Source organism: Mesorhizobium sp. LNJC405B00, assembly GCF_000502615.1.
Taxonomy (GTDB): Bacteria; Pseudomonadota; Alphaproteobacteria; order Rhizobiales; family Rhizobiaceae; genus Mesorhizobium.
On the sequence record NZ_AYWC01000003.1, the window covers coordinates 516,205 to 572,037 of the forward strand.

At 63.6% G+C, this 55,833-nt stretch carries 58 protein-coding genes (2 of these 58 cut by a window edge); 25 read left to right on the forward strand and 33 right to left on the reverse strand.

Annotation, left to right across the window (positions count from 1 at the left end; translation table 11 throughout):
* On the reverse strand, window positions 1-191 hold the 5' end (the start) of the coding sequence (locus tag X756_RS156425; RefSeq protein ID WP_245263948.1) for an ABC transporter permease. The gene continues 742 nt to the left of window position 1, outside the view; the window shows 191 of its 933 coding nt (coding positions 1-191); the start codon lies at window positions 189-191; its stop codon lies beyond the left edge, outside the window.
* A gap of 337 nt (window positions 192-528) precedes the next feature.
* Between X756_RS156425 and X756_RS156420 the strand changes: the two genes are divergently transcribed.
* Window positions 529-1,491 carry a sugar-binding transcriptional regulator gene (locus tag X756_RS156420; RefSeq protein WP_023668527.1) on the forward strand — a complete coding sequence of 321 codons (963 nt, stop codon included), beginning with the start codon at window positions 529-531 and terminating at the stop codon, window positions 1,489-1,491.
* A 17-nt stretch (window positions 1,492-1,508) separates the two neighbouring features.
* Here the strand turns inward: X756_RS156420 and X756_RS156415 are convergent, their stop codons facing one another.
* The 8 genes from X756_RS156415 to X756_RS156380 form a co-directional block, all read right to left on the reverse strand.
* Entirely contained in the window at window positions 1,509-2,102 is a 594-nt protein-coding gene (locus X756_RS156415) for a hypothetical protein (protein WP_031237991.1), read from the reverse strand.
* Window positions 2,103-2,199: 97 nt separating this feature from the next.
* Window positions 2,200-3,687: an FGGY family carbohydrate kinase gene (locus X756_RS156410; protein WP_023729285.1), complete on the reverse strand. Its 1,488-nt coding sequence runs from the start codon at window positions 3,685-3,687 to the stop codon at window positions 2,200-2,202.
* 20 nt (window positions 3,688-3,707) lie between these two features.
* Window positions 3,708-5,030, reverse strand: a complete 1,323-nt coding sequence (locus X756_RS156405) for a homoserine dehydrogenase (RefSeq protein ID WP_023729286.1) — start codon at window positions 5,028-5,030, stop codon at window positions 3,708-3,710.
* A gap of 161 nt (window positions 5,031-5,191) precedes the next feature.
* Complete coding sequence (locus X756_RS156400; protein WP_023729287.1) at window positions 5,192-6,295, reverse strand: mandelate racemase/muconate lactonizing enzyme family protein; 1,104 nt, start codon at window positions 6,293-6,295, stop codon at window positions 5,192-5,194.
* 17 nt (window positions 6,296-6,312) lie between these two features.
* Complete coding sequence (locus tag X756_RS156395; RefSeq protein ID WP_023729288.1) at window positions 6,313-7,020, reverse strand: GntR family transcriptional regulator; 708 nt, start codon at window positions 7,018-7,020, stop codon at window positions 6,313-6,315.
* 181 nt (window positions 7,021-7,201) lie between these two features.
* Complete coding sequence (locus X756_RS156390) at window positions 7,202-8,356, reverse strand: efflux RND transporter periplasmic adaptor subunit (protein ID WP_023687079.1); 1,155 nt, start codon at window positions 8,354-8,356, stop codon at window positions 7,202-7,204.
* Window positions 8,357-8,370: 14 nt separating this feature from the next.
* Window positions 8,371-11,559 carry a multidrug efflux RND transporter permease subunit gene (locus tag X756_RS156385; RefSeq protein WP_023687080.1) on the reverse strand — a complete coding sequence of 1,063 codons (3,189 nt, stop codon included), beginning with the start codon at window positions 11,557-11,559 and terminating at the stop codon, window positions 8,371-8,373.
* Window positions 11,553-11,813, reverse strand: coding sequence for a hypothetical protein (locus X756_RS156380; RefSeq protein WP_023668519.1), 261 nt, complete (start codon window positions 11,811-11,813; stop codon window positions 11,553-11,555). Before X756_RS156380 ends, X756_RS156385 begins: the two co-directional genes overlap by 7 nt.
* Before the next feature lie 242 nt (window positions 11,814-12,055).
* Here X756_RS156380 and X756_RS156375 point away from each other — a divergent pair, with 242 nt between their 5' ends.
* A complete protein-coding gene (locus tag X756_RS156375) occupies window positions 12,056-12,637 on the forward strand; it encodes a TetR/AcrR family transcriptional regulator (protein WP_023668517.1) in 582 nt (193 codons plus the stop codon).
* A gap of 438 nt (window positions 12,638-13,075) precedes the next feature.
* On the opposite strand, the gene X756_RS156370 is transcribed toward X756_RS156375, so the two are convergent.
* The 7 genes from X756_RS156370 to X756_RS156340 form a co-directional block, all read right to left on the reverse strand.
* Window positions 13,076-14,098, reverse strand: coding sequence for a LacI family DNA-binding transcriptional regulator (locus tag X756_RS156370; RefSeq protein WP_023668516.1), 1,023 nt, complete (start codon window positions 14,096-14,098; stop codon window positions 13,076-13,078).
* 136 nt (window positions 14,099-14,234) lie between these two features.
* Window positions 14,235-15,029 carry an ATP-binding cassette domain-containing protein gene (locus tag X756_RS156365; protein WP_023668515.1) on the reverse strand — a complete coding sequence of 265 codons (795 nt, stop codon included), beginning with the start codon at window positions 15,027-15,029 and terminating at the stop codon, window positions 14,235-14,237.
* 4 nt (window positions 15,030-15,033) lie between these two features.
* On the reverse strand, window positions 15,034-16,020 hold the full coding sequence (locus X756_RS156360; protein ID WP_023729289.1) for an ABC transporter permease: 987 nt from the start codon (window positions 16,018-16,020) through the stop codon (window positions 15,034-15,036).
* Window positions 16,021-16,128: 108 nt separating this feature from the next.
* On the reverse strand, window positions 16,129-17,061 hold the full coding sequence (locus tag X756_RS156355; RefSeq protein ID WP_023687083.1) for a substrate-binding domain-containing protein: 933 nt from the start codon (window positions 17,059-17,061) through the stop codon (window positions 16,129-16,131).
* 296 nt (window positions 17,062-17,357) lie between these two features.
* Window positions 17,358-18,386 (reverse strand): ABC transporter permease, encoded by a 1,029-nt coding sequence (locus X756_RS156350; protein ID WP_198020006.1) that lies wholly within the window; start codon window positions 18,384-18,386, stop codon window positions 17,358-17,360.
* Window positions 18,383-19,927, reverse strand: a complete 1,545-nt coding sequence (locus X756_RS156345; protein ID WP_050589233.1) for a sugar ABC transporter ATP-binding protein — start codon at window positions 19,925-19,927, stop codon at window positions 18,383-18,385. Before X756_RS156345 ends, X756_RS156350 begins: the two co-directional genes overlap by 4 nt.
* 138 nt (window positions 19,928-20,065) lie before the next feature.
* Window positions 20,066-21,223, reverse strand: coding sequence for a fumarylacetoacetate hydrolase family protein (locus X756_RS156340; protein ID WP_023729292.1), 1,158 nt, complete (start codon window positions 21,221-21,223; stop codon window positions 20,066-20,068).
* 176 nt (window positions 21,224-21,399) lie between these two features.
* Here X756_RS156340 and X756_RS156335 point away from each other — a divergent pair, with 176 nt between their 5' ends.
* From X756_RS156335 to X756_RS156310, 6 genes are all read left to right on the forward strand, one after another.
* Window positions 21,400-22,677 carry an FAD-binding oxidoreductase gene (locus tag X756_RS156335; RefSeq protein WP_023729293.1) on the forward strand — a complete coding sequence of 426 codons (1,278 nt, stop codon included), beginning with the start codon at window positions 21,400-21,402 and terminating at the stop codon, window positions 22,675-22,677.
* 96 nt (window positions 22,678-22,773) lie between these two features.
* Window positions 22,774-23,655: an ABC transporter permease gene (locus tag X756_RS156330; protein ID WP_023729294.1), complete on the forward strand. Its 882-nt coding sequence runs from the start codon at window positions 22,774-22,776 to the stop codon at window positions 23,653-23,655.
* Window positions 23,652-24,476: an ABC transporter permease gene (locus X756_RS156325; RefSeq protein WP_023729295.1), complete on the forward strand. Its 825-nt coding sequence runs from the start codon at window positions 23,652-23,654 to the stop codon at window positions 24,474-24,476. Before X756_RS156330 ends, X756_RS156325 begins: the two co-directional genes overlap by 4 nt.
* 25 nt (window positions 24,477-24,501) lie before the next feature.
* Complete coding sequence (locus X756_RS156320; RefSeq protein WP_023668506.1) at window positions 24,502-25,608, forward strand: ABC transporter substrate-binding protein; 1,107 nt, start codon at window positions 24,502-24,504, stop codon at window positions 25,606-25,608.
* A gap of 194 nt (window positions 25,609-25,802) precedes the next feature.
* Window positions 25,803-26,411 (forward strand): cupin domain-containing protein, encoded by a 609-nt coding sequence (locus X756_RS156315; protein ID WP_023687089.1) that lies wholly within the window; start codon window positions 25,803-25,805, stop codon window positions 26,409-26,411.
* Window positions 26,401-27,486, forward strand: a complete 1,086-nt coding sequence (locus tag X756_RS156310; protein WP_023729296.1) for an ABC transporter ATP-binding protein — start codon at window positions 26,401-26,403, stop codon at window positions 27,484-27,486. The genes X756_RS156315 and X756_RS156310 overlap by 11 nt, the downstream gene beginning before the upstream one ends.
* A gap of 440 nt (window positions 27,487-27,926) precedes the next feature.
* Here the strand turns inward: X756_RS156310 and X756_RS156305 are convergent, their stop codons facing one another.
* A complete protein-coding gene (locus X756_RS156305) occupies window positions 27,927-28,631 on the reverse strand; it encodes an SOS response-associated peptidase (RefSeq protein WP_023729297.1) in 705 nt (234 codons plus the stop codon).
* Between the two features lie 186 nt (window positions 28,632-28,817).
* Between X756_RS156305 and X756_RS156300 the strand changes: the two genes are divergently transcribed.
* Window positions 28,818-29,171 (forward strand): nuclear transport factor 2 family protein, encoded by a 354-nt coding sequence (locus X756_RS156300; protein WP_023684393.1) that lies wholly within the window; start codon window positions 28,818-28,820, stop codon window positions 29,169-29,171.
* An 89-nt stretch (window positions 29,172-29,260) separates the two neighbouring features.
* On the opposite strand, the gene X756_RS156295 is transcribed toward X756_RS156300, so the two are convergent.
* A complete protein-coding gene (locus tag X756_RS156295) occupies window positions 29,261-29,740 on the reverse strand; it encodes an SRPBCC family protein (protein WP_023729298.1) in 480 nt (159 codons plus the stop codon).
* Window positions 29,737-30,093 carry a metalloregulator ArsR/SmtB family transcription factor gene (locus X756_RS156290; protein WP_023687094.1) on the reverse strand — a complete coding sequence of 119 codons (357 nt, stop codon included), beginning with the start codon at window positions 30,091-30,093 and terminating at the stop codon, window positions 29,737-29,739. The genes X756_RS156295 and X756_RS156290 overlap by 4 nt, the downstream gene beginning before the upstream one ends.
* Before the next feature lie 165 nt (window positions 30,094-30,258).
* On the opposite strand from X756_RS156290, the gene X756_RS156285 reads away from it, so the two are divergent.
* Complete coding sequence (locus X756_RS156285; RefSeq protein ID WP_023687095.1) at window positions 30,259-30,606, forward strand: ArsC family reductase; 348 nt, start codon at window positions 30,259-30,261, stop codon at window positions 30,604-30,606.
* A gap of 138 nt (window positions 30,607-30,744) precedes the next feature.
* Here X756_RS156285 and X756_RS156280 read toward each other — a convergent pair whose 3' ends face one another.
* From X756_RS156280 to X756_RS156270, 3 genes are all read right to left on the reverse strand, one after another.
* A complete protein-coding gene (locus X756_RS156280; RefSeq protein WP_023692122.1) occupies window positions 30,745-31,101 on the reverse strand; it encodes a DUF488 domain-containing protein in 357 nt (118 codons plus the stop codon).
* Window positions 31,102-31,117: 16 nt separating this feature from the next.
* Entirely contained in the window at window positions 31,118-32,374 is a 1,257-nt protein-coding gene (locus X756_RS156275; protein WP_023729299.1) for an aminopeptidase, read from the reverse strand.
* Window positions 32,375-32,460: 86 nt separating this feature from the next.
* Window positions 32,461-33,375, reverse strand: coding sequence for a LysR substrate-binding domain-containing protein (locus tag X756_RS156270; RefSeq protein ID WP_023729300.1), 915 nt, complete (start codon window positions 33,373-33,375; stop codon window positions 32,461-32,463).
* A 94-nt stretch (window positions 33,376-33,469) separates the two neighbouring features.
* On the opposite strand from X756_RS156270, the gene X756_RS156265 reads away from it, so the two are divergent.
* The 3 genes from X756_RS156265 to sbmA all read left to right on the forward strand — a co-directional run bounded on the left by X756_RS156265 (window position 33,470) and on the right by sbmA (window position 36,308).
* Entirely contained in the window at window positions 33,470-33,685 is a 216-nt protein-coding gene (locus tag X756_RS156265) for a hypothetical protein (RefSeq protein ID WP_031194592.1), read from the forward strand.
* 81 nt (window positions 33,686-33,766) lie between these two features.
* Window positions 33,767-34,924: a YbfB/YjiJ family MFS transporter gene (locus X756_RS156260; RefSeq protein ID WP_023729302.1), complete on the forward strand. Its 1,158-nt coding sequence runs from the start codon at window positions 33,767-33,769 to the stop codon at window positions 34,922-34,924.
* Window positions 34,925-35,039: 115 nt separating this feature from the next.
* Window positions 35,040-36,308 (forward strand): peptide antibiotic transporter SbmA, encoded by a 1,269-nt coding sequence (sbmA, locus tag X756_RS156255; protein WP_023704870.1) that lies wholly within the window; start codon window positions 35,040-35,042, stop codon window positions 36,306-36,308.
* A 26-nt stretch (window positions 36,309-36,334) separates the two neighbouring features.
* Here sbmA and X756_RS156250 read toward each other — a convergent pair whose 3' ends face one another.
* Entirely contained in the window at window positions 36,335-37,339 is a 1,005-nt protein-coding gene (locus X756_RS156250) for a polysaccharide deacetylase family protein (RefSeq protein ID WP_023729303.1), read from the reverse strand.
* A gap of 193 nt (window positions 37,340-37,532) precedes the next feature.
* Between X756_RS156250 and X756_RS156245 the strand changes: the two genes are divergently transcribed.
* Entirely contained in the window at window positions 37,533-38,195 is a 663-nt protein-coding gene (locus X756_RS156245) for a tetratricopeptide repeat protein (RefSeq protein WP_023729304.1), read from the forward strand.
* Window positions 38,196-38,271: 76 nt separating this feature from the next.
* Window positions 38,272-39,702, forward strand: a complete 1,431-nt coding sequence (gene der, locus X756_RS156240) for a ribosome biogenesis GTPase Der (RefSeq protein ID WP_023729305.1) — start codon at window positions 38,272-38,274, stop codon at window positions 39,700-39,702.
* 232 nt (window positions 39,703-39,934) lie between these two features.
* Here the strand turns inward: der and X756_RS156235 are convergent, their stop codons facing one another.
* Window positions 39,935-40,843, reverse strand: coding sequence for a LysR substrate-binding domain-containing protein (locus X756_RS156235; RefSeq protein WP_023668489.1), 909 nt, complete (start codon window positions 40,841-40,843; stop codon window positions 39,935-39,937).
* A 117-nt stretch (window positions 40,844-40,960) separates the two neighbouring features.
* Between X756_RS156235 and X756_RS156230 the strand changes: the two genes are divergently transcribed.
* The 7 genes from X756_RS156230 to X756_RS156200 all read left to right on the forward strand — a co-directional run bounded on the left by X756_RS156230 (window position 40,961) and on the right by X756_RS156200 (window position 46,543).
* Window positions 40,961-42,256, forward strand: a complete 1,296-nt coding sequence (locus X756_RS156230; RefSeq protein ID WP_023729306.1) for an MFS transporter — start codon at window positions 40,961-40,963, stop codon at window positions 42,254-42,256.
* Window positions 42,257-42,391: 135 nt separating this feature from the next.
* Window positions 42,392-43,576 carry a cell wall hydrolase gene (locus tag X756_RS156225; protein WP_023729307.1) on the forward strand — a complete coding sequence of 395 codons (1,185 nt, stop codon included), beginning with the start codon at window positions 42,392-42,394 and terminating at the stop codon, window positions 43,574-43,576.
* A gap of 265 nt (window positions 43,577-43,841) precedes the next feature.
* On the forward strand, window positions 43,842-44,234 hold the full coding sequence (locus tag X756_RS156220) for an AtpZ/AtpI family protein (protein WP_023729308.1): 393 nt from the start codon (window positions 43,842-43,844) through the stop codon (window positions 44,232-44,234).
* Between the two features lie 66 nt (window positions 44,235-44,300).
* Entirely contained in the window at window positions 44,301-45,059 is a 759-nt protein-coding gene (locus X756_RS156215; RefSeq protein WP_023729309.1) for a F0F1 ATP synthase subunit A, read from the forward strand.
* A 65-nt stretch (window positions 45,060-45,124) separates the two neighbouring features.
* Window positions 45,125-45,349 (forward strand): F0F1 ATP synthase subunit C, encoded by a 225-nt coding sequence (locus tag X756_RS156210; protein WP_006206606.1) that lies wholly within the window; start codon window positions 45,125-45,127, stop codon window positions 45,347-45,349.
* A 92-nt stretch (window positions 45,350-45,441) separates the two neighbouring features.
* Complete coding sequence (locus tag X756_RS156205; protein WP_023668484.1) at window positions 45,442-46,041, forward strand: F0F1 ATP synthase subunit B; 600 nt, start codon at window positions 45,442-45,444, stop codon at window positions 46,039-46,041.
* Window positions 46,042-46,051: 10 nt separating this feature from the next.
* Window positions 46,052-46,543, forward strand: coding sequence for a F0F1 ATP synthase subunit B (locus tag X756_RS156200; RefSeq protein ID WP_023668483.1), 492 nt, complete (start codon window positions 46,052-46,054; stop codon window positions 46,541-46,543).
* Window positions 46,544-46,759: 216 nt separating this feature from the next.
* Here the strand turns inward: X756_RS156200 and X756_RS156195 are convergent, their stop codons facing one another.
* Entirely contained in the window at window positions 46,760-47,458 is a 699-nt protein-coding gene (locus X756_RS156195; protein WP_023726390.1) for a ribonuclease HII, read from the reverse strand.
* 154 nt (window positions 47,459-47,612) lie between these two features.
* Window positions 47,613-48,767: a PA0069 family radical SAM protein gene (locus X756_RS156190; RefSeq protein ID WP_023729310.1), complete on the reverse strand. Its 1,155-nt coding sequence runs from the start codon at window positions 48,765-48,767 to the stop codon at window positions 47,613-47,615.
* A 150-nt stretch (window positions 48,768-48,917) separates the two neighbouring features.
* Here X756_RS156190 and X756_RS156185 point away from each other — a divergent pair, with 150 nt between their 5' ends.
* The gene (locus X756_RS156185; protein WP_023729311.1) at window positions 48,918-49,421 is read left to right on the forward strand and encodes a glycosyltransferase; all 504 of its coding nucleotides are present in this window, start codon (window positions 48,918-48,920) and stop codon (window positions 49,419-49,421) included.
* 252 nt (window positions 49,422-49,673) lie between these two features.
* Window positions 49,674-50,648, forward strand: coding sequence for a hypothetical protein (locus X756_RS156180; protein WP_023729312.1), 975 nt, complete (start codon window positions 49,674-49,676; stop codon window positions 50,646-50,648).
* Here the strand turns inward: X756_RS156180 and X756_RS156175 are convergent.
* The 7 genes from X756_RS156175 to X756_RS156145 form a co-directional block, all read right to left on the reverse strand.
* Window positions 50,638-51,069 (reverse strand): hypothetical protein, encoded by a 432-nt coding sequence (locus X756_RS156175; protein WP_023668478.1) that lies wholly within the window; start codon window positions 51,067-51,069, stop codon window positions 50,638-50,640. The genes X756_RS156180 and X756_RS156175 overlap by 11 nt on opposite strands.
* Window positions 51,070-51,193: 124 nt before the next feature.
* Entirely contained in the window at window positions 51,194-51,748 is a 555-nt protein-coding gene (moaB, locus tag X756_RS156170; protein ID WP_023729313.1) for a molybdenum cofactor biosynthesis protein B, read from the reverse strand.
* The gene (locus tag X756_RS156165) at window positions 51,735-52,628 is read right to left on the reverse strand and encodes a 4-(cytidine 5'-diphospho)-2-C-methyl-D-erythritol kinase (protein ID WP_023729314.1); all 894 of its coding nucleotides are present in this window, start codon (window positions 52,626-52,628) and stop codon (window positions 51,735-51,737) included. The genes moaB and X756_RS156165 overlap by 14 nt, the downstream gene beginning before the upstream one ends.
* A 26-nt stretch (window positions 52,629-52,654) precedes the next feature.
* Complete coding sequence (locus tag X756_RS156160) at window positions 52,655-52,840, reverse strand: membrane protein (RefSeq protein ID WP_023668475.1); 186 nt, start codon at window positions 52,838-52,840, stop codon at window positions 52,655-52,657.
* Window positions 52,841-52,912: 72 nt separating this feature from the next.
* On the reverse strand, window positions 52,913-53,770 hold the full coding sequence (locus X756_RS156155) for a S49 family peptidase (protein ID WP_023668474.1): 858 nt from the start codon (window positions 53,768-53,770) through the stop codon (window positions 52,913-52,915).
* Between the two features lie 120 nt (window positions 53,771-53,890).
* A complete protein-coding gene (locus tag X756_RS156150; RefSeq protein ID WP_031237996.1) occupies window positions 53,891-54,685 on the reverse strand; it encodes a tRNA1(Val) (adenine(37)-N6)-methyltransferase in 795 nt (264 codons plus the stop codon).
* Window positions 54,685-54,909: a DUF2007 domain-containing protein gene (locus X756_RS156145; protein ID WP_023692106.1), complete on the reverse strand. Its 225-nt coding sequence runs from the start codon at window positions 54,907-54,909 to the stop codon at window positions 54,685-54,687. The genes X756_RS156150 and X756_RS156145 overlap by 1 nt, the downstream gene beginning before the upstream one ends.
* 220 nt (window positions 54,910-55,129) lie before the next feature.
* Between X756_RS156145 and X756_RS156140 the strand changes: the two genes are divergently transcribed.
* Window positions 55,130-55,833, forward strand: partial view of a polyprenyl synthetase family protein gene (locus tag X756_RS156140; protein ID WP_023668471.1) — the 5' portion only. Its footprint extends 313 nt past the window's final position; only the first 704 of its 1,017 coding nucleotides appear in the window; it begins with the start codon at window positions 55,130-55,132; its stop codon lies beyond the right edge, outside the window.

Here is a 55,833-nt window from a genome sequence, read left to right on the forward strand (position 1 = left end):
GAGCCGACCGAGAGATCGATGCCGCCGATCAGGATCACCAGCGTCATGCCGATTGCCATGATGCCGAGCACGGTGATCTGGTCGAGCACGTTGAGGATGTTGCGCACGGTGAGGAACGTGTCGGTGGTCAGTGTCAGCGCCAGGCAGAGCAGCAGCAGTCCGATCAGCGGTCCCATGGTTCCGGCAAACAGTGCCGAAAGCTTCGCGGCCGTCGCACCTTGAGTGCCGGGCGCGGCTTTCAACTCGCCAGCCTTCGACTCGCTTGCATCATTACTCACGGCCACTTCGTCTCCTCCGTCAGCGAAACGGCGATGGCCTGCCGTCCGCTCTTGTTCACCAGGCACCTCCCTGTGAACAATTTATCTTTGATATGCAATTTTGTTCAGCTAAACTGTTCATTAGAAAATTGTCAAGAGCCGTTGCGCCATTCGGCGGTGGTTTGCGCCACCGGGCGGTTTGTCCTAGGGAAGGCCAGGGGGCGGCGCTTTGCGGAAAAGATTTCCGAAATCTGCCGCGGGAGGGCAAAAGATGGCGACCGTCGAAAACGAGAAGGCTTCGCGCTTCCCCGATGCCGAGCTCAAGGCCCGCGCCGCCTGGCACTACTATGTCGAGGGTCTGACGCAGGAGCGCATCTCCGAGATCCTCGGCGTCGGCCGCATCAAGGTGCACCGCATTCTCTCCGCTGCCCGCGAGGAGGGCATCGTGCAGTTCCGAATTCGCGACAGTGTCGTCGAATGCGTGCAGCTCGAGGAGAGCCTGAAGCAGCGCTTTGGGCTAAGCCAGGCGGTCGTGGTGCCGTCGGCCGCCGACCGCAGCAACGCGCCGCTGATGATCGGCCACGCGGCTGCCGCCTATCTCGCCGACAATGTGAATGCCGGCGACGTCATTGCGCTGGGCTGGGGCCGCACGCTGAAATTCGCCATCAACGAATTGCCGAGGCGGCCGATCGCCAGGACGACGGTCGTCTCGATGCTCGGCGGCCTCACCCACGCGCAGCCGCTCAACCCGACCGAAAGCGCCTGGGAGTTCGCCGAAAAGATCGGCGCTGAATGTTTCCTCCTGCCGGTGCCGGTCTATGCCGACAAGCCGGAACAGCGCGATGCCTTCATGAGCCAGCGCAGCGTTCAGGATGTGGTCTTCCGCGCGCGCCGCGCCAACATCGCCGTGCTCAGCGTCGGCTCGTTTTCCAAGGACAGCCCGATCGCCAATTACGGCTTCATCAAACCGAGCGAACTCGAGGAATTGCAGGCGGCCGGCGCGGTCGGCGACCTCTTGTGCCATTTCATCGACGCCGAGGGCCACCCTGTCGACCATGAGGTCAACCGCCGCGTCTGCGCCTATCCGCTGCAGGATCTGTCCGATATTCCGAGCATCATCCTGGTGTCAGGCGGTCAGGAGAAGGTCGCCGTCATGCGCGCGGCGCTCGCCAACACCAGGATTTCGGTGCTCATTACCGATGAAGATGCGGCCAAAGGCCTGCTCAACCGTTGAGCGCTGTCCGGCGTCGGTCAGAATTCGCAGGGCTCCGGACGATTGTCGTCCGACCAGTCGGCCAGTGCGATCGGCACGAATTTTCCCGCGACCGGTTTGCCGTCGTCCAGGTCCTTTGAGGCAACGCCTCTGCCGGTGAGAAAATTGATGTCGCAACCGCCCAGCGTCGTCTCGACCGAGCCGTCGGCTTTCTGCACATTCCAGTCCCAGTCGCGACTGTAGCCGGCGACAAGGAATTTACCGCCGCGCCAGACGATGGTCAGCGTTGTATCCCATGATTTGTTGGCGCCGCAGCCGAAGCACGAGGTGACGACAAGCGATCCCTTGCCCTTGCTTTCGAGCCCGAGAATACGGTCCTGCGTCAGCGCCTTTTTGACAAAGTCAGGCTTGCGCGAAGGATCGACCTTTCCTTCGCCGGCAGCCAGATAGATCGAGAGATCCGCCAGCCCGCTGTCGGAATCCGCTGCGATCGCGGCCCGATCCATCCTGCCGTCATTGTCCATGTCGAGCGTGACCTCGAAGGGCGGCTCGTCCTGCGCACGCGCCGTCATCGGAGCTGCCGCAAGCGCGACAATCCAGGGCAGGGCGGCAAGGTGAAATACTGCTTTCATGAGCCCGATGAGTCTAGCATTGGCCGGGCAGGACGCAAAATCGGCAAGCTGGGCAGGTTGGGCATGGGAGCCTCACGCAGGCAAGCTGCGCTTGAACTCAGATCGCACCGAGCCGCGCGTGGATGTCGCGTGTCGCGTGATAGAGGTCGCGGTAGATCGCCTTGCGCGCCCGGTAAGCCGGCACCAGCGTCATATCCGGATCGACACGCCTGGCCGGCGCCGCCGCCATTGCCTTGGCGGCGTCTTCCGCCGAGGCGAACCAGCCGATCGCCGAAGCCGCCAGCATGGCCGCGCCAAGGGCCGCCGCCTCGTTGACCGGCGACACGAACAGCGGCCGCTCCAGCACGCTGGCCATGATCTTCATCAGCAGCGCCGAATTGGTGCCGCCGCCGGCGGCAATCATCTCTCCCGGCTTGCCGCCGCTTTCGGCCTCCATCGCCTCGCTGGCGATGGCCTGCTCCAAAGCGATGCCTTCCAGCGTGGCGCGGAAGAGATGCCTGGGCTCATGGTCGAGCGACAGGCCAACAACGGCGCCGCGCGCCGCGCCATCCCAATAGGGGCTCATGACGCCGGCCCAATAGGGCATGACCAAAAGACCGTCGCCGCCGGCCGCAACATCGACCGCACCCTTCTCCAGTTCTGCCGCGGAAGACGCGCCGGTGGTGCGCACGATCCAGTCGACCAGTTGCATGCCCGAGCGCAGCACGGTTTCCAGCATGAAGCCGGAGCCGGTCGGCGAGACCAGCGTGCGAAACGCGTCCGATGTGGTGACCGTGCCGGAATAGCAGCCGCTGACGACGCCGGAGCCGAGCGAGAGATAGCTCCTGCCGGCACCATAGACGCCCATGCCGAGACCCATAGCCTGGCCATCGCCGGCGCCGGCGACAATTGGCGTGCCCGCTTTGAGGCCAGTCAGCTGGGCAATGCTTTCGGCAAGGCCGCCGCAGATTTCGCCTGGGCCGATCAGCGCCGGCAACTGCCGTGGCTGCAGCCCTGCAGCCGCGACAAGCTCAGGGTGCCATTCGCCTGTCGCGACATCGAGCAAGCCGAGCGGGTCGGCACTTGCCGTGCTGGTAACCAGCCGTGCGGTCAGCCGGTGAACGAAGAAGCCATGAACATCGACCAGGGCGGCGGCGTTGGCCAGCACCTGCGGCTGGTGTTCGGCCAGCCAGGCGATGGCATAGAGCGCCGGCGTCGGATCCGGCGGCTTGCCGCTCCAGTCGCGGATCGTCTCGCGGCCAAGCTCGGCCGACAGCCTGGCGACTTGAGGCCGGGCGCGCTCGTCAAGCCACAGGATCGCCGGGATGAGCGGCGTGCCGGCCTGATCGATCAGGGTGAAGGTCTCGCGCTGATGGGCTATGGCAATTGCCGCCACGCGCGCGGCGCCGACCTTGTCGGCAACCTGCTTCAGCGCACTGATAAGGGCTGCCCACCAATGTTCGGCATCCTGCTCGAAATGGCCGGGCTTAGGATTGGCCAGTGGATAGGCCTCGCGCGCCTGGAACAGGTCCGCGCCGTCGCGGGTGAAGGCGATTGCCTTCACCGCCGTCGTCGAGGCATCGATCCCGATAACGACATCGTCCATCACAGGGAGATCCCGAAGGTTCAGGCGGCGTTGGTCACAAACTGTCCGTCCGACTGGTCGAGACGGCGGCGGATCTGCGTTATCACCATCGAATCGTCGGGTACACAATTTTCATAGGTGAGGAAGTCGCCGGTCTTGACCGGCTTGACCACCTTGGCGCGTTCGGCAATCCCGAGCGGCAGCGCGCCCTTGGCGCGGGCGTCCTCCCAGGTCATGGCGAAGCCGCGATAGTCGTTCTCGCCGATCATGCCGAGCGATTGGCCCGCGCCGAGATCGCTCTTGGCCACCGCCACCGCTTCGGCGACCGGATGGTCGAGGGGCTCCATGTCGGCGCGTTTGTAGACAACGGCGCGCGCCGCCGACAGTGGCACTTCAAGGCTTGTCAGGTGATAGGGACGGTAGATCGTGAAATAGGGGCCCTTGCCGACCTTGAGGTCGACCATGCGCTCCAGCACGCGCGGATGCCTCGTTTCGATGATGCAGAACACGCCGGGCGCCACGCCCTTGCCGATAGAATAGTCCACCACGCCCTTGCGGTGCAGCACGCCGCCATCCTCGCGCGGGCAAAGCACGCTGGCCAGTTCCTCCAGCGTCGCCGTCGGGCCGTGCATGCCCGGCACGTCGGGCACCAGCCCGGTGGCGTTGGCGATAGCCACCATCTCGATCGCCGTCTTGGAACCGTCGACGAACTCGACCAGCATGCGCGCATTCATGTTGCGCTCGGCCGCTTCCTTCTCGTAGTCGGCGGGCATGGCGTCGATCTTGAGCGGGTTGTTTTTGCCCTTGCCGGCGGCGATGATGTTGAAGCCGAGGCTCTTGGCGAAGCCGATGATCTCCAGCGTGCAGGCGGGTTCGTCGCCGGCCGCACCGGTGTAGACCACGCCGGCCTTGCGCGCTTCCTCCTTGAGGAAGCGGCCGATCGTAATGTCCGCCTCGACATTGAGCATAACGATGTGCTTGCCGTTCTTCATCACTTCGAGCGCAAACAGCGTGCCGATGTTGGGATTGCCTGTCGCGTCGATGATGACATCAATGCGGCCGGCCGCGGCCAGCGCATGCAGATCTTCGGTGACAGCGATCTTGCCGGCCTCGATGGCGCGGTCGATGGCAGAGGCGGTCGCAGCCTGGACGATGTCGGAGCGGTCATGGCCGGCGAGCAGTGCGGCATCGATCGCCGCTTGCGGGCGCACCTCGGAAATGGCACCGATCCGCATGCCCGGCATCAGCGCCACCTGGACGACGATGTCGGTGCCCATCTGCCCGGCGCCGGCGAGACCGATGGTGATAGGCCCTTGGGCTTCAGCGCGCTGCAGAAGTTCCGCTGCAAATTGCGGATGGGCCATATCGCTTCCTCCAGTCACGACGCGCCGCAGCGTCAAATCATCATTTTGAACATTCCTATTTCCATTTGAAAAATATTTCAACCCGCAAATCGGAGAATGGCTGCAGGACCAAATCTCCCGCGGAGGATTCGTGGGGTGACAGCTTCATGCTGCGCTTGATCTCAGCCGATCTCTAGGAAAGGCTTGCCGAGCAGGTCGGGCACGACATCGATGCCGAGGCCGGGCCCGTCGGGAATGCCCATGTGGCTGCCGGTGACCGGTGGGGCGTTGGAGGCCGTGCGCACCGTCACCCACTCATGGAAGGCGATGGCGTGCAGCCGGCGTTCTTCCGGCGTCGACAGCGACAGATGCGCCATCGCCGCCGTGTCGATCTCGGCGCCGCCCGTATCCTCGACGGTGATCATGAAACCGAGATCGACGGCGACGTCGCGGATTTGCCTTGTCCTGGTTACGCCGCCAAGCCGCGAGATCTTCAGCGTCAGCCCGTCGGCGGCGCCCAGGCGGTGGATTTCCACCATCGCCTCGAGCGAGATGACGCTCTCGTCCAGCACCATCGGCTTGTCGAGCATGCGGCGCACCGACATGTTCTCCTCGATCGTCGTGCAGGGCTGCTCGAACGTGTAATCGATGCCGCGCGTGGCATCGGCGAACTGCCGCGCCTGGTAGGGTGTCCAGCCGGCATTGGCGTCGCAGAAAATCACCGTGCCTTTCGGCACGGCCGAAGCGACTGCGCTCACCCTGTCGATGTCGTCATGCACATTGCCGCCGACCTTGACCTGCAGCCGCCGGCAGCCTTCCGCGATGATCCTTTTGGCCAGTGCCGCCATCTGGTCGAGCGTGCCGTGAGTGACGACGCGGTAGGTCTCCGCCATGTCGCTCTCGCGGCCGCCAAGCATGGTCACCAGCGGCACGTCGGCGGCCCGGGCCGCCAGATCCCAGCAGGCCATGTCGAGCGCCGACTTGATGTAGGGATGGCCCTTGAACACCGTATCCATCAATCGGCCGATGCCGGCGAGGCCACGCGGGTCCTGGCCGATCAGGTGCGGCGCGATCTCGACCACGCCCGCACGCGTTCCCGCCGGAAAGGCGGCCGAATAGAAATTGCCGAGCGGCGCCATCTCGCCCCAGCCGGTTACGCCGCTGTCGGAGGTGATGGCGACGATCACCGCATCGAAGCAGTCTGCAACCCGCCCCTTGGACATGCGGTAGGGCCCGTCCACGAAGGGCTGCACGACGCGATAGGCCTTGATGGTTTTGATCTGCACTTGTCTGTCCGTTGTCTCTAGGCGTTGAGGAGGGTCAGCCCTTCGATGTTCCGCTGCTCGAGGCCACGCGCATAGGCAAGCAGCTCTTCGAAATCGAGGTCGATATGCTCGCGCGCATGGCGCTGGGCAGCGCGCATGTCGGCGCCCTTCAAGAGCCGCACATAGGTTTCGTGGAGATCTTCGGCCGGCACCGGCTCGTTGCGGGCCCGCTGGTGCAGGGCAAAGTACATTTGCAGCCGGCTGGTCAGCCGCTGCCAGGTTTCCAGCAGCACCGAATTGTCGGCCCATTCATAGATCAGCCCGTGCAATTGCAGTGCGGTCTCGATCTGGCGGGTGGTGTCGCGCGCGTGCGTTGCCTGCTTCACCGCTTCGTGGCGGCGGTCGAGTTCATCGAAGAAGCGCTGGTCGCGCAGCTTCCATGTCCGCTCGATGGCGAATTCATCGAGCACCTTGTTCAGCGAGTAGGCGTCGTCAATGTCCTTGGCGGTGACATCGATGACGAAGGTGCCGGCATAGGGAATGCTGGTCAGGATGCCTTCCTGCACCAGCTCGCGCATCGCCTCGCGCAACGGCGCACGGCTGACCCGCATCTGCTCGGCGATCCTCAGCTCGTTGAGCTTTTGGCCGGGTTCCAGCTGGCCGGTCAGGATCGCGCGCCGCAACAGCGCGACGATCTCGGCCCGGCGTGTCGTATCCGCGATCGGACTGAAGTCCAGCTTGGCCATTCCGTCACTCCAGTGAGAGCCGGAAACCAGACAAGCAGATTGTCGACAATCCTACAAGATGATTGTTCCGGATTCTTGTGCCTTGCGGTTACTCCAAAAACGGCGTGCGGCGCTCCATAAAAAAACGGCGCCCTCGGCGTGGAAGCCGAAGGCGCCGCAGGACCGGGGCTGATGGGGGTTATCAGCTGGCCGGTTTCTCCTGGGGCAACGGCGAGATCGGCATTCCTGGTCCGATTTTCTGCAGATTGCCCGTTATCACCTGGTCGCCTTCGGCAACGCCGCTGAGGACCGCCACAAGGTCGCCGCTGGTCGCGCCAAGCGAGACGATGCGCTGGTCGACCGTGTTGCCCTTGCCGACGACATAGACATATTTGCCGAGCTGGCTCGAACCCAGCGCCACCTGCGGCACCATCAGCGCGTCGGGCAGCTGCTTGATGTGCAGCCGCACGCGGACATACTGGCCCGGCAGCAGCGAGAACTTCGCATTGCCAATGGTGGCGCGCGCCGTAATCGTGCCGGTCGAGTGGTCGACCGTGTTGTCGATGAAGGTGAGTTCGCCCTTCTGGCTGGCTTCGGTCTCGCCGGGCAGCAGCACCTCGACCTCGATCGGGCCGGCGGCGCGGGCCTGTTCGATTTCGGCCAGGTCCGTCTCGCTCGGATTGAAGGTGACGTAGATCGGGTCGAGCTGCACCAGCGTGTTCAGCACCGTGCCGGCGACGCTGACCAGCGTGCCGACCGAAGCCTGGTTGCGGCCGACGCGGCCGGCAAACGGAGCGTGGATTTCGGCGTAGCTCAAATTGAGCTCGGCCGTCCGCACCGCCGCCTGGTTGACGGCAAGCGACGCTTCGGCCTGGCGCAAGGTGCTCGTGCGCTGGTCGAACCCGTCCTTGGCGAGATAACCGCTCTTGGCGAGTTCGGAGCCGCGGCCGAGATTGGAGCGTGCATAGTCGAGGCTCGCCTGGTCGCGCTGCACTTCGGCCTTGGCCTGGTCGAGAGCCGCCTTGAAGTCGTCGGGCGAGATCTTGTAGAGCAGATCACCCTGGCGCACATCGGCGCCGTCCTCAGCCGTCTGCTCCTGCAGATAGCCGGGCACGCGGGCCTGCAAGGTGACGCTGCGGATCGCCTCGATGCGGGCGGCGTAGTCAAGGTAGATCGGGATCGTCTTCTTGACCACGCTCGTCACCGGCACCGGCATGACGAATGCCGCAGGTGCTGCCGTCGCTGCCGCCGTGCCGGCATTGAGGCTGAGATTGCCCATGTCGAGGAAGTGGACGCTTGCCACCGAGATCGCTCCCAGGGCGACGGCCGTTCCCAAAGCTATTTTCCATTTACGCATTTTGGTCTCCAATTCTATTCGGCTGCTTCGGCCAGGCGCATCGGCGCTGGTTCGGCAGTCGGTTCATTATTGTCCTGGTCATGAGCAGCGTTCGGTTCGCTGCGCACGCGGCCTTCGCGCAGCTGTTCGATGACCGCGTAGAAGACTGGCACGAACACCAGCGACAGGATGGTCGCCGCGACCATGCCGCCAAACACGGTGGTGCCGATCGACTGCCGGCTTGCCGCACCCGCACCCGTCGCAAACATCAGCGGCAGCACGCCGAGGATGAAGGCGAAGGCCGTCATCAGGATCGGCCGCAGCCTCAGCCGCGCAGCTTCCATTGCCGCGTCGACAATGCTCAGTCCCTCCTCGCGCCGCCGCCTTGCAAACTCGACGATCAGGATCGCGTTCTTGGCGGCGAGGCCGATCAGCATGACGAAGCCGATCTGCGAGTAGACGTCGATCTGCATGCCGCGCAGGAACAGGGCTGCGAAGGCGCCGAACAGGGCCAGTGGCACCGCCAGCAGCACCATGAACGGCATCGCCCAGCTCTCATACTGCATCGCCAGGATCAGGAAGACGAAGACGATGGCGAGGCCGAAGACGACCGACGCGATCGATCCTGCCTTGAGCTCCTGGAAGGTGATGCCGGTCCATTCGAAACCGAAATCCCTGGGCAAAGCGGTGGCGGCGGCCCGTTCCATCGCGGCAACCGCCTGGCCCGACGAGAAGCCGGGGGCTGCGCCGCCATTGATGGTGGCCGAGGCGTTGTTGTTGTAGTGCGGCACGGTTTCCGGGCCGACGAACGGCACCAGTTTGCCCAGTGTGCTCAGCGGCACCATGCCGCCGGAGGCGTTGCGCACATAGAGCCGCGAAAGGTCGCCTGCGTCGGCACGTGCATCCTTGTCGGCCTGGATGGTCACCCGGAAGGTGCGGCCGAACAGGTTGAAGTCGTTGACGTAGAGCGAGCCGAGATAGATCTGCAGCGTGTTGAAGACGTCGGGCAGGTTGAGGCCGAGCAGTTTGGCCTTGCTGCGGTCGAGGTCGTAGTTGAACTGCGGCGTCGAGGTCGAGAACGGCGAGAACAGCTGCTGCGGGTTGATTTCCGGCTGCTTGCGCGCCTCGGCGATCACGGCTTGCGTCGCGTCGTTGAGGGCTGAACTGCCGCGCCCGGTGAGATCCTCGACGACGAATTCGAAGCCGCCCGTGGTGCCGATACCCGGGATCGAAGGCGGATCGAAGGACAGCGCGAAGGCTTCCGGAATCTGCATCAGCTTGCCGCGCACGTCGGCGACGAGCTTCGACGCGCTCTGGTCGGGGCCGCGCTCTTCCCACGGCTTCAGGATGGCGAACTCGACAGCCGAGTTCGACTGCGCCGCACTGGTCAGGAAGTTCAGGCCGCTGATCGAACCGACAATCTCGACTCCGGGCGTAGCTTGGAGGATGTCGCGCGCCTTCTGCGCCACCGCATCGGTGCGTTCCAGCGAGGCGCCGTCAGGCAGCTGGATGACGACGAAGAAGTAACCCTGGTCCTCGACCGGAAGGAAGGTCGAGGGCAACTTCTGCCAGACGAAGTAGGTGGCCACCAGGCCGGCCGCGAACAAACCGAGCATGATCCAGCGCAGCCGGATGAGGATACGCACGCCGTGCGCATAGGCATGCGACAGTCTGTCGAAGCCCGTGTTGAACCAGCGGAACGGGGCGAACTGCGTCTCGCCGCGATGGCGCAGGAAGGCGGCGCTCAGCGCCGGGCTGAGCGTCAGCGAGTTGAAGGCGGATATGCCGACCGAAATCGCCACCGTCAGCGCGAACTGATTGTAGAGCTTGCCGGAGACGCCGGGAATGAAGGCAACAGGCACGAAGACGGCCATCAGCACTGCGGTGGTGGCGATGATCGGTCCGGTGACCTCGGCCATCGCGGCCTTGGTCGCCGCCAGCGGTTTGAGGCCCGCCTCCAATTGTCGCTCGACATTTTCGACCACCACGATGGCGTCGTCGACGACGAGGCCGATGGCCAGCACCATGCCGAGCAGGGAGAGCATGTTGAGCGAGAAGCCCATCATTTCCATGACCACCATCGTCGCCACCAGCGACACCGGAATGGCGATGGTCGGGATGATCGTCGTGCGCCAGCTCTGCAGGAAGATGAACACCACGGCCACGACCAGCACCAGCGCTTCGCCAAGCGTGATCAGCACGTCATGCATCGATGCCGACACGAAGCGCGTGGTGTCGTAGTGCATGGCGTAGCTGACGCCCTTGGGAAAACGGGCCGACAGTTCCTGCATCTTGTCCTTGACGTGCTGCTGCAGATCGAGCGCGTTGGAACCCGGCATCTGGTAGACGGCGAGCACCACCGTCGGGTCCTTGCCGAAGAAGGCCGACGACGAATATTGCAGCGCGCCGAGTTCGATGCGGGCGACGTCGCGGAGCCGCACCAGCGAGCCGGTGCCGGTGTTGGCGCGCACGACGATGTCGCCGAACTCCTTGGGGTCGCTCAGGCGGCCGACGGCGTTGACCTGCATCTCGAAGGCGGTGCCGGCGGGCGCCGGCGACTGGCCGATCTTGCCGGCGGCCACCTGGACGTTCTGTTCCGAGATGGCATTCTGGACGTCGACGGCGGTGATGCCAAGATTGGCGAGCTTGTCCGGGTCGAGCCAGACGCGCATCGAGTAGCGGCGCTCGCCGAATATCTGGACGTCGCCGACGCCAGGCAGCCGCTTCAGCGGATCGACGACCTGCAGATAGGCGAGGTTACTCAGCGCCACCGGATCGACCGAACTGTCGGGCGAGGTCAGGTTGACGATGAGGACGAAATTTGGGTTCTGCTTCTTGATCGTCACGCCGCCCTGGTTGACGATCGCCGGCAGAGAGGAGGCCGCTTGCGAGACGCGGTTCTGGACGTCGACGGCCGCGGTACTCAAGGAATAGCCGACATCGAAGGTGATGGTGATGGTCGAGGAGCCGTCATTGGAGCTCGACGACGACATGTAGGTCATGCCTTCGACGCCGTTGATCTGCTGCTCCAGCGGCGTCGTCACCGTATCGGCGACCACTTGCGCGCTGGCGCCCGGATAATGGGCGCTGACCACGACCTGCGGCGGCGTGATGTCGGGAAACTGCGAAACCGGCAAAAGGAAATAACAAATCGTCCCGGCGAGCACCATGATGATGGCGATGGCCGAGGCGAAGATCGGACGATGGATGAAAAAGTTTACCACGACACGCAAACCTCTTTAGAAGAACCGGCCTCTTTAAAAGAATGGGCAGACCGGGACAGCCGCCTGCTGCGCACCGAACCCGGGTCCTGCAAAAAATACGAAGACGGCGCCGCGCCGCTGAGGCCCTGCTCATCGGCAACGGTCCTCAGCATCGCTTCGAAGGCGCGCGGGTTGACGCGGTCCGCTTTCATCACCAGCCGGATCATCGGATCCCGGATGGCTTCATCGATGGTCAAATCCTTGCGCTGCGACATTGGAGCGTATCCATTCCAGCGATTCGCATCGGACGATCGCGAACCGGTTTTCATCTCTTCACCGGCCGGAGCCGCATGACCTGCAATTTTCACCCCGTGTGATCTGGCAGGACCAGTTCACGGCCTTGTTATTGACGGAAGGCCACATAGGTGTTACCAGTAAGTAACATTCGGATAGTTACAGACCGGTAACACCCTAGTCAAGAGGTGAACCGAATTTTTAGGGAGACAAGGAGACTGCGATGGCAGACGGCATTACCGATCGTGTGCGCCCCCGGGATCGAATCCTGGAGACGGCGCAGGACATGTTTCACAAGCATGGCATCAAGGGCGTCGGTGTCGACGCCATCACGGAAGCCGCCGGCACCAACAAGATGACGCTCTACCGTCATTTTGAGTCCAAGGACGAACTGATCGTCCAGTGCCTGCGCGCGTCGGCGGCTAAAGGGGCCGCGATGTGGGACCAATTCGAGGCGGAGCATCCCGGCGACAAGCTCGCCCAGTTGCATGCCTGGATTCGCATGGCCGCTGCTTGCCTGGCGGCTGACGGTCGCGGCTGCGACATGGCCAATGCCGCCGCCGAATTGACCGAGCCGGACCATCCCGCCAGGAGCGTGATCAAGGAGCTCAAGAGCGCTCAGCGCGATCGCCTCGTTGCGCTGTGCCGGGATGCGGGCATCGGTCAGGCCGAGCTTCTGGCCGATACGCTGTCGCTGCTGTTCGAAGGGGCGCGCGTCAGCGTGCAGACCATGGGCTGCCAGGGCCCCAGCACGCAGTTCGTGCGCATGGCTGAAGGCCTGATCAGCTCTTTCAGGGCGCGCTGAATTCCAGCTCACCGAGTTTGCAAGGCCCCCTCATCCGGCCGCTTCGCGGCTAGCTCCTCCCCGAGGGGAGAAGAGGCTGGCGCCGGCGCTGATGATCTCCTTTCGCTTTGGCGAGAGGTCGGATTGCAGCGAATTGCTCTTTGCAATTCGGTTTCGGCAATCCGGGTGAGGGCTTTGGATATGCCAAGTTTCATTTGAGAATGAAAAAAGCCCGCTGCCGGGAGGAGGTGGCAGCGGGCTCGATTTCGAGCGAGATGCGGGAGGAGGTGCACCGCGCTCAGCGTCGGCATCGCATCTGGGAGGAGTAGATGGCCGACACCCAGATGAGTACGGGTTGCCCAATGATTCGGCAACAATGAAAGTTGCATGGCTGCTGTGCAGATTTGCGGCATCTGCCCGACTTGTCATACAAATCGGAAAAACCGCCACGGCGCGAAATCACTGCACCGGTACGTTTTCCTTGAAGATCAGCCGTGGCTCGATGAACTTCTTCGTCAGGTAGGGCGCGGCGGACGCGATCGAGCCGAGCAGGCGGATCACAGATTGCTCCGCGATCAGCCGCGCATTCTGGTCGATGACGACATCGGCGAGGTCGTCGACGAGATAGCCGCGCGTTTCCTTGGTCAGGTCGTGGCAGATGAAGACCGGCTTCTTCTTTGGCTTGGCCTCGAGCAGCGCTCTCGCCACACCTGAGCGCCCGGCGCCGACGCAGTAGATGCCGAGCAGTTCCGGCTCGTTGTGCAGCGCCTGCATCGTTGCGGTGTAGCTGCCCTCCGGTTCGTCATTGATCTCGACCGCACTCGAGACCGTGAGATTGGGGAATTCCTCTGTCAGCACCGACCGAAAGCCCATCTCGCGCTCCTCGTGCCCGCGATAGGAACGCGAGCCGACGACCATCGCCAGATGACCCTGGCGGCCATTGAGGAAGCGCCCCATCAACAGCGCCGCCGTGCGTCCGGCAACCCGGTTGTCGATGCCGACATAGGCCGAACGCGGGGCGGCTGGAACGTCGGAGACCAGCGTGACAAGGCGGATGCCTGCCTCGACCACATCGCGCAATATGTTGCGCGTTCGCGGATGATCGACGGCAATGACGCCGACGCCATTGGCCTTCAGCGACAGATTTTCAACCGCCGCCTGCAGCGCTGCCGGCGAGATGCCGCCGAGATTGTGGATCCGGCACGAGGCGACCAGCGGCAGGCGCCCCGCATAGTCCTCGATGTGCCCGGCGAGGTCGATCATGAAACCGTTGGCGCCGATCGGCAGGAAGAATTCAAGATGCGCCGGCCGCGACGGCAGCGTCACCTGATCGACCACCGGCAAATAGCCGAGCTGCTTGGCCGCCTCCATCACCCGTTGGCGGTTGGCGGCGCTCGCGCCGGCCCGGTTGTTCAGAACCCGGTCGACGGTCGCGGTCGACAGGCCGCAGCTCCTGGCTATGTCGGCAACGGTGGCTTTCATGGCTGTAGTCATAGAGCATGATCCCGAAAAGTGGGAACCGGTTTTCTCGGACAAACGGGAACCGTTTTGTCAAAAGGTCATGCTCTACAACGAGTTAGAGCGGATGCGTTTCCGTGCCAGACGGCGCGAAGACGGTTCAGCCGTGCGATGGCCCGCCTTCGATGATGGCGTCGCGGATCTCCTTGTCCGACATCCCGGTGATGATGCGTTCGACCTCGGCCACGCTGGTCTTCTTCGGGTCGATGTCGTCGGCCACCACCTTGCCCCGGCGCATGACGACGATGCGGTCAACCACCTGGAAGACATGGTGGATGTTGTGGGCGATGAAGATGCAGGAATGCCCGGAATCGCGCGCGTTGCGCACGAAGCTCAGCACGCCTTGCGTCTCGGCGACGCCGAGATTGTTGGTCGGCTCGTCGAGGATGATCAGGTCGCTGTCGAAGTGCATGGCGCGCGCGATGGCGACGGCCTGCCGCTCGCCGCCGGACAGGGAGCCGATCGGCGTCGTCGGCGGGATGTTCTTGGAGATGCCGACCTGTTTCAGCAGGTCGCGAGCGACATTGTTCATCGCCTCCTGGTCCATGCGGTTCAAAAAGCGCGGCGGTTTGATCGGCTCGCGGCCGAGGAACAGGTTGCGCGCGATCGACAGCTGCGTCACCAGTGCCGAATCCTGGTAGATCGTCTCGATGCCGTGCGCGATGGCGTCGCTGGTGCTGCGCAGATTGACCTTCTTGCCGCGGATGAAAATGTCGCCGCTGGTCAGCGGCACCGCCCCCGACAACACCTTGATCAGCGTCGATTTGCCGGCGCCATTGTCGCCGAGCAGGCCGACGATCTCCCTTTCGTTGACATGAAAATTGGCGTCTTCGAGCGCCTGCACGCGCCCGTAGGACTTTTTGATGTTGGACATGCGGATGAGCGGTTCAGCCATGGTTCTAGGTCCCTGCCTGATGCCGGCGTTCCAGCCATGAGTGCAGCGCCATCATGCCGAGGATGATGGCGCCGATGAAGATGTTGTAGGCCAGCCCGGGCACGCCGATCAGCACGATGCCGTTGCGCATGACGCGCAGGATGAGGATGCCGAGCACGGTGCCGATGATGGTGCCGCGCCCACCGGTCAGCGCCGTGCCGCCGATCACCACCATGGCGATGACTTCGAGCTCGTAGCCGGTGCCGCTGTTGGGGTTGGCGGCCGACGTGCGCAGCGACGAGATGACGCCGGCAAGCGAAGCCATCACCGACGACATCACGAACAGGCCGATCTTGACGCCGCTGACGTTGACGCCGCGCGCCCTTGCGGCGCCTGGATTGCCGCCGGCTGCCTGGATCCAGTTGCCGGTCCGGCTTTGCGTCAGCACGTAGCCCAGTGCGATGGCCGCCGCGATGAACCAGAAGAGCGACATATAGATGCGGAACGGGCCGATGAAGAAATCACCGACCAGCGCTTCGGCCAGCCAGCTGCCCTCGGCGCTCCACGTCCGCTGCGGAAAGCCGTCGGTGACGAACAGCGCGGTGCCGCGCACGACCAGCAGCATGCCGAGCGTCACCAGGAAGGATGGGATTTTCAGCTGCGTGACGAACCAGCCATTGACCAGGCCGATGAAGGCCGCGATCAGCAGCGCGGCGAGGAAGCCGACCTCCAGCGAGGTCAGGCCGCTGTTGAACAGCGTCCACATCAGCACCGGCGAAAAGCCGAACAGCGAGCCGACCGACAGATCGAATTCACCCGACGTCATCAACAGCGTCATCGCCAGCGCGATCAGCCCGAGCTCGACGGTGAAGGCCAGCGTGTTGGAGATGTTCTGCGGCGACAGGAAATCGTGGTTGATGCTCCAGAACACCGCGATTTCGACGATGAGCAGAACGAAGGGCCCGAATTCCGGCCTCGCGATCAGGCGTTGGATGAGCGAACGGTTTTCCACTGATAACCTGCGACAGGAAGGGAAGGCTGAGCCCAGCGCGCAACGCGAAGGGCTCGGCGAAAAGACAGTCGCGACCGCGGCTGCGGCCGCGACTGTTGAAGGTCTGGGTTATTTGCCCGACAGGATGTCGTCGTAGACCTGCGCGGTGTCCTTTTCATAGAGCGCGCCGGTGATGACGTTGAAGCCCGGAGGAATGCCTGACGCCGCCATGTTGGCCAGCGACAGCGCGACGTAGCTGGTCGCCTGCGGGTCCTGCCACTGGCCGGCATTGACGTAGCCGGTCAGCACTTCCTGGGTAGTGTCGAGCGAGTTGCCCCAGCCGACGACCGGGATTTCGCCCGGCTTGATGCCGGCCTGGTCGAACACCCGCTTGATCGAGCCGGTGACCAGATCGCCGAGGCCGATGATTGCCTTGACCTTGGCCTTGTTGGCGGTGAGATAGTCGACCATGCGGTTGATGGCTTCGGCCTGGTCGAGGGTCGCTTCGGTGATCTCATAGGTGATCCCCAGCGGTTCGAAGACGCTCTTGATGCCTTCCTCTTCCTGGACGCCGTAGGTGGCGCCGGGGATTTCGACCGGCATCCAGACGAAGTCGCCCTTCTTCACCAGGCCCTTGTCGACCAGATATTGCGCCCAGTGCTTGCCGAAGGTGACGTTGTCGCCGCCGACATAGGCGTCGAAGCTTGCCTTGGGATCGGGCGTGTTGAAGTTGATGATCGGGATCTTGGCCGTGTTGGCTTCCTTGGCGATTTCGATCAGGCTGCCCGGATCGGGGCTGGTGGTGACGATGCCGTCGGCCTTTGCCGAGATCGCGGCGCGCACGGCCTCCTGCTGCGAGGCAACGTCGCCATTGTGGAACGAGGTGTTGACGGTGTTGCCGGTGTCCTTCGCCCATTGCTTGGCGCCGGCCAGGAAGTAGGTCCAGACCGGGTCGGCCGGGCCGCCATGCGAAATCCAGTAGAACGTCTTGGCCTGTGCTGCCGCCGGAACGGCCAGCGCCACAATCAAGCCAAGCACGAGTAATCGTAGCCTCGTCAGCATTTGCTTTCCTCCCATGTTGAAAAACGACCTCCACGTCCGGCGATGATCCGGGCGATGCCCTTGATCCTCTCCTCCTGCCAGCGCCGACCCGGATGCGCAGAGCATCTTCTTTTGCGGCCGATGGCAAGCCTTCATCCGCCCAATGGATGGTGGCGCGATGCAACGCGCCATCATCGATCCCATCAGATCGCATCAGTTAGAGGGCAATTCCAGGAAAAGTGTGAAACGGTTTTCCGTCCGGAATTGCGTCAACCAAGAGATAGAGATATTTCCCGGCAAGCAGGCGGGGCTTAAACTCAGGCGCGCGGATTTTCCTGGAAGCGCTCGGCCTGGCGGTTGCGCAGCACCTTGGCCAGCCGGTCGAGCGCGAGCGCCAGCACCATCACCGCGCCGATCACGAAGGGGCTCCATGCGGCGTCGATGCCGAACAGGGTCACGCCGCTCAAGATGACCTGGACGATCAGCATGCCGATCACCGCACCGAAGACGGTGCCGCGCCCGCCGGAAAGCGAGGTGCCGCCGATGATCGCCGCGGCAATCGCCATCAGCACGAAACCGCCGCCTTGGTCGACGTCGGTAACGGGAGAGCCAAGCCACAGCGCGCCCGCCAGCCCCGAGACGATGCCCATCAGCACCAGCGTCTGCAGCCGCACAGCACCTGTCGGGATGCCGGCATAGAGCGCCGCCTGCGGATTGCTGCCGACGGCCTGGATCCGGTAGCCGAAGCGGCTGCGGTGAAGCACGAGGTGCATCACCACCGCCATTGCGACGAAGACAAAGACAGCCGTCGGCACAAGGCCGAACAGCTTGCCGTGAACGATCTCAAAGAAGTCGCCGCCTGGGCTGGCCGGAGCTGTCGCTTGCATCTTGACGGCCACCGCCGCCAGGCCCCGGAACATTGCAAAGGTGCCCAGCGTAACGACGATGGCCGGCAGTCGCAGCGCCACCACCAGCAGGCCGTTGACGAGGCCGAGCCCGGCGCCGAGCAGCACGCCGGCAAGGGCGGCAAGCCACGGGTCGATGCCGGCGGCCAGAAGGAATGCGGTGAGAAGGGCCGCGAGATGGAATATCCAGCCGACGGAAAGGTCGATCTCGCGGAGTGCGAGCACGAACACTATGCCGATCGCCAGCATGCCGGGATACGCAGCGGTTTCCAGCAACGACAGCACATTGGCGTCATCGAGGAAATCCGGCCGGGCAAAGCCTGTAATCGCCACCAGGACAACGAGCCCGATGAGCGGCCTGAGTTCGACGGGCAGGCGAAGGCTGCGCTTCGGGTGGGCAGCCGAACCGGCAAGCTGTAGCATGGGATCCAATCGTGTCATGCCATGGCTCCCACGAGTTTCTTTTTCGGCCGCTCCGCCTCCGGCATCTCGCCGGTGGTGGTCAGTTGCAGCACTGTCCTTCGCTTCATCTCGGCGCCGGACAGCTCGCCGGCGACCCGGCCGCGGTGGAAGACAAGGACGCGGTTGCTGAGGTTGGTCAGTTCGGACGGCTCGACCGAACGCAGCAAAACGATACAGCCATTGGCTGCCATCTGCCGGATCAGCGCATAGATCTTGCGCTTGGCAGCCGCCTCGATACCGCCAGCCGGATTGTCTAGGAGCAGCACTTGCGGCGCCGTCTCCAGCCATTTGGCGACTACGATCTTCTGCTGATCGCCGGCCAGCAGCGAATTCACCGGCGCGTCCGGCAGGCCCTTGATGCGCAGCGCATCGATCTGCCTTGCGGCGGCGGTGATCGCGGCCTTGGGCGAGTAGCGGCGAGACCCCCAGTTGCGGGCGCCGGTAGCGATGTTGCCTATGTTGAAGGCCAGCGACCGGTCGGGCATCAGGCCGTTGCACAGGCGGTTGGCCGGCACCAGGCCGATGCCGCGCCGCGCCGCTTCGGTCGGATTTCCAGGCAAGCCGTAGCCGTCGGGGAGCCGCACCCTGCCGCTTTGCGCCTCGCGCAGGCCAAACAGCATCTCGAACAGGTCTTCAACGCCCGACCCCTCAAGCCCGGCCAAGCCGAGGATCTCGCCGGAGCGGGCGGTGAAGCTGACGCCGGAAATCCGGCCGCCGCTCAGACCCTCCACCGTGATCCGCGGCCTTATCGTGCTGGCATTGGCCGGCAGTGCAGGCGGGAACAGGCTGCCGCGCTGCTGGCCGATCATGGCGTCGATCACATCGGCTTCGCTCAACGCCGAGCGCTCACTTGTCAGCACGTCACGGCCGTTGCGCATCACGGTGACCTGGTCTGCGATCGCAAACACATCCTCCAGCCGGTGCGAGACATAGAGCACGCTCGTGCCCTTGGCCTTGAGGTCACTTAGTACGGTGAACAGGTGCTCGGTCTGGCGCCGGTCGAGCGCAGAATTCGGTTCATCGAGGATCAGCAGCCTCGGGCCTTCCAGAATTGCGCGGCCGAGTTCGACATATTGCCGTTCGCCCATGCCGAGTTGTCCCACAGGAGCGTGGACATCGAGGTCGAGCTTGAGTTGCCGAAGCAAGGTGCGGCTGCGTGCCTCCATCTCGCGCCTGGAGACGAAGCCATTGCGCAACGGCTCGCGATTGACGAACAGATTGGCCAGTACCGAGCGGTCGGCAAACAGGCCGAGCCCCTGGTGGACGACGCCGAAGCTGTGCTTGCGTGCAGCGATCGGGCTGTCGACGGTGACGATCTGGTCGCCGACGCGGATGGTGCCGCTGTTGGGCCGGAGCACGCCGGCAAGCACCTTCACCAGCGTCGACTTTCCGGCGCCGCTTTCACCGACGACAGCATGGATGGTCCCCTGTCCGACAGACAGGTTCATATCCCTGAGCGCGACAACGCCGCCATAACGCATGGCGAGATTGCGCACCGATATCATCGGCAAACCGAGCATGCGATTCGGCCCCCACAGACCGCGCCCCGATCCTGGAGCGAATTTCCGATACAGTCACCCGGATTCCGCTAACAAACGGCTTACAGGAACCGGATAGGAACGTTTATCGGCTATCCGTTCGTCCTGGCTGCTCCGAAATCAGATCAGGTCGGCCTTGGCGAGGTCCCGCATGAGATGGCTGGCGCCGTAGGTCCAGTGCGGGCAATCGGGCGACAGAAGCACGCGGTTCACCAGCGCGCCGAATTTCTCCGACGAGATGGTGACGATATCGCCGATCTTGTGGGTGAATCCCTTGCCCTTCTCGCCGCGATCCTTCGACGGCACGAACATGGTGCCGAGATAAAGCGCCAAGCCGTCGGGATACTGGTGGTGCGGCCCCATGGCGGCCGCGACCAGCTCTTCGGGCGAACGGCTGATCTCGGCCATCGAGCTCGCGCCCTCCAGCGAAAACCCGTCCTCGCCCTCGACCTGCAGCCGCACCGTGGCGCGCTTGACATCGTCGATGGAAAAGCTTGCGTCGAACAACCGGATGAAGGGCCCAAGCGAGGCCGAGGCATTGTTGTCCTTGGCCTTGCCGAGCAGCAGCGCCGAGCGTCCCTCGACGTCGCGCAGATTGACGTCGTTGCCGATGGTCGCGCCGACGATCCTGCCGGTGCTGGCGGCGATCATGGCGATCTCCGGCTCGGGGTTGTTCCAGGTGGAGACAGGATGCAGCCCGACATCGGCGCCGAAGCCGACGGACGCCATCGGCTGGCATTTGGTAAAGATCTCGGCGTCGGGGCCGATGCCGACTTCCAGATATTGCGACCAGGCGCCGCGCTGGATGAGCTTGGCCTTGATCTCCATAGCTTCGGGCGAGCCGGGCTTCAGCTTCGACAGATCGTGGCCGATCAGCCCGGCAATGTCGGCGCGGATGGCGTCGGCCTTTTCCGCCGAGCCGCGCGCCTGCTCTTCGATGACGCGTTCGAGCAGGCTGACCACGAAGGTCACGCCCGACGCCTTCACCGCCTGCAGGTCGACAGGCGAGAGCAGATAGGGCTTTGCCGGGTCGCGGGTAGCCTGAAAACTGTTGGCGGCGATCGCATCGAGCGAACCGATCGGTTTGCCCTTGGCAGAGCGCACGTGTCCGGCCGGATCGACCATCTCGCAAATGTCGCGCACGGTGGGTGCGGTGGTCGAGGTGATGTTGAAAACAATGCCGTCGCGCACGGTGACCACCAGCGGATGCGAGGCATCGCTTGCCCTGGCTCGGCCGATGAAGAGCCCGTCGGCGGGAAGCTGCGTTGGGTTCGTCATGGCTTACGGTCCTTTGATGATCGAGATGGCAGCTGGGCCGCTGCACTTTCACCGGATTCACGCCAAAGGTCTATCCCGTGGCGCAGGCAATTGTCGGTTCTGACATGAGGCCCGCTCTTTCAAAAAAATGAAACTGGCACTAGAATTTTCATTTTCCGCATACTCCAGGTGAAGCCTTGCCCGCACCGTTTTCCGTTCCGATCTGGCAGAAGCCGCAGACCGCATCCGCCTTCCAGTTGCTCGTCACTGCGCCGGTCGACGTTGCCATCGTCGGCGGCGGCTTCATGGGCCTGTCGACCGCCTTGCACGCAGCCCGGCTCGGTCTCGGTGTACAGGTGCTGGAGGCTGGCGAGATCGGCCAGGGCGCCTCGGGCCTCAATGGCGGCCAGGTCATTCCCGGCCTGAAATATGATCCCGAATGGCTGCTCGAGCATTTCGGCCCCGAGCGTGGCCAAGCGCTGGTCGTTTTCGCCGCCTCGGCGGCGGATACGGTGTTCGATCTCATCCGCGACGAAAAGCTGGCGGTGCCGCTCACCCGCAAGGGCTGGATCCAGGCCGCGCATACCGAAACCGCATTGAAAGCGGCGGCGAACAGGGATCGTCAATGGCGGGCGCGTGGCGCCGATGTCCGGCTTCTGAATGAAAGCGAGATCGCCGATATGACCGGCGCGCAAGGCTATCTCGGCGGCTGGCTCGACCGCCGCGCCGGCATCATCGATCCGCTCGCCTATACAGTGGAACTGGCGCGCATCGCTGCCGCCGCCGGCGCCAGCATTGCCGAGCGGCAGAAGGTGGTGAAACTCCGCAAGGAAGCCGGCCTTTGGCGCGTTTCAACCGAAAACGGCGCCGAGGTGCGGGCGAAAGCGGTTGTCCTGGCGACGAACGCCTATACCGATGGACTGCTTCCGGGCCTCGCCGAAACGATCGTGCCGCTGCATTCCTTCCAGGTCGCCACCGCGCCGCTGTCATCCAACCTTGCGGCGACGATCCTGCCGGAAGGGCAGGCGGTGTCCGACTCCAGGCGCATTCTCGTCTACTACCGCAAAACAGCCGACGGCCATCTGGTGCTTGGCGGCCGTGGCCGCATGGCGCTTCCCAGGAGCGAGGCCGACTGGGCGCATCTGCAGCGCGCGCTGGTGCGGCTTTATCCCGCGCTCTCCGATGTCGCCATCGAGAAACGCTGGTTCGGTCGCGTGGCGATGACGCCGGATCATCTGCCGCACATCCACGAACCTGAAAAGGGCCTGCTCGCCGTGGTCGGTTGCCAGGGCAGGGGCGTCGGCCTGATGACCGCGCTGGGAAAACGCATGGCGGGCTATTTGGCAAACGGTGAGGCAGCGCAATTGCCGTTCCCGCTGTCGCCGATCCGGCCGATTCCGTTCCACGCCTTTCGCCAGATCGGCGTCGCCGCGACGATCGCCTGGTACCGCATGCTCGACGCCTTCGAGCGCTGATTGCGCGCCGGCCGTTTAGGCCTCGTGGATTCAGCTTGACAGTTTCATGAATATGAAAAAAGCTAAGTCGATTTCATATTTCCATTGAGCAGCCTGATGTCGACCGTCGTTGCGTCTGAAGCGCCAGCAGGCTCCGCCCGGGGCTTCCGCTTCGCCATGTTGCTGCCGGGCGGGCTGGTCACCTTCTTCCTGATCCTGTTTGCGCTCGGCCTCGTGCTGTTCCTCGCCTTGCGCGGCAATGACGGTTCGCTGCTCGGCGCCGGCTTTACGGCAGGCAACTTCATCACCGTGGTCTCCGATCCGCTCTACTGGACAGTGACGCTGCGCTCGCTGGTGATCGCCGGCCTGGTGACGCTGGCGACCGTCGTGACCACCTATCCCGTCGCCTACTATCTCGCCTTCCATGCCGCCCGCCGCCGCAGCCTGCTTTTGTTTCTGGTGACCCTGCCGTTCTGGACCAGCTATCTCCTGCGCGTCTTCGCCTGGAAGATCGTGCTCGCCTACAACGGCGTCTTGAACTCGGCGCTGATCGAAAGCGGCATCTGGTCGGAGCCGACGCTGGCCTTCCTCAACACGCCGGCGGCGGTGGTCGTCACGCTGGCGCATGCCTATGCGCCCTTCGCCATCCTGCCGATCTATGTGGCGCTGGACACCATCCCGAAATCACTGCTCGAAGCCGCCTCCGATCTCGGCGCCAGACCGTTCACGGCATTTCGCCGCGTCGTCTTGCCCAATTCGATGCCGGGCGTTCTGGCGGCCGCCCTCGTCGTCTTTGTGCCGACGGTCGGCGACTATGTCACCCCGGCCATGGTCGGCGGTCCCGCCAGCGCCATGATCGGCACATTGATCCAGTCGCAGTTCGGCAAGGCCAATGACTGGCCGTTCGGGGCGGCACTTTCAGTCTGCGTGATGCTGGTCATCCTCTGCGTGGTGCTGGTCGCACGCGGCGCCGACCGCAAATTCGGCAGCCGCACATGAGCGCGGCGCGGAGAGATGATGGCCGCGGCTGGCTCGGCGTCTATGTGCTTGCCTATCTCGTCTTCCTCTATCTGCCGGTGCTGTTGATCCCGCTGTTTTCCTTCAACAACTCCATCCAGGCCGCGTTTCCGCTGCAGGGCTTCACGCTCGAATGGTATGCCACGCTCTATGGCAATCCGGCGCTGTCCGGCGCGCTTTTGAACAGTCTCGTCATTGGCGTCGTGGCCGCCGCCGGCGCCACGCTCTGCGGCATCACCGTCTCCTATATGGACCTCTACGGTCGTTCGCCGCTCGCCGCCACCATCAGCGCCATCTCCAGGCTGCCGATCCTGATCCCCGGCGTCATCGTCGGCATATCGTTGCTGATCCTCATCAATCTCATCGGCCTCGGCCCGTCGCGCATCGCCATCGTTCTCGGCCACATACTGGTGGCGCTGCCGACCACCGTGGTGATCATGCGCAGCCGGTTTGCCGCAATTCCGAAAACCATTCGCGAGGCCGCACTCGATCTCGGCGCTTCCGACTGGACGACCTTCCGGCGGGTGATGTTGCCGCTCTCGCTGCCGGCCATCGTCTCGGCCTTCATGCTGGCCTTTCTGATTTCCTTCGACGAGTTCATCGTCGTCTTCTTCCTCGCCGGCACCGAGCCGACGCTGCCGCTCTACATCTGGAGCCAACTGCGTTTTCCTCGCTCGCTGCCGACCGTGATGGCGCTGGGGACAGCTATCCTTGCTGTGTCCGTCATCATCGCCGGCATCGCCGAAATCCTGCGCCATCGCGGGCTGAGCACAGCCCGTNCGGCGCCCACCAGTCCAGCCTGAACCATAACAAAAGAGGAGAACCGAAATGGCATTCGACCCGAAATCAATTACTGGGCTGAAATCGATCACTGGCCCGAAATCGATCACTGCAAAGACAGCCCGCACCGGGCTTGCCGCGCTTGCAATCGTCCTGTCGTCGACTGTCGCCTTCGCCGCCGACAAGCTGCAATATTTCACTTGGTCCGGCTATGAACTGCCAGACTTCAACAAGAGCTTCCTGACGGCCCATCCCGATGGCGTCGAGGCCTCGATCTTCGGCGACGACGACGATGCCTTCACCAAGGTCAAGGCCGGCTTCCGCCCCGATATCGCCCATCCCTGCTACGACAAGGTGGCGCGCTGGAACAAGGAAGGCCTGCTGCAGCCGATCGATACCAAGCGCATCAAGAACTGGGATTCGATCTTCCCGGTGTTCAAGAACCTGCCCGACATCCAGGCCGGCGACGGCAAGGTCTGGATGGTGCCGTGGGATTGGGGCAACACCTCGATCCTCTACCGCACCGATCTGGTGAAGAACCCGGAAGCGAGCTGGAACCTTCTGTGGGACAAGCAATATGCCGGCCGCATGGCGACCATCGATGCCGTGCATGACACGCCGATCGTTGCAGCACTTCTGGCCGGCGTAAACCCCTTCGATATGACGCCGGAGCAGATGGACAAGGTGGCGGAAAAATTGCGCGAGCAGCGTCCGCTGCTCTCCAACTACACCACCGACATGACCTCGGTCGAACAGGCGCTGGCCAGCGGCCAGCTGGTCGCCGCCATGACCTGGAACGCGTCGGCAACCTCGCTGAAGAAGCAGGGCGTGCCGGTCGAGTTCATGAAGCCGAAGGAGGGCATGCTGACCTGGGCCTGCGGCTTCGTCATGCTCAAGGACGCCAAAAACGTCGACCTCGCCTATGACTTCATCAACAGCCGGCTCGACGCCGACTCGGGTAAGTACCTGATCCAGGCCTACGGCTATGGCAGCTCGCTGAGCACCGCCTTCGCCGGCGTGGCGAAGGACGAACTGGACAAGCTGCAATTGCCGGCGGACCCGGAGGTGATGCTGAAGACCACCATCTTCACCGGCCCGATGAAGCAGAACGACGATGTGGCGAAGATGTTCGAGAAAGTGAAGGCGGGGGGGTGAGCAGCGCAGACCTCACCTTCTCCCCTTGTGGGAGAAGGTGGATCGGCGCGCAGCGCCGAGACGGATGAGGGGTGNCTCACTCCGCTGGAACACCCCTCATCCGTCGCCTTCGGCGACACCTTCTCCCACAAGGGGAGAAGGGGGAGCTCTTCGGCGCTGCGCCGCGCCAATAGGACAGTTACAAGGACCCACGCATGGACATGCTTGACGACGCAACCGAGAAGCCCAAGGCCGACGCCGACATCCGCGTCGGCCGGCGCGTGCGGGCGCTGCGGCTGGAGCGCAATTTGTCGCTGGCCGAGCTTGCGGCAAAAGCCGGCGTGTCGATTGGGGCGCTGAGCCAGATCGAGCGCGGCCTGTCTTCGCTGCGCGTCAAGGTGATCTGGCCGCTGGCCGCCGCTCTCGACATCGAGCCTTCGGCGCTGATCACCGACGGCAACGAAGCCGCCAACGATCTCTATTGCGTGCGCGCCGACAAAAGGCGGCAGCTCCCGGTCAAGTCGGAAGGCATCGCCAAGGCGCTGCTGTCGCCGCCGGGCGCGGCGCTGACCGGCCTCTTGGTGACCGTGGAAGCCGATGGCGGCACGGCGGAAGCCTATGCGCATATCGGTCACGAGTTCGGCTATGTCCTGTCGGGCGAGGTCGAACTGGTGGTGGACTCGACAAAATACGTGCTGAAGAGCGGCGACTCCTTTGCCTTCAAGAGCACGCTTCTGCACGCCTTCCGCAATCCCGGCACCGAGCCTTGCCAGATCCTCTGGGTCAACACCACCAAGCCGTCCGAGGTTCGCGATGGCGCCTGATGCGCTGGTACGCCTGGACACGGTCTCGAAGGTTTTCCCCGGCGGCATTGTCGGGCTCGACGCCGTCGATCTCGACATTATCAGCGGCGAGTTCATCACCCTGCTCGGGCCCTCGGGCTGCGGCAAGACCACCAGCCTGCGCGTCATTGCCGGTTTCGAGAGCCCGTCGAGCGGCAAGGTGCTGCTCGATGGTCGCGACATCACCGCGCTCAGGCCGTTCGACCGTCCCGTCAACACCGTGTTCCAGGATTATGCGCTGTTCCCGCATATGAACGTCGCCGAGAATGTCGGCTTCGGCCTGTCGCTGCGCAAACTGTCCGGCGCCGAGCAGGCAAAGCGCGTCCGCGAAGCCCTCGACATGGTCGGCCTCGCCGACAAGCTCGGCGCCCGCGTTTCCGAACTGTCGGGTGGCCAGCGCCAGCGCGTCGCGCTCGCCCGAGCCATAGTCTGCGAGCCGCGCGTTCTGTTGCTCGATGAACCGCTGTCGGCGCTCGATGCGCATTTGCGCGAACAGATGCAGGTCGAACTGAAGCGGCTGCAGTCGCGGCTCGGCACCACCTTCGTCATGGTCACCCACGACCAGACCGAAGCGCTGTCGATCTCCGACCGCATCGTCGTCATGAACAAGGGCCGCATCGAGCAGATCGCGCCGCCGGCTACGCTTTACGACCGGCCGGCGACGAAATTCGTCGCAAGCTTCATCGGCACCATGAACCTCTTGCAATCGCGCTTCATCGGCCGCGACGGCGACCGCCTGCGCTTCGCCGCTGGCGGGCTTTCGCTGGAAGCAACATCTGAAACCGGCGACACACCCGGCGAAGGCACTGAGCGCACCATCGGCGTTCGCCCCGAGGACTTGCTGGCCACCACCGATGCCGCCGCCGGCACCGCGCCGGCGCGCGTCAACTCCATCGTCTTCCACGGCCGCACGCTGCGGCTGCATGCTGAGCTGGGGCAGGGATTGGCGGTCGTGATCGATGCGCCGCGCCAGGCCGAGGGCTTTCAATTCAGCGTCGGCGACGTGGCGCATGTCAGCCTGCGCCGTGGTGCCAACTGCCCTATGCTGCCAAGCTGATCCAACCCAATCCCTTCATCGACGGTTGGATTTAACCTGCTGTGAAGATCGCCAAGGTGGAATTAAGTGTGAATTGACTCGCAAAGGAACATATTCCTACTTTGCGGGATGCCCGAACTAAGCACCCGACCGCGCCGAAATGTGCAAACCCTCTGCTTGGCGCATGAAGTCGGGCAGCTAATTCGTGTTCGATGTCGGAACTGCAACATCACTCGACACTATCTGCCTGGCGATCTCGCAAAGCTGGTTGGTGATATCCCCTTTTGGGATGTGGAGCGGCACATGCGGTGCGAGCGCTGCAAAGGTCGTGAGCTCGATGCAGGCATCATTCTGCCAAGCGCTGCTGAACGCCTTAAAATTCGCGTCAGACGTCTTGTCGAAATCCGCATGGTTCGCCGGGTAATCTGGCGAGACGACGATTGAGGAGAGCCGATTTCGGGCTAAAACAGAGACCCTTGGGCCGGGGCCTGTGGTGGGAACTTGATCTGTGTGGCTGGCTTCTCAACGATCACCAACGCGTCGTTGGGCGCCGTCCGCTGCAAATGCCGTGCTTCCGACCATGGCGCCGTCAGCCAAGCCTCGGTTTCCTCCGGCGTGGTGAGGATCACGGGCATAGCCTTCTCATGCATCGGCGCAATGAGAGCATTAGGCTTGGTGGTCATGAAGGCGTATAGCTCGAAGTCGCCGGGACCGTCCTTGACCTTTCGCACGCCCTGCCAAGACGTCCAGAAACCAGCGAAGAAGAACAGCGGCCGGCTCTCGCCACGGGCAAACCAGTAATTTCGCTGGATTCCTGTTTCCGGGTCTTTATCGTTCGCCGCAGGGCTGGGCTCGGCAAAGCTGGTCACCGGCACGACACATCTGTGCTCGACGCCCACATATTGCTGCCAGTGCGAATATTGCGGATTGCGAACGTTGGTGGTGCCGTAGTCGGCCTTACCTTTCATGCGCTCGGGCGGCGTTGGCAAACCCCAAAGCAGTTTCGCCAGTTCACGCTCCCCATCCGTCCTGTTGCGAACGACAAGCCCAGGTTGATTGGGATAGACATCAAGCGAAGGTTCGAGGTTGCCGCTGATATCGCGCAATGTGCGGGTCCATTGGCGGACCGCCTCTTGCGTCGTCGTGATGTTGTAGAGGTTGCACATGCACCCAGCATTGCGGAATTGGCTTTTGTCTGCAACCGAAGTCGCTGTCCGACGCCGCCGCAATCGTCGTCACACAGCCGCGCTATATCATCGTCCTGACACACCTTGTCAGCTGTCGTGCGGGTAAAGGTGGCGGGCCGGCAAGCGCTTCCCTACTTCAAACCAGTCTGAACAGGAGGAACACACATGACCATCGCGGATGTTGCCAAGGATTTCACTGAAATGCTCCAGCAGGGGGATCACCTGGGTGCTGGTGAAAAGTACAATGCCGATGATATCGTCAGCCTCGAAGCCATGGAGGGGCCGATGGCCATCGCCCGTGGCAAGGAGGCTCTCAGGCAAAAGGGCGAATGGTGGCAAGAGAACCACGAAGTCCATGGCGGCTCTGTCGAAGGCCCCTATGTCAACGGCGACCAGTTCGCGGTGCGCTTCAAGTTCGACATAACGCCCAAGGCGACCGGCGAACGGGTCACCATGGACGAGGTTGGCCTGTACACGGTCAAGAACGGCAAGATCACCGAAGAGCGCTTCTACTACTGAGCCCGGGTGCCGTAGGGTTCCGGCGCACTTCGCTGCACGACCCAAAAACCAGGCGGCCGGGACAAAGTCCTGGCCGCAGTGGGAAAAGCTCAAATGGTCTTCACATACTGCGCCAACTGATCGGCCACCGTGCCCCAGCCGTCGAAGAACCCCATCTCTTCATGATTGTTGCGGGTAGCCTCGTCGCGATGGATGGCCGTCGCCGTGTAGCGCGTGCCCTTGTCATCCGACTGAAGCGAAATGACTGCGGTGATGAAGGGCTCGCCGGAGGGCCGATAGCCCCGCAGCAGCGCATCGGTCCACACCAGCCGCTCGTTCGGCACGATCTCGAGATAGCAGCAATGGCGGTCGTTGACCTCCTTGCCGTCGGGCGATTGCATGCGCGTCCGGAACAGTCCGCCCGGACGAAGGTCGATCTCGCAATCGGTGATCAGCCAGGGCTTGGGCGTGAACCATTGCTTGACATGCTCCGGCACCGTCATCGCGCTCCACAAGAGTTCGCGCGGCGCGTCGAGCTTGCGCTCCAGCACAAGGTCCAGTCTGGGGTCGGGCTTGAAGGGATAGCTCACTTTTCTTGCTCCTTGAGGCTCATCACATAGGCGTCGAATTGATCGAGTCGGCGCTCCCACAGCGTGCGCTGTTCGGCCAGCCAGTTTTCGGCGAGCTGCAGCGGTTCGGGCGCTAGCTGATAGGTCCTGGTGCGGCCGATTTTTTCCGATCGCACCAGACCGCAGCCTTCCAGCACTTTCAGATGCTCGATGAAGGAAGGCAGCGCCATCTCGAAAGGCTGCGCCAACTCGCTGACCGAGGCCGGACTGCGGTTCAACCGCTCGACCACGCGCCGCCGCGTCGGGTCAGCCAGCGCGCGGAAGATGCCGTCGATCGGCGGGAGACTTGTAGTTGGGGCGTGGAGGCTTGGCATGGGCGATCCTGAGGTCCGTCGACGGGTATAGAAAGATACTTAGGAAAATTCCTTAGTATTGGCAAGCCCTAAAAATGGGCTGATGTGACCGGGGTGCTGGCAAAGCGGGAAGGACGGTTTTAGGCTGTCCGGCGGATTCGACCACCAGCCCAAGGGAAGTGCGTTTTGACGATCACCATGTACGGCATCACCACCTGCGACACGATCAGGAAGGCGCGCACCTGGCTGGAGGGCCACGATGTGCCTTACCGTTTTCACGACTACCGGGCCGAGGGGATAGAGGTGGGCAGACTGGATGGATGGATCGGCAAGGTTGGCTGGGAAAAGCTGCTCAACAAGGGCAGCACGACCTTCCGCGAACTGCCCGACAAGCACAAGCAAGGGCTCGACGAGAAGAAGGCCAGGAAGCTGATGCTGGCCAACCCGACGATGATCAAGCGCCCGGTGCTCGAGGTCGGGGATGAGATTTTGGTGGGGTTCAAGCCGGAGGCTTATGAAGGGGTGGTGAAGTAGCGTAGCCCTGCCTCGTCAGCCTATGGCGTAGCAAGGAGCGAAGCGACGCAGCGCAGACACGAGGATGACGAACGCGTGGAGGGCGATCGCTAATTGTGAAGGCTTTCGCTTGCGGCGTATGCAGCGGTTCGCTGTCTCTCAACCCGTCCAGCGCAAATACCCCGCCAACGCCACCGCATTGTTATGCGCCTCGTCATGTGCGCCATAAAGCAGCGTCACCTTGGCCTTGCCGAGCAAGCCACGCAGTTTCGCCACCGCTTCTCTATTCCCATCCAGTTCGACCGAATACCGCACCTGAAACTCCGCCCATCGCGCCGGCTCATGTCCGAACCACCTCCGCAATTCATCGCTCGGCGCGATCTCCTTCAGCCACAGCGTCAGCGCGGCATCCTCCTTGCTGATGCCGCGCGGCCAGATGCGATCGACCAGCACCCGCTGCCCGTCATCGGGCGCGGGTGCTTCGTAAATTCGCTTGACCGTCAGGTCGAAACCCATCCGCCGCTCCGCGAGCTTACGCCCACTCACCCTTGCGCATCACCGGCACCTTGCGGCCATCCTTGTGCACGCCGTCTATGTCGATCTTGTCCGAGCCGATCATCCAGTCGATGTGGATAAAACTCTTGTTGCCGCCGCGCTGGGCGATTTCGTCCTGGGTGAGCGAGGCGCCGTCGACGAAGCATTTTGAATAGCACTGCCCGAGCGCGATGTGGCAGGCGGCGTTCTCGTCGAACAGCGTGTTGAAGAACAGCAGGCCGCTGGCCGAGATCGGCGAGGAATGCGGCACCAGCGCCACCTCGCCGAGCCGGCGCGAACCCTCGTCGGTGTCGAGCACTTTCTTCAGCACGTCCTCGCCCTTCGAAGCCTTGGCCTCGACGATCCTGCCCTCTTCGAAACGCACCGAGATATCGTCGATCAGCGTGCCCTGGTAGGACAGCGGCTTGGTCGAGGAGACATGGCCGGAGACGCGCCGTGCATGCGGCGTGGTGAAGACCTCCTCGGTCGGGATGTTCGGATTGCAGGTGACGCCGTTCTTGGCAGTCGAAGCGCCGCCCATCCATTCATGGCCATCGGCCAGCCCGACGGTGAGGTCGGTGCCCGGGCCGCTGAAATGCAGATCGTGAAAATTATGGCCGTTGAGCCATTCGGTGCGGCTGCGCAACGCTGCATTGTGCGCCGTCCAGTTTGCGATCGGGTCTTCCACATCGACCCGTGATGCCGAAAAGATCGCATCGGCGAGCTTCACCACCGCGACATCGTCGGCATCGCCGGGGAAGACCTGTTTTGCCCAGGCGAGATCTGGGAAAGCGACGATGTTCCAGTTGATGTCGAAGCCGGTGATCTTTTCCAGCGCCGGCTGGTAGGCCATAGAGTTCGCCTTGTTGGCGCGCGCCACTTTCGCCGGGTCCTGCGCCGACAACAGCGACGGGTCCTCGCCGCGCACGGCAAGCCGCGCCGCATTGTTGGAAAAGGCCTTCGCCATGCCTTCATACATCCAGCCGGCGGCGCGGTCGAAGCCGGCATCCGCGCCGTAGCGGAAGCGCGCCAGCGTGATCTCGTCATCATTGAAGATCGGCGTTACCAGCCCGGCGCCCGCCTTGTAAGCGTGCTCGACGATGCGCCTGGTCAGCGGCAGGGCTGCGATCGACGAGGTCAGCACCAAATCCTGCCCCGGTTGCAATTGCAGCCCCACCTTGATGGCGACTTCCGCCAGCCTGTCGAGCTTCACCGGGTCGATGGTTGCGGAAACGCCGCGCGAATGTGTGGTCATGATCCTGCCTGCCTTGGTCTTGGAGGTGAAGCTTCCAACATAGATCGGCGCGGCTGTGCTTTCCAGCACCGTCGCGACGGACAGCCCTAGGCAGCGCTTTCCAGCGCGCTGAACTGCGCCACGGTCGCCGCGATTTCCTCGCGGATCCAGATCTTGAAATCGCGCACCTTGCGGCTTTCGGTCTTGGTCGCCGAGGTCACCAGCCAGTAGCCGAGGCCGCTCTGCGCCCGCACGCCGAAAGGCGCGACGAGGCGGCCGTCGGCCAGCGCATCGGCGGCCAGCAATTGCCAGCCGAGCATGACGCCATGGCCGGCGATCGCCGATTCCAGGCACAGCATCGGGTCGGTGAAACGCGCACCCTTGCGGAAGGTGACTGGTTCGACGTCAGCGGCTTTGAACCAGCTCTCCCAATTGATCATCGCCCGCTCGTCGGTGATGGCGCAGGTCTGCGCGAGGTCTTCGATCGATTTCAGTTTCTCGGCGATCACCGGCGCGCAGACCGGGAAAACTTCCTGCGCCAGAAGCAGCTCCGCCCGCCCGCCCGGCCATTTGCCGTCGCCGAGCCGGATGGCGATGTCTATGTCGGAGCGTTCGAGATCGGCGAGCCGCACCGAGGCGTCGATGCGCAACAGCACATTGGGATGCCGGTCGAAGTGACGTGACAGCCGCGGCAGCAGCCATTTCGAAGCGAAGGCCGGCGCCACCGACACCACCAGCGTGCACTGGCTCGCCTCGTCGGCCAGCGCCACCGCTTGCGCCAGCTCGCGAAAACCGGCGCCCAGTCGGGCGGAAAAAACCGTTCCGAATTCGGTCAGCACCAGCCCGCTTGCGGTGCGTTCGAACAGCGCCTGTCCGAGCTGCTTTTCAGTGCGGTTGATCTGCTGGCTGACGGCGCTGACCGAGACGTTGAGTTCGCCGGCCGCCGCCGCGAGCGAGCCGAGGCGGGCGACGGTTTCGACGGCGCGCAGGCCGTTGAGATGGACGCGGTTCAGCATAGCCATTTCAGTTTTTCTAAACCGGCGCGGCTGAAATCTCAATTGAAAGACAGCCCGACAAGGCAGATTTTAGTGGGACAGTCAGACCGAGGAGGCGAGGATGACGATCGTATCATTGTTCAAGATCTTAGCCGCTGCCGGCCTCCGGCCGGACCGCTATGATGGGATGCACGGCGGCGATGTCATCGACTGGGTTACCGACCCATTGTCGCATCCGGTGCTGGACACCATGTCGGAACGCGAACTCGGAGATATCCCGTTCCGGCTGACGGCGCGCCGCACCGCCTACGAGACCGGGGCGCTCGGCTGCGGCTGAGATGCGGGGGCGTTAGTCGCGCCCGCTGGCCCAACACAAAGCGGATTGTTTCATCGGTCGCCAATTCTATGGTGCGCTGCAATGAACGCCGCTCCATCACCCTTGGGCCTTGCTCTCGCTGGCATGATCGCCATGGCCGTCGCCATGGGCATTGGCCGTTTCGTCTACACGCCGATCCTGCCCGGAATGATGGAAGAACTGCATCTGTCGCCGGCCGATGCCGGCTGGATCGCGTCGGCCAATTATCTCGGCTACCTCGTCGGCGCGCTTGCGGCGGCAGGCGGCTGGGCGCATGGGCGCGAGCGCCTGCTGATGTTTGGCGGCCTTGCCGCCAGTGCTGCGCTCGCCGCCCTGATGGGGCTGAGCGAGACGATGACCGCCTTTGTCGTCCTCCGCTTCCTTGCCGGTCTCGCCAGCGCCTTCGTCATGGTGTTCATGGCCTCGATCGTCTTCGGTCACCTGGCAGCCGCCAACAGAAGCGACCTGCAGGCGCTGCATTTCGGCGGCGTCGGCCTCGGCATCGCGGCATCCTCAGCGCTGATGGCGGTTCTGGTCACCGAACATGCCGGCTGGGCTTCGGGCTGGCTGTGGTCGGCAGCGATTTCCGCCGGCGGCCTTGCGATGGTCGCCTTGCTCGCCGGCGGCACCGCACCTGGCCGCGGCGTGGCCGACCGCGAACCGGCACTGCCGAGGGACCGGTCGTTGGCAAAAGTCATCGTTGCCTACGGCCTGTTCGGCTTCGGCTATGTGGTGACGGCGACCTTCCTGGTCGCCATCGTGCGCCAGGGCGGCGGCGGCCGCGTCTTCGAGGCAAGCGTCTGGATGGTCACCGGCCTTGCCGGCTTCCCCTCGGTCTGGCTGTGGCAGAAGGTAGCGGCACGGATCGGGCTTTATACCGCCTATGCCGTGGGCTGCCTGGTCGAGGTGGTCGGCGTCACCGCCAGCGTCGCCATCGGCGGCACCGCCGGGCCGCTGCTGGCGGGCGTCCTGCTCGGCGGCACCTTCATCGCCGTCACAGCACTGGGCCTGCAGACGGCAAGGCAGCTCGTGCCGGAGGCGCCGCGCCGGATTTTTGCGCTGATGACCGCTTCCTTCGGCATCGGCCAGATCGTCGGCCCGATCGTCGCCGGACTGCTGGCGCAAGCCTCGGGCAACTTCTTCCTGGCCTCGATCGTCGCTGCTGGCGTATTGCTGGTATCTGCTGGGATCACCTGGTCGGCCGCGCCAAAATCGCCATGATTGTGGTCTTGCTCGATGCCGGGCATCGGGTACGGGCATTTGCTTTCCACCTAATGTGTGACTTTATGCCCGCCGAACCCCGCTGATTTGCGCACCGACCGAGGATTTCACCACAGTGTTCGTATCCTTCTTCCCGCAGCCGAAGCTGTTTTTCATCTCGGCCGTCGTCTGGACTGCGGTTCTCGTGGCAGCCTGGTTCCTCGGTGCTGACCAGCTTGGCGCGTTTCTCGGCTTGCCTCCGGCTCTTGCCGACGCGCCGCCCATCATAGGCGTCTCGGTGTTCTGGTCGCCTCCGTTCCTCTGGTTCTACATCTACTATGCGCTTGGCGTTTTGATATTCTATGGCTTCTGGCACTGGTATTCTCCGCACCCGTGGGACCAATGGTCTATCCTCGGCAGTTCGCTGCTCCTGTTCACGACCTACTTTCAGGTGCAGGTAAGCGTGGCGATCAACGCATGGTATGGACCATTCTGGGACCTCATTCAGGGCATCGTTAGCAAAACGGTCAAGGCAACCGAGGCTGATCTTTACGCTCAAATAATCACTTTCCTCGGTATCGCTCTTGTCGCGGTTACCGTGTTCGTTTTGACAAACTTCTTCGTCAGCCACTGGGTGTTTCGCTGGCGCACTGCGATGAACAATTACTACATGTCCTATTGGCCGAAGCTGCGCCATATTGAGGGCGCTGCACAGCGTGTGCAGGAAGACACGATGCGGTTTTCCAAGATAATGGAAGACCTTGGCACTAGCTTCGTCGATTCCATCATGACGCTTATCGCTTTCATGCCGATCCTGCTCAGTTATTCTAAGCATGTCACAGAGTTGCCATTGATCGGTCATGTTCCTCAGCCGCTGGTTTTGGCTGCGATCTTCTGGGCAGTCTTCGGTACAGTCATCATTGCGACCGCAGGCATCAAGCTTCCTGGCTTGCAGTTTCGTAACCAGCGCGTCGAGGCAGCATATCGCAAGGAACTCGTCTACGGTGAGGACGATCCGGCCCGGGCGCAGCCGCCGACCGTCGCGGAGCTGTTTGCGAGTGTGCGGCAAAACTACTTTCGCCTGTATTTCCACTATGTGTATTTCAACGTGGTCCGCTATCTTTATCTTCAGACCAACAACGTCTTCTCCTACTTCCTGATGGTGCCTTCCATGATCGCTGGAACGCTGACGCTGGGTCTCATCAACCAGGTCAGTTCAGCCTTCAGTCAGGTAACCAACTCATTCCAGTATCTCGTCAATTCTTGGTCGACGATTGTCGAGCTTCTGTCAGTTCACAAGCGCCTTCGCGCCTTCGAGGCGACGATTCGCGGCGAGCCGCTGCCCGACATTGACCGCCACTTCATGGAGCGTCAGGAACAGGCAAAGGAACCCGACCCAGCTTGATCCTATCTGCATAGACGGTTGGCGGCTCAGCCGCCCACCGCCGCCTGCCTCTCGCTACCACGTTGCCGCTGCACATAATCGCGAAAACTGATGCATTCGACGTCGGCTTTCACGCAAGTCTCGTCGGCAAAGCGCTCCAGCGCGTTCCAGTAGGCGCCGTTGTTCATCGGCGTGAAGTGGAAGCTCAGCACCAGTGGGATGCGCTTGCCCTGATATTGCTTGTCGAAGGCGGCGCGGAAGGCCTGGTAGGTCCGATCGCTGAACTCGGCTGCCTGGCTCGGCCGCTCGAAGCCGCCGGAATGCCTGACATAGAGATTGTAGTCCATGGCGATCACCAGCCTACCATCAGGGCCTTCCGGGATCTGCGGCAGCGAAAAGCGGGTCAAGCCGCCGCCGGTCGGCGGCTCGACCGGGCCTTTCGAAACGCCGCTGGCATCATAGTGGTAGCCGGCTTCAGGCAGGGCCTCATAGAGCCCTTTGCTGGTCGAGAGGTACGGCGCGCGAAAGCCGACAACGGCATGGGCAATATCGCGCCATCCCTTGGGCTCGGGTTCAATACCGTTGATCGCATAGGCGTTTTCCAGAATGCGCTCGAACGAGGCGAATTCCTTCAGCCAGTCGGCCTTGCTCCAGTCCTTGCCGTCGAAATGGCCGCAGCCATGGCTGGCGATGTCGTGGCCTTCCGAAGCGGCGAGCCCGATCTGATCGAGCCGATCGGCGACGTCCTGCTTCGAAGCGGCAAAGCCGATGTTGGATTTGCCCGCGGACTTGGCCGGAGCTGTGTAGTCGGCCCGCGTCTGCGGCGACAGCAGGAAGACGCAGGATAGGAAGTAGGTGAAATGCGCGCCGGTGCGCTTGGCCAGCGCCCGGCTGCGCTGCCATTGCGAGATCTCCCGGGCGCTATCGAACGAGATGATGACGATCTGCTTCGGCTTTGCCGGGGCAGGCGGCGCCGGCGGGTCGGCGAAAGCCGCACCAGCCATGGCAAGCACGGCTGAGGAAAACGCAACAACGCGGGACAAACGTGGCATCGGCAATCTGGGCTTGATCTGGAGGCAGTCCAAGCCGGCTATCGGCAAAATGTGGCGTGGGTGCGATCAACGTCGGCAGCTATGCGCCCGGCGATTAGCCGATTTTCCTGCCGAGCCCCTTCCATGCCCGCGAAATTTCGCTAAAACGCGGGCTCAAGAAGCGCCCCTGTTAGGGCAGCAATGGTTTTGATTGATGTCCGACGACAGTTTTATCCGCGAAGTCAACGACGAGATCCGTCGCGAGCAGGCGCAGGCGCTATGGGACCGCTTTGGTCCGGCGATCCTTGGCCTCGCCATCCTGGTGGTGCTTGGCACCGCCGCCTTCGTCGGCTACCGCTATTGGGACGAGACCCGCGCCAACCGCTCCGGCGATGCCTTCTCGCAGGCGCTGAAGCTTGCCAATGACGGCAAGAGCGACGAGGCGCTGACCGCCCTCGAACAGCTGGAAAAGGATGGCTACGGCGCCTATCCGCTGCTCGCCCGCATGCGCGCGGCAACCGTCAAGGCCGACAAGGGCGACTTTGCCGCCGCCGTCGCCGATTTCGATGGCGTCGCCGCCGACAACGCCATTCCCCAGGGCATTCGCGACATGGCGCGCCTGCGGGCCGCCCTGCTGCTCGTCGATCACGGCTCCTTCGCCGACGTCTCCAGCCGCGTCGAGGCGCTGACCGCCGACAACAACACGCTGCGCCACACAGCGCGCGAAGCGCTCGGCCTTGCCGCCTGGAAGGAAGGCAAGACCCAGGATGCGCTGAAACTGTTCGACCAGATCGCCGCCGATGACGGCGCCCCGCGCAACGCGCGCCAGCGGGCGACGCTGATGTCGGAATTGATCCGCGGCTCGGGCGCGTCATGATACGCATCGCCCAAAGCCTGCCCTCGGGCCTGACCCAAGGGCGCGCTGCGGTTTGGGCGATGATATGGATAGCCGGATGAGCTTCAAAGTCGCCATTATCGGCCGGCCCAATGTCGGCAAATCGACGCTTTTCAACCGATTGGTGGGACGGAAGCTGGCGCTTGTCGACGACACGCCGGGCGTCACCCGCGACCGTCGCGTCCACGCGGCCAAACTCTACGATCTGCATTTCGATGTCATCGACACCGCCGGTTTCGAAGACGCCGCCGCCTCGACGCTGCCCGGCCGCATGCGCGCGCAGACCGAGATCGCGATCCGCGAAGCCGACCTGATCTTCTTCACCATCGACGCCAAGTCCGGGCTTTTGCCCGACGACCGCACCTTTGCCGAGATCGTGCGCAAGTCCGGCAAGCCGGTCGTGCTGGTCGCCAACAAGGCCGAGGCCAAGGGCGCCCAGGGCGGCATGCTGGAAGCCTGGGAACTGGGCTTGGGCGAGCCGATCCCGGTCTCGGCCGAGCACGGCCAGGGCATGCCCGATCTGCGCGACGCGGTGATCGAGGCGCTGGGCAAAGACCGCGCCTTCGGCGAGGAAGAAGACGAGGCCGAGGACGTCGCCGCCAGCGAGGTGCTGATCGGCGAGGACATCACCGATCCCGACGCCGAACCCGCCTATGACGACACCAAGCCGATGCGCATCGCCGTCGTCGGCCGGCCCAATGCCGGCAAGTCGACGCTGATCAACGCGTTGATCGGCGAGGAGCGGCTGCTGACCGGCCCGGAAGCCGGCATCACCCGCGATTCCATCTCCGTCGACTGGGACTGGCATGGCCGCCGGCTAAAACTGTTCGACACTGCCGGCATGCGCCGCAAGGCCAGGATCCACGAGAAGCTGGAAGTGATGTCGGTGCAGGACGGCTTGCGCGCCATCCGCTTTGCCGAGATCGTCATCATCGTGCTCGACGCCACCATCCCTTTCGAGAAGCAGGATTTGCAGATCGCCGACCTGATCATCCGGGAGGGCAGGGCGCCGGTCATCGCCTTCAACAAATGGGACCTGATCGACAATCCGCAGGAACTGCTGGCCGAGTTGCGCGAAAAGACCACACGGCTTTTGCCGCAGGTGCGCGGCATCCAGGCGGTGACCGTTTCGGCCGAGACCGGGCGCGGCCTCGACAAGCTGATGGATGCCGTCATCAAGACGCACAAGGTGTGGAACAGCCGCGTTTCCACCGGCAAGCTCAACCGCTGGCTGGAAAGCATTCTGGCGCATCACCCGCCGCCCGCTGTCGCCGGCCGCCGGCTCAAGGTCAAATATGTCACCCAGGCCAAGACCCGGCCGCCGGGTTTCGTCGTCCAGTGCTCGCGGCCCGACGCGATGCCGCAATCCTATGTCCGCTACCTCTCCAACAGCCTGCGCGAAGCCTTCGACATGCCCGGCGTGCCGATCAGGATAGCGCTGCGGACTTCGGACAACCCGTTCGCGGGGAGAGCGAACAAGCGCAAGTGAGCGGTGACGGTTGCGAAATTCTCCGCAAGATTGGCGGGACAGCACCCCCCTCTGCCTGCCGGGCATCTCCCCCGCAAGGGGGGAGATCAGTCGTTTCGTCCTTGGAGCCTCTCTTGCAACGTTGAAAATTGGCGAAAGCATTCGCGAGATCCAATCTCCCCCCTTGCGGGGGAGATGTCCGGCAGGACAGAGGGGGGTGTGACGGAACGCTACGCTGGACAGCCGCTTCCGTCTAAGCGACCTCTCTCAACCGCTCGTCCTGCGGCAGCGCCGCCACCGCCGCGTGCCACAATATATCCGCCAGCCGCGCCGCCACCGGGTCCAGTTCGGCGTCTTTCTGGTGCAGCACCAGCGCCATGGTCGGCAGCGCGGGTAAGCCCAGCGTTTGCGGCGCCATCGCCCTGACATTGGCCGGCAGGCCGATATCCGTGCGGATGGTCAGGCCGAGGCCGGCGGCGACCGCCGCCCAGATGCCGCCAAGGCTGGGGCTGGAGAAGGCCATCCGCCATGGCAGGCCGGCGCGGTCGAGTGTTTCCGTCGTCACCGTGCGCAGCAGGCACGGCGCTTCCAGCGCCACCAGCGGCAGCGCCTCGCCCTCGCGCAGCCTGGTCTCGATCAGCTTGGCCGGCCCGATCCAGCGCAATTGCGCGTCGCCGACATGCCGGCTGTAAGGCAGCGCCTGGCCGCTGTCCCAGGCCAGCGCAATGTCGAGATTGCCTGATGTGATCCGCTCGGCAAGTTCATAGCTGCGCCCGATCCGCGCCTCGATCTTGACCTTGGGGTGCGCGCGGGCGAAGCGTCCGAGCACCTCCGGCAGCACCGCCTCGCCGAAATCCTCCTGCAGGCCGAGCCTGACCCAGCCTTCCAGTTCCACGTCGTGGATGGCCGAGGCCGCCTCGTCGTTCAACTCGAGCAGCCGCCTGGCATAGCCGAGCATGGTTTCGCCGGCTTCGGTCAACGCCAGTCCGCGGCCCGACTTGCGGAAGATCGGCGTCGCCGCCTGGTCCTCCAGCTTCTTCAATTGCGCGCTCACCGCCGAAGTCGAGCGTCCAAGCCGGTCGGCGGCCTTGGCGAAGCTGCCGAGTTCCATCCCGGTGACGAAGCTTCGGAGGACATCGAGGTCGAAGGTTACGCGGCGCATCAAAACGGTCCTGTTGTTCGGGAACAATTGTCAAAAAATTCCCGATATTCGGGATGAAGTTATGGCGGTAAAGGCGAGGCGTCAAGGTCCCGAAAGGGCATCAACAGGAGTCCCGCCATGTCGATTGCCGACGCAAATCGTGAGCCAGGCCGGGTTGGCCGAGCCGCCGCCGTCACGTCGAAGGCTGAACGATTTCCCGCCAATCATCGCTGGAAGGTGCTTGGCATCGGCGTTGCCGCCAATGCCGGTTTCTCCGCCACCTTCGCCGGCATACCGGCGGCGGCGGTGTTTCTGCGGTCGGGCTATCACTTGAGCAATGGCAATCTCGGCCTGGTCCTCGGCCTTCTCGGACTGGGCGTTGCCTTGAGCGAACTGCCCTGGGGCCTGCTCACCGACCGGTGGGGAGATCGCGGCGTGCTGTTGACCGGCCTTGGTGCGACCGCGGCGTGGCTCGCCCTGATGGCGTTGTTCATCGTGCCCTCAGTGACCTATGTGCCTGGCGTCGCAATGCTGGCCGCATGCCTTCTGGTCGCCGGCCTGCTCGGCGGCAGCGTCAACGGTTCCAGCGGCCGCGCCATCATGGCCTGGTTCCACGAAGGCGAACGTGGCTTTGCCATGAGCATCAGGCAGACCGCGGTGCCGCTCGGCGGCGGGCTCGGCGCGCTGGTCCTGCCGTCGCTGGCATCGGTGCACGGTTTCGCGGCGGTCTTCGGGCTGCTGGCCGCCATGAACGCCGTCTCTGCGCTGTTTGCCTGGCGATGGCTGCACCAGCCGCCGGAACTGGACAATGCCGGCAGCATGGCCATGGCAAAGTCGGGCGGTCCCGCGCCGCTGCGCAATGTCGAGGTCTGGCGCATCGCCACCGCCATCGGCCTGCTCTGCTTTCCGCAAGTGGCGGTGCTCACCTTCGCCTCCGTTTTCCTGCACGATTTCGCCGGCATGGCCACGCTCACGATCAGCGCCAGCCTTGCCGCGGTGCAGACCGGCGCGATGGTGATGCGCGTCTGGAGCGGCCGCTACACCGACCGCCACGGCAACCGCCGCTCATTCCTGCGGCTCTGCAGCGTGACAAGCGCGTTTGGCTTCGCGGCCGTCGGCCTGCTGGTCCTGGCGGCAGGAGCCACGCCAGACGCCCATGCCGCGTTGATCCCGGCGATCGCCGTGCTGCTGGTCCTCGCCGGCATTTCGGTCTCCGCCTGGCATGGCGTCGCCTACACCGAACTCGCCACGCTTGCCGGTGCCAGCCGCGCCGGAACCGCGCTCGGTCTTGCCAACAGCTTCGTCTTCATCGCCTTCTCCGTGGTGCCGACCGCCATTCCGGCTTTGCTGCTTGTCTGGTCGTGGCCTGGCGTCTGGCTGGTGGGCGCGCTCTGCGCCATGATTGCATGGCCAATTTTCCTGAGGCCGAACTGACGGGTTGCCGGCCGGCAAGCGGCGTCCCATTTCGGCCGCTTCGGAAAAACACGATCGACCGCGTTAACCCCGCATCAAGGTTAATGCTTCACTTTGGCTCTCCAGTGGCTCAGTGGCGTTTCTGGAGAGTTCCCCGTGCATCGACGTGTCCTGAAGCGGCTGGCCGCCGCCGCCGGTGAGAAAAAACGTTCCTTCGTATCGCCATTGGTCATCGGGCTCGGCATCTGGATCGGCTTTCCAACTGTCGTCGCCTACCAGGACATGGGCAGCTTGATTTCCGGCCTCGAAGCCTCGGGCACCCGCTGGAACTCTTATGTCGAGCGCTCCGTCGCCGGCTCGGTTCATGCCGCCGAAATGCCTTTCATCGATTCCGTCACCACCGGTTCGCTCTCGGGTTCGGGCGTGCGCCTGCTCGGCGTCGGCAAGGTCTCGTTTCGCGGCAAGGGCAATGTCGCCGGCATCACGCCCGACGAGGACCGCATCATGCGCGCCGACAAGAAGGGCCGCATCATCCAGGTCTCGCCGGTGGCGCCGCCGAAGAACTTCAATGCCGGCTCGATCTTTCAGCGCACGTCCTCGCTGCTGCGGCCGAGCATGGACAGCGGCCTGAAGCTCGCCTTCGCCAAGCCCGGCATCAAGGGCAAGGAAATCCAGATCGCCCAGGCCTTCCACACCAACGTGGACAAGAAGCCCGATCCCGGCGTGCCGGCCATGCTTGCCGCGTTGGTCAACAATGACAGACCGGACGTGCTGGCCACCGCCTATGCCCAGGCCGAACCCGATTACGCCAAGGCCTCACCCTTCGAAGCGCTGCTGCAGGACGAGGAGCCGAGCAGCGGGCGCTTCATTCCGCCGATGGCCAAGGGTGACCACTCGTGGATCCAGAACCCGCTGCCGGCCAGCGTCTTCTCCACGAAGGAGCAGGCCTGCCTCGCCAACGGCATCTATTTCGAGGCGCGCGGCGAATCCGTGCGCGGCCAGGCCGCCGTCGCGCAGGTCATTCTCAACCGCGTCCGCAATCCGGCCTATCCGAATTCGATTTGCGGCGTCGTCTACCAGAACGACAACTGGCTGAACCGCTGCCAGTTCTCCTTCGCCTGCGACGGCCGCAAGAAGCGCATCGAGAGCCCCGCCCATTACAAGACCGCGCAGGACGTCGCGATGGCGGTCACCGCCGGCAAGATATTCATTCCCGAAGTCGGCTCATCGACCCACTACTACGCCAACTACGTCCATCCGGGCTGGGCGCGCACGATGCAGAAGATGACCAAGATCGGCCTGCATATCTTCTACCGCACCTATGGCGGCGGCTGGAGCTGAGCCCTTCGGCTTGCCTGTCGCAAACGAACCGCAAAGGCCCTGGAAGCCGAAATCGGACAGCGGTCGCCGGACGGATTCGGGGCATGTGCCGACCCGATAGTGCCGGGCACGATGTCGCACCTCGCCAAGTGATTGATTCCAATAGAAAAAATACATGGCTTTGAAGTCCCGCCCGTGGCTTGACGGGCGCAAACCCTCTAACTATGTTGCCGGCGACTTTAGAAGCGGACGGACGGTGACGGTCTGACCGGGCAGGGGGGTTACGATGGCCGACAAGAACGGGCCAGACGGAACCGGAGAAACCGGCCGCGGCAGCAAGCACGAGGCCAACATCCGCGACGAAGATCTCGAACGCCGCCGGCGTGAGCTTGGAGCATCGCTTGCGACAAGACGGCCGGATCAGCTCGAGGGGAATGACGGCGCGAAGGCGACGGCTGGATATGGCCAGGCGCTCAAGCTGTCCAGCGAGTTCATCGCCGGGATAGTGGTGGGTGTGGGCCTTGGCTGGTTTCTGGATCACGTGGCGGGAACCTCGCCATGGGGTCTGGTCGTCGGCTTGTTGCTGGGCTTTGGCGCCGGCGTGCTCAATGTCCTGCGTTCGTCAGGTGTTGTGGCGGAATTCGGAAAAAGCGAGAAGTCGCACGATCCGAAAGAATGAAATGGCGCGCCGCCAATGGCGCACAAGGACACTTAAAGGCCGCTCGCGGTTTTGACGGGGATGTAAATGGCTGCTGACAAGGTCGATCCGATCCACCAGTTCCATATCGTCAAGCTGATTCCGATCAATATCGGCGGCTATGACCTGTCCTTCACCAATTCGGCTCTGTTCATGGTCGCGACCGTGGCCATTGCATCGGCGTTTCTTTACCTCTCGACCGCAAGCCGCAGCCTTGTTCCCGGCCGCCTGCAGTCGGTTTCGGAAATGGCCTACGAGTTCGTCGCGAACATGTTGCGCGATGCAGCCGGAACCCAAGGTATGAAGTTCTTTCCCTTAGTGTTCTCGCTGTTCATGTTCGTGCTTGTTGCCAATCTGCTTGGCCTTTTTCCTTATTTCTTCACCATCACCAGCCACATCATCGTCACCTTCGGCCTGGCCGCGCTGGTGATCGGAACCGTCATCGTCTATGGCTTCATGAAGCACGGTCTGGGCTTCCTCAAGCTTTTCGTGCCGAAGGGCGTGCCCATCCTGATGATGGTGCTTGTCGTTCCGATCGAGGTGATTTCCTTTGTCTCGCGTCCGGTCAGCCTATCGGTTCGTCTGTTCGCCAATATGCTCGCCGGCCACATTACCCTGAAGGTGTTTTCCGGGTTTGTGGTCAGCCTGAGTGCGCTCGGCGCGCTCGGCGTTGCGGGATCGATCCTGCCGCTGGCGATGGCTGTGGCGCTGACCTCGCTGGAGTTGCTCGTGGCGCTCTTGCAGGCATATGTGTTCGCCGTGCTCACCTGCATGTACCTGAATGATGCGCTGCATCCTTCGCACTAGATAGAATTTCCGGCATCTTTCGCCGGATGGAATTGCAACGAATTACAGATCCAAAGGAGTTTAAAATGGACGCAGAAGCAGCAAAGTACATCGGCGCCGGTATCGCTTGCCTGGGCATGGGCGGCGCGGGCATTGGCCTCGGCAACATCTTCGGCAGCTACCTGGCGGGCGCCCTGCGCAATCCGTCGGCCGCCGATGGCCAGTTCGGCCGCCTGATTTTCGGCTTCGCCGTGACCGAAGCTCTGGGCATTTTCTCGCTTCTCATCGCGCTTCTCGCCCTGTTCGGCTGAGCCCCTGTTCGGCCAATTATCGGTCGGACGAGCATTGGGAAGAATTGGCTGGCCGCATTCCTGCGGCCATGCCTGATATCAGGGGATAGTCCATGTTCGTGACATCTGCGTTTGCGCAAGAGTCCGCACCCGCCGCTGAAGGCGCCCATACCGGTACGGAAGGCGGCACGCATTCCGGCGCCGGCGTGCCTGCCGAGGCGCACGGCACGTTCCCGCCATTCGATCCGGCGACGTTTCCGTCCCAGCTTCTGTGGCTGGCGATCACGTTCGGGCTGTTCTATCTGTTCCTGAAGAAGGTGGTGATGCCGCGCCTTGGCGGCATCATCGACGTCCGCAGCGATCGCATCACGCAGGACCTCGACCAGGCCGCCAGGCTGAAGGGCGAGGCCGACGCCGCCGTTGCCGCTTACGAGCAGGAACTTGCGGAAGCCAAGGCCAAGGCCAACGCGATAGGCCAGCAGGCCAACGACGCTGCCAAGGCTGAAGCCGAGGCTGCCCGCAAGAAGGTCGAGGCCGCCCTCGACAAGAAGCTCGGCGAGGCCGAGGCCAGCATTGCTTCCATCAAGGCCAACGCCATGAAGGAAGTCGGCACGATTGCCGAGGACACCGCTTCAGCCATCGTCGATGCGCTTGTCGGCGGCAAGACGAGCAAGGCCGAGATCTCGGCTGCGGTCAAATCCGTGGCCCGGTGAGGAGCACATCATGGACGCCACATCTCTCGCAACGCTCTGGGCAACGGTTGCCCTCGTCATTTTCCTCGGCGTTGCCGTTTACATCAAGGTGCCGGGCCTGATCGCCAAGTCGCTCGACGCCCGCGCGACCAAGATCAGCGACGAGCTTGCGGAAGCCCGCCGGTTGCGCGAAGAGGCCCAGCAATTGCTCGGACAGTACCAGAAGAAGCGCAAGGAAGCCGAGCAGGAGGCCGCAGCCATCGTCGCTGCCGCCAAGCGCGAGGCCGACATGCTTGCCGCCGAGGCGCACAAGAAGACCGAAGACTATGTCACCCGTCGCACTGCGCTTGCCGAGCAGAAGATCGGCCAGGCAGAGCGCGAAGCCGTCGCCGAAGTGCGCGCCAGCGCCGTCGACATCGCCGTCGAGGCGGCCCGCACGCTGCTCGCCGGCAAGATCGACGCCAAGGCCGGCGCCGACCTGTTCAAGTCCGCGCTGCAGGACGTGAAGGCCAGGCTGAACTGAGCGGGGTAACTCGCTGACATCAAGCCGCCCGGGCAACCTGGCGGCTTTTTTGTTGAGCGCGGACAATCTCCCCCCTTGAGGGGGAGATGTCGCCAAAGGCGACAGAGGGGGTCGGTGCGACCGGGCGCGACGCATTCTGCTGCGAAGAAGGGCTGGCGCTTCACGCGCGGCGACCCCCCTCTGGCCTGCCGGCCATCTCCCCCTCAAGGGGGTAGATTAGCTGTCCAACCCGACAAACCCTTCTTCTTCCACCACCTCAACCCCACCCAGCCTGAACGGCGCGAATGATGCCCGGTGCAGCCTTGCCACCGGCCCATGCGCTTCGATCGCGGTGCGGTGCCGCACGGTGGCGTAGCCCATATGGACCTCGAACCCGTAGCGCTCGTGATGGCTGCCGCAGCCGCACATCATGCGGTCGCGCATCACCTTGGCGACGATCGAGGCGGCGGCGATCGATTGCGAGCGCTGGTCGCCCTTGATCAGCGCGCGGCCTTCGCAGAGGAGGCCCGGCGGCACATCGCGGCCATCGGCCAGCGCCAGCTTCGCCTGGATCGGCAGGCCGGCAAGGGCGCGGCGCATGGCTTCCAGGCTGGCCTTGAGGATGTTGCTGCCGTCAATGCCTTCGGCGCTGACCGAGGCCATCGACACGCCGAGCGCTGACCCCAGGATTTTCAGGAACAGCGCCTCGCGCTGCAAATGGTTGAGCCGTTTGGAATCGTCGAGCCCGTCGGGAATGTTGGCGGGATCGAGGATCACGGCCGCCGCCACCACCGGCCCCGCCAGCGGACCGCGGCCGGCCTCGTCCATGCCTGCCACCGGCCACAGGCCTTCGGCCATCGCCTTCGTCTCGAAGGAGAAATCGGGCTTTTCGACGATTTCGAAAAGAAGCGGAGAATCGGAACGTGCGCGAGCCATGTTGCGGCGAGGTTCGCATCGGCTCCGATTCTCCGCAAGTCCCTCCAGGGTCGAGTGGGGCAAGACCGGGAGGGCACCGTCTGCAGGCCGGGGGACAGGCCGGACGGGATTCTTGGGTCGCCTGACAGCCACGAGGGCAGGGCAAGCGCTACTCTCAGAGCAGCATCAGCTGCTCGGTCGCCTTGGCGGCGGCGACAAACTGGTCGGTTCGGAGCGTGCGCCGCTCGGCGTTGAGGCCGAGCCGCTTGGCCGTGATCTCGAAGCGCCGGCCGATCTGCCAGGCATAGGGGCCGGCGCCTTTCATCCGCTTGCCCCATTCCGAATCATAGTCCTTGCCGTCGCGCATCGAACGGATCAGCGACATCACGTGCCGGTAGCGGTCGGGATAATGGCGCAGCAGCCAGTCCTTGAAGATCGGCGCCACCTCGAGCGGCAGGCGCAGGATTACATAGCCGGCCTCGCGGGCGCCTGCGGCGTGTGCCGAATCGAGGATGCGCTCCATCTCCTGGTCGGTCAGGCCGGGAATGATCGGCGCCACCATGACAGAGGCCGGGATGCCGGCATCGGAAAGCTGCCGGATTGCCTCAAGCCGCTTGGTCGGCGTCGACGCGCGCGGCTCCATGGTGCGCGCCAGCATGCGGTCCATCGTCGTCACCGACAGCGCCACCTTGGCCAAGCCCCGTTCGGCCATGCGCGACAAGACGTCGATGTCGCGCGTCACCAGATGGGATTTGGTGACGATGCCGACCGGATGGCCGCGCGCCTCCAGCACTTCGAGGATCTCGCGCATAATCCGGTATTGTTTCTCGATCGGCTGGTAGGGATCGGTGTTGGTGCCGATCGCGATGGTGCGCGGCTGATAGCCATCCTTCGACAGTTCCTTGTCGAGCAGCCGCGCCGCATCCGGCTTGGCAAACAGCTTCGCTTCGAAATCCAGCCCCGGCGACAGGCCCATGAAGGAATGCGTCGGCCGGGCGAAACAATAGACGCAGCCATGCTCGCAGCCGCGATAGGGGTTGATCGAGCGGTCGAAGGAAATGTCGGGCGATTCGTTGCGGGTGATGATGGTGCGCGGCTTCTCGACCTGCACTTCGGTCTTGAACGGCGGCAATTCCTCCAGCGAATTCCAGCCGTCGTCGAACACATGCCGGCTGACCGGCTCGAACCGGCCGGACGGGTTGATGCCGGCGGAACGGCCGCGGTTGCGATCCGGACGGACGCGCATGCCGCTCTGTTCGATCATCGCATTGGCCATCTCGGCTCGCCCTGCTCCGAAAGCAGCAATGTCCGCACGCACGATATGTTCCATTTTGGCCCTTTCCCAAGGACTGTCGGCTGGCTGTCGAATCGCTCTGTTCATGAAAATAATCCTATTTCGCTGATGAGAACAAAGCAAGAACTTTTTCGTTGGGCCATGCACAACTGGCGCTGCGCCGGGCTTTCCGCTATTCGGCTAAAAATGTTCAGCGTTCTCATCGAAACCCGGGATGACGAAGAAGGCCTTGCCCGCACGCTCGCCTCGTTGATCGGCGGCGCGGTCGAGGGCGTGGTGCGCGATGTCATCGTCTGCGACACCGGCTCGACCGACCAGACGCATCGGGTTGCCGATCATGCCGGCTGCCACTTCGTGGCCGGCGGCATTGCCGCGGGAATCAGGCAGGCGAAGGGTGACTGGCTGCTGTTTCTGGAACCCGGCGCAAGGCTGGCGGAGGGCTGGATCGACGACGTTGTCGCTCACACGGCGCGGCAAACCATGCCGGCGCGCTTTTCCCGTGCGCGCGGCAGCCGCACGCCGTTCCTGTCACGGGTGTTTTCGGGCAACCGGGCGCTGGCCGAAGGGCTGGTCATCAGCAAGCGCCAGGCCGCTGCCCTGTCGAAGAACGCGCACAGCGCCGAAGCCCTTGCGCGCGGTCTCGCCACCAGGCGGCTCGACGCCGAAATCTGGCTGGCGCCGAAGAAGTGATGTTTCTCCCTTTTCCCGTTCCCAGGGAGAAGGGTGCCCGAAGGGCGGATGAGGGGCAGCGTCGGCGTCTCATCCGCATTGGCACGGTCGCAGCACCATCCCTCTTTTTCGCCGCAAAAAGCTATTGTGCATTGCACAAAAGCTGACGCGGGATTAGCATTCCGTTGATGCGGGATATCGGGGTTTGGGTAGTGCCGGAGCGGTAAGCAAGCGCCGCGTCGTCGTTGCTGCCGTTCATATCTGAGGACCCCGATGAACCTTTCGTCCCCTGACAAATCCGGCGCCCCCAGCCTGGAAGCCATTGCCCGCAACGGCAGCCTGCTCCGCCGCATTGCGGTGCGTATTCCGACCTATCTCTCCGACCTGCGCGAAAATCCCGCATGGCTGCCGATGTTCGTGCTTGCCCGCACCATGCCGGCGCGCAAGCTGCACTGGCTTGGCGCCAAAGCCGCGCGCCCCGCGCAGAGTGCCGAAGCTACGATGTTCAGGGGCGTCGACCTAAAGTCGATCCTCGCGGCGCTGCGCACCGATGGCCTGTTCTCCGGACTGGTCCTGCCGCAGGCAATCCACCAAGAGATCGCCAGCTTCGCTCAGAGCACGCCGTGCTTCGGCAATTTCGACCGCCGGCTCGAATTCATGCCCGGAGAACACGCAGAAGCCGAGAAGCGGTTCGGCCGCTCTTTGCTCAGCGGACACTATTTCGAGCGCATCCTCGGCTGCAAGGCGGCACTCGCCATCCAGAACGACCCGCTGCTGCTCGACATCGCCGAGCACTATCTGGGCGGGCAGGCGAAGCTGATCACCACGCGTGTCTGGTGGAGCTTTCCGACAGGCGAGGCTTCCGACGCCGACAAGAACCTTGCCTCGCTAGGCAAATATCATTTCGATCTCGACGACTGGCGGATGCTGAAATTCTTCTTCTATCTCAAGCCCTGCGATGCCGGCACCGGCCCGCACGTCTATGTCAAAGGCAGCCACAACAGGCGCAGCCTCAAGCACCAGTTGACGCTGCTGGTCGGCCATCCGGCGCAAGACGTGCTCAAGGTCTATGGCGACGACAGCCCGGTCACGCTGACCGGCGAGGCTGGCCTCGGCTTCGTCGAGGACCCGTTCGGCTTCCACATGGGCACCGTGCCGTCCACCACGCCACGGCTGATGATGGAGGTCGGCTTCGGCGTCTCGCCGCCCTCGCGCCGCCGCTTCCACGGCGAACCGGTCATCCGCTGAGGCCGGAGCGGATCTCGACCGGCATCCAGCGCGCTTGCCGCCGGGCAATGCGACCCTCTTTGTTCTCGGCATCATAGTCCATTGGGACCGGCTCGCGGTTGAACCGCGGCCGGTCATCCAGCGCATTGACGATGACGATCGCTCTCGGTTCGCCGTCGGTGGTCACAGCAGCGACATAGACGCCGCAGTCCCGGCAGATGAGATAATCGGCGGTGCGCAATCCGAACCGGTATCGGTGCAGCCGCGCCTCGTCCTCGACCGAGACGATCAATCGGCCCTGCGGATCGGCGGCGGCGCGCGAACCATGCCGGACACAGAACGCGCACTGGCAGGCGCGGATCTCCACCTCGGCCGGCTCGATTCCCGTTTCGAACGTCAGGTGGATGTTGCCGCAATGGCAGCCGCCGCGGTGCGCGCTCATTGGATCTCTTCCGTCTTGACTTGGCGACAGACTATCCGCCCGACGACCCGGAGGAAATGACCTCTCGAAGGCGCAGCCGCCATTCTGCCTGACAAAGGCAGCACTTGGCCGGCTTTGCCTTGGTTTACGAGGCGGCCTTGCCGCGCCGCAAATGCTCGTCCAGGCGCGGCATGATCTCGACGAAGTTGCAGGGCATGTGGCGGTAGTCGAGCTGCGGTTTCAGGATGCCGTCCCAGGCGTCCTTGCAGGCGCCGGGCGAGCCCGGCAGCACGAAGACGAAGGTGGCGTTGACGACGCCGCCCGTCGCCCGGCTCTGCACTGTCGAGGTGCCGATCTTGTCGTAGGAAATGCGGTGGAACACTTCGGAAAAGCCATCCATGCGCTTCTCGAAGATCGGCTCCAGCGCCTCCGGCGTCACGTCGCGGCCGGTAAAACCGGTGCCGCCGGTGGTGATGACGACATCGATGTCTTCGTCGCGCGACCAGCCCAGCACCTTGTCGCGGATTTTCTCCCGGTCGTCGGTGACGATGTCGCGCGCGGCCAGGACATGGCCGGCCTCGGCGATGCGATCAGCCAGCGTCTGGCCGGATTTGTCGTCGGCAAGGCTGCGCGTATCGGACACCGTCAGCACCGCGATGCGCACCGGGATGAACGGCCGGCTCTCGTCAATTTTGGCCATCGGCCCCCTCCGAAGCGATGCTTCGTGTCGCGGCGACAAACCACTCCGGTTCGCGACTGCGAATCTCGGCGGCGGCGCGCTTGGCGACATTGCCGGTCTCGAACAGCCCGAAGCATGTCGCGCCGGATCCCGACATGCGCGAGAATCCAGATCCGGCCCTGTTCAGCAGGGAAAGCGCTCTGCCGATGGGCGGCTGTATTGCTTGCGCCGGTTCCTCAAGATCGTTGCGGGTGATCTCCAGCCAATTGCGGACGCCGTGGAAATCGAAACCGCGCGGCAGCGGCGGCAGTCCTTCATTGTCGCGTTTTTCAAGTGCATTGAACACATCGGGCGTGGAGACGGCGACGCCGGGATTGACCAGCACCAAGGCCAGCGCAGGAAAATCCGCAATTGGCGACAGCTCATCGCCGACGCCACGCGCAACCAGCGGTTTTGCCGCAAGACACATCGGCACGTCGGCGCCGAGCGTGAGACCGATCCGGCTCAGTTCGGCCTCGCCGATGTCGAGCCCCCAGGTCCGGACAAGACCCTGCAATACCGCCGCCGCGTCGCTCGAGCCGCCGCCGACGCCGGATGCGATCGGCAGGTTCTTTTCCAGCCGGATGGCAACCGGCGGCGTGCGCTGCTGGCCGGCCTGCCTGCGCAGCGCCTCGCGCGCCTTCACCACCAGATTGCTGTCGTCGATCGGCACGGAAGTCGCGTAACGGCCCGATACGGAGAACCGGTCGGCGTCGGCAGGCTCGATCTCGACCCTGTCGCCGAAGCGGGTGAAAACGACCAGACTCTCGAGCAGATGGTAGCCGTCGGCGCGCCTGCCGGTGACGTGCAGCGCCAGATTTATCTTGGCGGGCGCAAGCCACGTCCGGGCTGCGGCATCCAAACTGTCGGCTGCTGACGGGATGATGCTCAGTCCTTGGCCAGGCGGTATTCGCCGGTCTTGGGATCCTGGACCAGCGTGCCGTTGGTGCCGTTGGCTGCCTGCTTTTCGGTACGCCGCACCTTGGCGGTCACACGTTCGGCCTCGCGGACGAAGGTGCGGTAGCCGAAATAAGCGGCTGCGCCGACAACTGCGAAGAAAATGATCTGTGGCATTTCAAAGCTCCTCCCTCGCAAGACGGCAAGGCAGACTGTCAAGCGCTTATGCTAGACGCTTTCCCCGCTTTTTCAAAGCCCGAAGCGCGCCCACAATGCGCGCTCTTCCGCCGCATCGATCACGCCGCTTGCGGCGGCGGCGGCAATATCGGGCGCTGAAAAGTTCGAGCCGAACAGGCCGATGCGGCCAAACAGGCCACGCGGCGCGGTGACCAGCCTGAGCTGGGTTTTCGCGCCGAAGCGGGTTTTCAGTACCGTGCGCATGTCGCTCAACGCATCGACGAGGCCAAGCTCCAGCCCTTTCTTGCCGGTCCAGAACAGGCCGGTGAACAGGTCCGGATCGTCCTTCAGCTTGGTGCCACGGCGTTCCCTGACCAGGTCGATGAAGGTCTCGTGCACTTCCAGCTGCAGCGCCTTCAGGCGCTCGACGTCTTCCCTCTTCTCCGGCTTGAACGGGTCGAGCACCGCCTTGTTCTGGCCGGCGGTGTGGACACGGCGCTCGACACCGATCTTCTTCATCAGTTCGGGAAAGCCGAACGAGGCCGAGACGACACCAATCGAACCGACGATGGAGGACGGATCGGCAAAGATCTCGTCGCCGGCGACCGCGATCATGTAGCCGCCCGAGGCCGCCACATCCTCGACGAAGACCAGCACCTTCTTGTTCTTCTCGACCGCGAGGTCGCGGATGCGCTTGAAGATCAGCCGCGACTGCACCGGCGAGCCGCCAGGCGAATTGATCGAAATGGCGACGGCGGGCGCATCGAACAGGAACGCCTTTTCGATGAGGGCGGCGGTGGACGCCAAGGACAGGCTCGGCCGGAACGGGCCGCCGCCGGCCATGATGGTGCCATGCAGCCTGATGACGGGAATGGTGACGACGCTGGATCGCCAGGATTTCGGCAGCAGGCGGTTGAAAAGGCGTTTCACGAGGTGGCTGTCTCCAAATGGCTTCAACGCATGTAGGGATTTGCCGGTCAACGGCAATGCTGCAATCCATCTCAGCCAACTGTGTGCCGGTTTTGCGGCAACGACACTGACGGGCCCAAATCAATCGCCAAACAGCGACGCCAGTCCGTTGTTGATCATCTCGGTTCGTTCCGACGGGCCGTCGCCCGTTTGCCCATGCAGCATCAAAGGCGGGCGGATCGACAGCTTGCCGCGCGCGCCGAGCGCTGCCCTGACGACAATGCGGATTGCGGCTGCTTCCGGGCGCGGATGCACGGCCAGCATCTCGGCGTCGCCGAAGCGGCCCGACAGCGCATGGAGGAGGTCGCCAAGCTGTTCCGGCCGCGCAATGACGGCCAGGCCCCCGCGCGGCTTGGCGACGGCAGCCGCACTTCGGATCCAGCTCTCGAACAGCCCGTCGTCCATGACATGCGCTTGCCGCCGCAGCGGATCTGGCGTGGCGCGGTCCTGCGCCGCGTTGAAGGGCGGGTTCATGATGACGAAATCGAAGGAATTGTCGGCAAGGCCGGCTTGCGTCCGCGCCCGGCCCGACAGCGTGACGTCGGCGGTCAGCACCGAGGCGCGATTGCCGAGATGCGCATTGCCGGGATGGGCGAGCGTGGTTGTGGCGAAGCCTGCCATCTCGGTCGACCGTTCGACGAGCACGACCTGCGCCTCTGGGCAGCGCGACAGCACGGCAAGACCCGCCGCACCGGCGCCGGCGCCGAAATCGGCGAGGCGTCCAGAAAAGCCGGATGAAACTGCTGCCGCCAGCATCATGGCATCCATCCCGGCGCGATGCCCTGTCCTGGGCTGGACCAGCCAGAAGCGGCCGCGATGGAAGGCATCGACCGTATGGGCCGGCGTATCGCTGGTAAGCGCGCTCGCTTCAGCCATTATGTCTGGCGGATTTCGTTCTCGATGCCGGCGTCTTTCAAGATGCGCCGCGCCTGATCGGCCTGGTCGGCATCGACCATCACGCGCTTCTGCAAAAGACCGATCGACCCTTCGAGAATGCTCATGTTCTGGTCGGCGACGAAGCAGGCGATCCCGGCATCGCGCATCAGCGATTCGACGAAGGAGATGATCACGGCATCGTTGGTGCGCACGAGTTCTATCATCGGACGAAGTTCGCAGGTTGCAGCGTTGATGTAAACGCTGGAGCATGGCGCCGAAAGTGTGGAGCGGTTTTCGGGCAACGGCATGCGGTCGCTAAGGTTGACACGCCGTCACCGCAGCCGCGCCAATTCGCCTCTTGCCGTGCCCGTATGTGCCGCCCTAGAGTCCCAGGCGGGACCAGGGTGCCGTCGCACGCGTGATCAAAGACGGGAGTGTTTGTTGGTGGGTGTCGTTCTCAACATCGAAAACGGGAAGCGGGAACCCGCCTCCATCAAGGATCTCATCGACCTGACAGCAGCCGATATGGGGCGCGTCAACAAACTGATCCTGTCCAAGGCCGGCTCCGACGTCGAGATGATCCCGGAGGTCGCCAATCATCTGATCTCGTCGGGCGGCAAAAGGCTGCGTCCCATGCTGACGCTCGCGGCGGCCCAGATGTTCGGCTATTCCGGCGAGGGCCACGTCAAGCTCGCCACCGCGGTCGAGTTCATGCACACCGCCACGCTGCTCCATGACGACGTGGTCGACGAGAGCGGCATGCGGCGCGGCAAAAAGACTGCCCGCATGATCTGGGGCAACCAGGCGAGCGTGCTGGTCGGCGATTTCCTGCTCGGCCAGGCTTTTCGCATGATGGTCGATGTCGGTTCGCTGGAAGCGCTCGATATCCTGTCCAGCGCCGCCTCGATCATCGCCGAGGGCGAGGTGATGCAGCTGGCGGCAGCCAAGAACCTGGATACCACCGAGGACGAGCATTTCGCCGTCATCAAGGCCAAGACCGCGGCGCTGTTCTCGGCTGCCGCCGAGGTCGGTCCGGTCATCGCATCGGCGACGCGCAACGATCGCGCCGCATTGCGCTCCTACGGCATGAATCTCGGCCTTGCCTTCCAGCTCATCGACGATGCGCTGGATTATGGCGGCTCCAGCCA

Excerpts from the sequence above, each read along its gene's own strand:
- X756_RS156205 (WP_023668484.1), top strand. The coding sequence starts at position 45,442 with ATGTTCGTGACATCTGCGTTTGCGCAAGAGTCCGCACCCGCCGCTGAA.
- X756_RS156340 (WP_023729292.1), bottom strand. The coding sequence starts at position 21,223 with ATGACGAACCCAACGCAGCTTCCCGCCGACGGGCTCTTCATCGGCCGA.
- X756_RS156220 (WP_023729308.1), top strand. The coding sequence starts at position 43,842 with ATGGCCGACAAGAACGGGCCAGACGGAACCGGAGAAACCGGCCGCGGC.
- X756_RS156415 (WP_031237991.1), bottom strand. The coding sequence starts at position 2,102 with ATGAAAGCAGTATTTCACCTTGCCGCCCTGCCCTGGATTGTCGCGCTT.
- moaB (WP_023729313.1), bottom strand. The coding sequence starts at position 51,748 with ATGGCCAAAATTGACGAGAGCCGGCCGTTCATCCCGGTGCGCATCGCG.
- X756_RS156305 (WP_023729297.1), bottom strand. The coding sequence starts at position 28,631 with ATGTGCAACCTCTACAACATCACGACGACGCAAGAGGCGGTCCGCCAA.
- X756_RS156320 (WP_023668506.1), top strand. The coding sequence starts at position 24,502 with ATGGCATTCGACCCGAAATCAATTACTGGGCTGAAATCGATCACTGGC.
- X756_RS156275 (WP_023729299.1), bottom strand. The coding sequence starts at position 32,374 with ATGACCACACATTCGCGCGGCGTTTCCGCAACCATCGACCCGGTGAAG.
- X756_RS156235 (WP_023668489.1), bottom strand. The coding sequence starts at position 40,843 with ATGCGCCGCGTAACCTTCGACCTCGATGTCCTCCGAAGCTTCGTCACC.
- X756_RS156175 (WP_023668478.1), bottom strand. The coding sequence starts at position 51,069 with ATGAGCGCGCACCGCGGCGGCTGCCATTGCGGCAACATCCACCTGACG.
- X756_RS156410 (WP_023729285.1), bottom strand. The coding sequence starts at position 3,687 with ATGGACGATGTCGTTATCGGGATCGATGCCTCGACGACGGCGGTGAAG.
- X756_RS156345 (WP_050589233.1), bottom strand. The coding sequence starts at position 19,927 with ATGCTCGGTTTGCCGATGATATCGGTGCGCAATCTCGCCATGCGTTAT.
- X756_RS156375 (WP_023668517.1), top strand. The coding sequence starts at position 12,056 with ATGGCAGACGGCATTACCGATCGTGTGCGCCCCCGGGATCGAATCCTG.
- X756_RS156145 (WP_023692106.1), bottom strand. The coding sequence starts at position 54,909 with ATGATAGAACTCGTGCGCACCAACGATGCCGTGATCATCTCCTTCGTC.
- X756_RS156265 (WP_031194592.1), top strand. The coding sequence starts at position 33,470 with ATGACGATCGTATCATTGTTCAAGATCTTAGCCGCTGCCGGCCTCCGG.
- X756_RS156195 (WP_023726390.1), bottom strand. The coding sequence starts at position 47,458 with ATGGCTCGCGCACGTTCCGATTCTCCGCTTCTTTTCGAAATCGTCGAA.
- X756_RS156190 (WP_023729310.1), bottom strand. The coding sequence starts at position 48,767 with ATGGAACATATCGTGCGTGCGGACATTGCTGCTTTCGGAGCAGGGCGA.
- X756_RS156405 (WP_023729286.1), bottom strand. The coding sequence starts at position 5,030 with ATGGCCCATCCGCAATTTGCAGCGGAACTTCTGCAGCGCGCTGAAGCC.
- X756_RS156370 (WP_023668516.1), bottom strand. The coding sequence starts at position 14,098 with ATGAAAGCCACCGTTGCCGACATAGCCAGGAGCTGCGGCCTGTCGACC.
- X756_RS156150 (WP_031237996.1), bottom strand. The coding sequence starts at position 54,685 with ATGGCTGAAGCGAGCGCGCTTACCAGCGATACGCCGGCCCATACGGTC.
- X756_RS156395 (WP_023729288.1), bottom strand. The coding sequence starts at position 7,020 with ATGGCCAAGCTGGACTTCAGTCCGATCGCGGATACGACACGCCGGGCC.
- X756_RS156185 (WP_023729311.1), top strand. The coding sequence starts at position 48,918 with ATGTTCAGCGTTCTCATCGAAACCCGGGATGACGAAGAAGGCCTTGCC.
- X756_RS156420 (WP_023668527.1), top strand. The coding sequence starts at position 529 with ATGGCGACCGTCGAAAACGAGAAGGCTTCGCGCTTCCCCGATGCCGAG.
- X756_RS156280 (WP_023692122.1), bottom strand. The coding sequence starts at position 31,101 with ATGGGTTTCGACCTGACGGTCAAGCGAATTTACGAAGCACCCGCGCCC.
- X756_RS156350 (WP_198020006.1), bottom strand. The coding sequence starts at position 18,386 with ATGACACGATTGGATCCCATGCTACAGCTTGCCGGTTCGGCTGCCCAC.
- X756_RS156365 (WP_023668515.1), bottom strand. The coding sequence starts at position 15,029 with ATGGCTGAACCGCTCATCCGCATGTCCAACATCAAAAAGTCCTACGGG.
- X756_RS156250 (WP_023729303.1), bottom strand. The coding sequence starts at position 37,339 with ATGCCACGTTTGTCCCGCGTTGTTGCGTTTTCCTCAGCCGTGCTTGCC.
- X756_RS156160 (WP_023668475.1), bottom strand. The coding sequence starts at position 52,840 with ATGCCACAGATCATTTTCTTCGCAGTTGTCGGCGCAGCCGCTTATTTC.
- X756_RS156215 (WP_023729309.1), top strand. The coding sequence starts at position 44,301 with ATGGCTGCTGACAAGGTCGATCCGATCCACCAGTTCCATATCGTCAAG.
- X756_RS156180 (WP_023729312.1), top strand. The coding sequence starts at position 49,674 with ATGAACCTTTCGTCCCCTGACAAATCCGGCGCCCCCAGCCTGGAAGCC.
- X756_RS156230 (WP_023729306.1), top strand. The coding sequence starts at position 40,961 with ATGTCGATTGCCGACGCAAATCGTGAGCCAGGCCGGGTTGGCCGAGCC.
- X756_RS156380 (WP_023668519.1), bottom strand. The coding sequence starts at position 11,813 with ATGTCGCAGCGCAAGGATTTGACCATCGATGAAGCCATCCGGGATCCG.
- X756_RS156210 (WP_006206606.1), top strand. The coding sequence starts at position 45,125 with ATGGACGCAGAAGCAGCAAAGTACATCGGCGCCGGTATCGCTTGCCTG.
- X756_RS156300 (WP_023684393.1), top strand. The coding sequence starts at position 28,818 with ATGACCATCGCGGATGTTGCCAAGGATTTCACTGAAATGCTCCAGCAG.
- X756_RS156245 (WP_023729304.1), top strand. The coding sequence starts at position 37,533 with ATGTCCGACGACAGTTTTATCCGCGAAGTCAACGACGAGATCCGTCGC.
- X756_RS156260 (WP_023729302.1), top strand. The coding sequence starts at position 33,767 with ATGAACGCCGCTCCATCACCCTTGGGCCTTGCTCTCGCTGGCATGATC.
- X756_RS156355 (WP_023687083.1), bottom strand. The coding sequence starts at position 17,061 with ATGCTGACGAGGCTACGATTACTCGTGCTTGGCTTGATTGTGGCGCTG.
- X756_RS156270 (WP_023729300.1), bottom strand. The coding sequence starts at position 33,375 with ATGGCTATGCTGAACCGCGTCCATCTCAACGGCCTGCGCGCCGTCGAA.
- X756_RS156290 (WP_023687094.1), bottom strand. The coding sequence starts at position 30,093 with ATGCCAAGCCTCCACGCCCCAACTACAAGTCTCCCGCCGATCGACGGC.
- X756_RS156330 (WP_023729294.1), top strand. The coding sequence starts at position 22,774 with ATGTCGACCGTCGTTGCGTCTGAAGCGCCAGCAGGCTCCGCCCGGGGC.
- X756_RS156200 (WP_023668483.1), top strand. The coding sequence starts at position 46,052 with ATGGACGCCACATCTCTCGCAACGCTCTGGGCAACGGTTGCCCTCGTC.
- der (WP_023729305.1), top strand. The coding sequence starts at position 38,272 with ATGAGCTTCAAAGTCGCCATTATCGGCCGGCCCAATGTCGGCAAATCG.
- X756_RS156390 (WP_023687079.1), bottom strand. The coding sequence starts at position 8,356 with ATGCGTAAATGGAAAATAGCTTTGGGAACGGCCGTCGCCCTGGGAGCG.
- X756_RS156310 (WP_023729296.1), top strand. The coding sequence starts at position 26,401 with ATGGCGCCTGATGCGCTGGTACGCCTGGACACGGTCTCGAAGGTTTTC.
- X756_RS156315 (WP_023687089.1), top strand. The coding sequence starts at position 25,803 with ATGGACATGCTTGACGACGCAACCGAGAAGCCCAAGGCCGACGCCGAC.